43 protein-coding genes and 4 pseudogenes (1 of these 47 running past the window's edge) are annotated in these 57,671 nt (G+C 58.4%); 15 read left to right on the top strand and 32 right to left on the bottom strand.

Annotation, left to right across the window (positions count from 1 at the left end):
• Both mreC and HMPREF9710_RS15370 read right to left on the bottom strand, forming a co-directional pair.
• Positions 1-626: part of a rod shape-determining protein MreC coding region (mreC, locus tag HMPREF9710_RS15375; RefSeq protein ID WP_005667821.1), annotated on the bottom strand (this coding region is incomplete at its 3' end). The annotated region extends 325 nt beyond the left edge of the window; the window shows 626 of its 951 annotated nt.
• Between the two features lie 100 nt (positions 627-726).
• Complete coding sequence (locus HMPREF9710_RS15370; protein WP_005667820.1) at positions 727-1,770, bottom strand: rod shape-determining protein; 1,044 nt, start codon at positions 1,768-1,770, stop codon at positions 727-729.
• A 314-nt stretch (positions 1,771-2,084) separates the two neighbouring features.
• Between HMPREF9710_RS15370 and gatC the strand changes: the two genes are divergently transcribed.
• From gatC to gatB, 3 genes are read left to right on the top strand one after another with little or no spacing between them, the layout of a single operon-like run.
• On the top strand, positions 2,085-2,384 hold the full coding sequence (gene gatC, locus HMPREF9710_RS15365) for an Asp-tRNA(Asn)/Glu-tRNA(Gln) amidotransferase subunit GatC (protein ID WP_005667818.1): 300 nt from the start codon (positions 2,085-2,087) through the stop codon (positions 2,382-2,384).
• Positions 2,385-2,419: 35 nt separating this feature from the next.
• Positions 2,420-3,907: an Asp-tRNA(Asn)/Glu-tRNA(Gln) amidotransferase subunit GatA gene (gatA, locus tag HMPREF9710_RS15360; RefSeq protein ID WP_005667817.1), complete on the top strand. Its 1,488-nt coding sequence runs from the start codon at positions 2,420-2,422 to the stop codon at positions 3,905-3,907.
• 32 nt (positions 3,908-3,939) lie between these two features.
• Positions 3,940-5,400 carry an Asp-tRNA(Asn)/Glu-tRNA(Gln) amidotransferase subunit GatB gene (gene gatB / locus HMPREF9710_RS15355; protein WP_005667815.1) on the top strand — a complete coding sequence of 487 codons (1,461 nt, stop codon included), beginning with the start codon at positions 3,940-3,942 and terminating at the stop codon, positions 5,398-5,400.
• A gap of 95 nt (positions 5,401-5,495) precedes the next feature.
• Here gatB and pyrE read toward each other — a convergent pair whose 3' ends face one another.
• Together pyrE and HMPREF9710_RS15345 are read right to left on the bottom strand one after the other, a co-directional pair.
• Positions 5,496-6,158 carry an orotate phosphoribosyltransferase gene (gene pyrE / locus HMPREF9710_RS15350; RefSeq protein ID WP_005667813.1) on the bottom strand — a complete coding sequence of 221 codons (663 nt, stop codon included), beginning with the start codon at positions 6,156-6,158 and terminating at the stop codon, positions 5,496-5,498.
• Positions 6,159-6,191: 33 nt separating this feature from the next.
• Positions 6,192-8,138, bottom strand: a complete 1,947-nt coding sequence (locus tag HMPREF9710_RS15345) for a hybrid sensor histidine kinase/response regulator (RefSeq protein ID WP_005667812.1) — start codon at positions 8,136-8,138, stop codon at positions 6,192-6,194.
• A gap of 218 nt (positions 8,139-8,356) precedes the next feature.
• Here HMPREF9710_RS15345 and HMPREF9710_RS15340 point away from each other — a divergent pair, with 218 nt between their 5' ends.
• On the top strand, positions 8,357-9,127 hold the full coding sequence (locus HMPREF9710_RS15340; protein WP_005667810.1) for an exodeoxyribonuclease III: 771 nt from the start codon (positions 8,357-8,359) through the stop codon (positions 9,125-9,127).
• A gap of 1 nt (position 9,128) precedes the next feature.
• On the opposite strand, the gene HMPREF9710_RS15335 is transcribed toward HMPREF9710_RS15340, so the two are convergent.
• From HMPREF9710_RS15335 to gshB, 8 genes are all read right to left on the bottom strand, one after another.
• A complete protein-coding gene (locus HMPREF9710_RS15335) occupies positions 9,129-10,067 on the bottom strand; it encodes a pseudouridine synthase (RefSeq protein WP_005667809.1) in 939 nt (312 codons plus the stop codon).
• 7 nt (positions 10,068-10,074) lie between these two features.
• Complete coding sequence (locus HMPREF9710_RS15330; protein ID WP_005667807.1) at positions 10,075-10,959, bottom strand: M48 family metallopeptidase; 885 nt, start codon at positions 10,957-10,959, stop codon at positions 10,075-10,077.
• 138 nt (positions 10,960-11,097) lie between these two features.
• Positions 11,098-11,715, bottom strand: coding sequence for a methionine biosynthesis protein MetW (gene metW / locus HMPREF9710_RS15325; protein ID WP_005667805.1), 618 nt, complete (start codon positions 11,713-11,715; stop codon positions 11,098-11,100).
• Positions 11,712-12,848: a homoserine O-succinyltransferase MetX gene (metX, locus tag HMPREF9710_RS15320; RefSeq protein ID WP_081589939.1), complete on the bottom strand. Its 1,137-nt coding sequence runs from the start codon at positions 12,846-12,848 to the stop codon at positions 11,712-11,714. Before metX ends, metW begins: the two co-directional genes overlap by 4 nt.
• Before the next feature lie 73 nt (positions 12,849-12,921).
• Entirely contained in the window at positions 12,922-14,691 is a 1,770-nt protein-coding gene (gene ptsP / locus HMPREF9710_RS15315; RefSeq protein ID WP_005667802.1) for a phosphoenolpyruvate--protein phosphotransferase, read from the bottom strand.
• A 38-nt stretch (positions 14,692-14,729) separates the two neighbouring features.
• Complete coding sequence (locus tag HMPREF9710_RS15310) at positions 14,730-14,999, bottom strand: HPr family phosphocarrier protein (RefSeq protein WP_005667800.1); 270 nt, start codon at positions 14,997-14,999, stop codon at positions 14,730-14,732.
• Between the two features lie 69 nt (positions 15,000-15,068).
• On the bottom strand, positions 15,069-15,470 hold the full coding sequence (locus HMPREF9710_RS15305; protein WP_005667799.1) for a PTS sugar transporter subunit IIA: 402 nt from the start codon (positions 15,468-15,470) through the stop codon (positions 15,069-15,071).
• A gap of 4 nt (positions 15,471-15,474) precedes the next feature.
• Entirely contained in the window at positions 15,475-16,419 is a 945-nt protein-coding gene (gene gshB / locus HMPREF9710_RS15300) for a glutathione synthase (RefSeq protein WP_005667797.1), read from the bottom strand.
• A gap of 181 nt (positions 16,420-16,600) precedes the next feature.
• Between gshB and HMPREF9710_RS15295 the strand changes: the two genes are divergently transcribed.
• A complete protein-coding gene (locus HMPREF9710_RS15295; protein WP_005667796.1) occupies positions 16,601-17,314 on the top strand; it encodes a class I SAM-dependent methyltransferase in 714 nt (237 codons plus the stop codon).
• 61 nt (positions 17,315-17,375) lie between these two features.
• On the opposite strand, the gene gshA is transcribed toward HMPREF9710_RS15295, so the two are convergent.
• From gshA to HMPREF9710_RS15275, 4 genes are all read right to left on the bottom strand, one after another.
• The gene (gshA, locus tag HMPREF9710_RS15290) at positions 17,376-18,677 is read right to left on the bottom strand and encodes a glutamate--cysteine ligase (RefSeq protein ID WP_005667794.1); all 1,302 of its coding nucleotides are present in this window, start codon (positions 18,675-18,677) and stop codon (positions 17,376-17,378) included.
• Between the two features lie 144 nt (positions 18,678-18,821).
• Entirely contained in the window at positions 18,822-20,222 is a 1,401-nt protein-coding gene (gene amt, locus HMPREF9710_RS15285) for an ammonium transporter (RefSeq protein WP_005667792.1), read from the bottom strand.
• Between the two features lie 14 nt (positions 20,223-20,236).
• On the bottom strand, positions 20,237-20,575 hold the full coding sequence (glnK, locus tag HMPREF9710_RS15280; RefSeq protein ID WP_005667790.1) for a P-II family nitrogen regulator: 339 nt from the start codon (positions 20,573-20,575) through the stop codon (positions 20,237-20,239).
• Positions 20,576-20,594: 19 nt separating this feature from the next.
• Positions 20,595-21,329, bottom strand: a complete 735-nt coding sequence (locus tag HMPREF9710_RS15275) for a TorF family putative porin (RefSeq protein WP_005667789.1) — start codon at positions 21,327-21,329, stop codon at positions 20,595-20,597.
• 251 nt (positions 21,330-21,580) lie between these two features.
• On the opposite strand from HMPREF9710_RS15275, the pseudogene HMPREF9710_RS28595 reads away from it, so the two are divergent.
• From HMPREF9710_RS28595 to HMPREF9710_RS15260, 3 genes and pseudogenes are all read left to right on the top strand, one after another.
• Positions 21,581-21,808, top strand: a pseudogene (locus tag HMPREF9710_RS28595) (accessory factor UbiK family protein); the annotation flags it as partial.
• Positions 21,809-22,005: 197 nt separating this feature from the next.
• The gene (locus HMPREF9710_RS15265) at positions 22,006-24,477 is read left to right on the top strand and encodes an adenosylcobalamin-dependent ribonucleoside-diphosphate reductase (protein WP_040776889.1); all 2,472 of its coding nucleotides are present in this window, start codon (positions 22,006-22,008) and stop codon (positions 24,475-24,477) included.
• Between the two features lie 75 nt (positions 24,478-24,552).
• Positions 24,553-24,933: a SirB2 family protein gene (locus tag HMPREF9710_RS15260; RefSeq protein ID WP_005667783.1), complete on the top strand. Its 381-nt coding sequence runs from the start codon at positions 24,553-24,555 to the stop codon at positions 24,931-24,933.
• 46 nt (positions 24,934-24,979) lie between these two features.
• Here the strand turns inward: HMPREF9710_RS15260 and HMPREF9710_RS15255 are convergent, their stop codons facing one another.
• From HMPREF9710_RS15255 to HMPREF9710_RS15240, 4 genes are all read right to left on the bottom strand, one after another.
• Positions 24,980-25,978, bottom strand: a complete 999-nt coding sequence (locus HMPREF9710_RS15255) for a tetratricopeptide repeat protein (RefSeq protein ID WP_005667781.1) — start codon at positions 25,976-25,978, stop codon at positions 24,980-24,982.
• Between the two features lie 182 nt (positions 25,979-26,160).
• Positions 26,161-26,535 carry a YfeK family protein gene (locus tag HMPREF9710_RS15250; RefSeq protein WP_005667779.1) on the bottom strand — a complete coding sequence of 125 codons (375 nt, stop codon included), beginning with the start codon at positions 26,533-26,535 and terminating at the stop codon, positions 26,161-26,163.
• 112 nt (positions 26,536-26,647) lie between these two features.
• Positions 26,648-30,229, bottom strand: coding sequence for an ABC transporter permease/M1 family aminopeptidase (locus HMPREF9710_RS15245; RefSeq protein ID WP_005667778.1), 3,582 nt, complete (start codon positions 30,227-30,229; stop codon positions 26,648-26,650).
• A gap of 10 nt (positions 30,230-30,239) precedes the next feature.
• Positions 30,240-31,157 carry an ABC transporter ATP-binding protein gene (locus HMPREF9710_RS15240; RefSeq protein WP_005667776.1) on the bottom strand — a complete coding sequence of 306 codons (918 nt, stop codon included), beginning with the start codon at positions 31,155-31,157 and terminating at the stop codon, positions 30,240-30,242.
• A gap of 238 nt (positions 31,158-31,395) precedes the next feature.
• On the opposite strand from HMPREF9710_RS15240, the pseudogene HMPREF9710_RS15235 reads away from it, so the two are divergent.
• The 5 genes and pseudogenes from HMPREF9710_RS15235 to HMPREF9710_RS26650 form a co-directional block, all read left to right on the top strand.
• Positions 31,396-31,638: pseudogene (locus HMPREF9710_RS15235) on the top strand (magnesium chelatase domain-containing protein); the annotation flags it as partial.
• Between the two features lie 224 nt (positions 31,639-31,862).
• The gene (locus HMPREF9710_RS15230) at positions 31,863-32,930 is read left to right on the top strand and encodes a tyrosine-type recombinase/integrase (RefSeq protein ID WP_005667771.1); all 1,068 of its coding nucleotides are present in this window, start codon (positions 31,863-31,865) and stop codon (positions 32,928-32,930) included.
• A complete protein-coding gene (locus HMPREF9710_RS15225) occupies positions 32,931-34,628 on the top strand; it encodes a hypothetical protein (protein WP_005667769.1) in 1,698 nt (565 codons plus the stop codon).
• Complete coding sequence (locus HMPREF9710_RS27965; RefSeq protein WP_005667767.1) at positions 34,621-36,477, top strand: site-specific integrase; 1,857 nt, start codon at positions 34,621-34,623, stop codon at positions 36,475-36,477. The genes HMPREF9710_RS15225 and HMPREF9710_RS27965 overlap by 8 nt, the downstream gene beginning before the upstream one ends.
• 13 nt (positions 36,478-36,490) lie before the next feature.
• Positions 36,491-36,931, top strand: a complete 441-nt coding sequence (locus HMPREF9710_RS26650) for a hypothetical protein (protein WP_051205123.1) — start codon at positions 36,491-36,493, stop codon at positions 36,929-36,931.
• Positions 36,932-36,960: 29 nt separating this feature from the next.
• On the opposite strand, the gene HMPREF9710_RS15215 is transcribed toward HMPREF9710_RS26650, so the two are convergent.
• On the bottom strand, positions 36,961-37,437 hold the full coding sequence (locus HMPREF9710_RS15215) for a hypothetical protein (protein ID WP_040776883.1): 477 nt from the start codon (positions 37,435-37,437) through the stop codon (positions 36,961-36,963).
• Between the two features lie 379 nt (positions 37,438-37,816).
• Here HMPREF9710_RS15215 and HMPREF9710_RS27205 point away from each other — a divergent pair, with 379 nt between their 5' ends.
• Entirely contained in the window at positions 37,817-38,059 is a 243-nt protein-coding gene (locus tag HMPREF9710_RS27205) for a helix-turn-helix domain-containing protein (protein ID WP_081589938.1), read from the top strand.
• 123 nt (positions 38,060-38,182) lie between these two features.
• Here the strand turns inward: HMPREF9710_RS27205 and HMPREF9710_RS27200 are convergent, their stop codons facing one another.
• From HMPREF9710_RS27200 to HMPREF9710_RS15195, 5 genes are read right to left on the bottom strand one after another with little or no spacing between them, the layout of a single operon-like run.
• Complete coding sequence (locus tag HMPREF9710_RS27200; protein WP_218918209.1) at positions 38,183-39,115, bottom strand: hypothetical protein; 933 nt, start codon at positions 39,113-39,115, stop codon at positions 38,183-38,185.
• A complete protein-coding gene (locus tag HMPREF9710_RS27195; protein ID WP_005667763.1) occupies positions 39,105-40,847 on the bottom strand; it encodes a DUF3696 domain-containing protein in 1,743 nt (580 codons plus the stop codon). The genes HMPREF9710_RS27200 and HMPREF9710_RS27195 overlap by 11 nt, the downstream gene beginning before the upstream one ends.
• Positions 40,844-42,139, bottom strand: coding sequence for a restriction endonuclease subunit S (locus HMPREF9710_RS27190; RefSeq protein ID WP_005667761.1), 1,296 nt, complete (start codon positions 42,137-42,139; stop codon positions 40,844-40,846). Before HMPREF9710_RS27190 ends, HMPREF9710_RS27195 begins: the two co-directional genes overlap by 4 nt.
• Entirely contained in the window at positions 42,136-43,779 is a 1,644-nt protein-coding gene (locus tag HMPREF9710_RS27185) for an HsdM family class I SAM-dependent methyltransferase (protein ID WP_005667759.1), read from the bottom strand. Before HMPREF9710_RS27185 ends, HMPREF9710_RS27190 begins: the two co-directional genes overlap by 4 nt.
• Before the next feature lie 23 nt (positions 43,780-43,802).
• Complete coding sequence (locus HMPREF9710_RS15195) at positions 43,803-46,061, bottom strand: type I restriction endonuclease subunit R (protein WP_005667756.1); 2,259 nt, start codon at positions 46,059-46,061, stop codon at positions 43,803-43,805.
• Positions 46,062-46,627: 566 nt separating this feature from the next.
• Between HMPREF9710_RS15195 and HMPREF9710_RS15190 the strand changes: the two are divergent.
• Positions 46,628-47,356: pseudogene (locus tag HMPREF9710_RS15190) on the top strand (ATP-binding protein); the annotation flags it as partial.
• Between the two features lie 43 nt (positions 47,357-47,399).
• Here HMPREF9710_RS15190 and HMPREF9710_RS27180 read toward each other — a convergent pair.
• The 6 genes and pseudogenes from HMPREF9710_RS27180 to HMPREF9710_RS15175 form a co-directional block, all read right to left on the bottom strand.
• On the bottom strand, positions 47,400-50,444 hold the full coding sequence (locus HMPREF9710_RS27180) for a type I restriction endonuclease subunit R (RefSeq protein ID WP_005667752.1): 3,045 nt from the start codon (positions 50,442-50,444) through the stop codon (positions 47,400-47,402).
• A complete protein-coding gene (locus HMPREF9710_RS27175) occupies positions 50,437-51,153 on the bottom strand; it encodes an abortive infection family protein (protein WP_005667750.1) in 717 nt (238 codons plus the stop codon). Before HMPREF9710_RS27175 ends, HMPREF9710_RS27180 begins: the two co-directional genes overlap by 8 nt.
• Complete coding sequence (locus HMPREF9710_RS27170; RefSeq protein WP_005667748.1) at positions 51,153-52,412, bottom strand: restriction endonuclease subunit S; 1,260 nt, start codon at positions 52,410-52,412, stop codon at positions 51,153-51,155. Before HMPREF9710_RS27170 ends, HMPREF9710_RS27175 begins: the two co-directional genes overlap by 1 nt.
• Positions 52,405-54,099, bottom strand: coding sequence for a type I restriction-modification system subunit M (locus HMPREF9710_RS27165; RefSeq protein WP_005667747.1), 1,695 nt, complete (start codon positions 54,097-54,099; stop codon positions 52,405-52,407). Before HMPREF9710_RS27165 ends, HMPREF9710_RS27170 begins: the two co-directional genes overlap by 8 nt.
• A gap of 550 nt (positions 54,100-54,649) precedes the next feature.
• Positions 54,650-57,373: a P-loop NTPase gene (locus HMPREF9710_RS15180; RefSeq protein WP_040776873.1), complete on the bottom strand. Its 2,724-nt coding sequence runs from the start codon at positions 57,371-57,373 to the stop codon at positions 54,650-54,652.
• An 84-nt stretch (positions 57,374-57,457) separates the two neighbouring features.
• Positions 57,458-57,671: pseudogene (locus HMPREF9710_RS15175) on the bottom strand (IS481 family transposase); the annotation flags it as partial.

The raw sequence follows: 57,671 nt of genomic DNA, 5'->3' as shown, positions 1-57,671 counted from the left end.
AGGTCGAGCAGGCCCGTATTGCCGCGGCCATAGACGATGCTGCGCAAGCCGCTGCGCAGCACCTGCACCGGAATGGCCTGGTCCTTGTCGGTCAGCAGCGTGACTTCGGAGGTGAACGGAAACACGCGGGTGACCTGGCCGACCACGCCGGCGTGGTCGATCACCGGCAGGCCGAGCGACACGGCGTCGCGCGAGCCGCGGTTGATCACGATGCGGCGGGTGGACGGGTCGCGCGCGTCGTACAGGATCTCGGCCATCTGCGACTGCACCGGCAACTGCTGCTTGCCTTCCATCAGGCGCCGCAGGTGCGCGTTCTCGGCCATCTGGAACTGGGCCTGCTGCAGCAACTGGGCGCGCGCCAGCTCCTGGTGCTTGAGGGCCTGCACTTCCTTCTGCAAGGTCGACAGCGACGAGAAATAATCGCCCATATTGGCCAGCGCCTCGCGCGGCATCAGGGCCGCCATCTGCATCGGATAGAGCACGGTGGCGGCCACCTGGCGCACGCCGGACAGCAATCCCATGCGGGCGTCGACGAACAGCAATACGATGGCGATCAAGGCGCACACCATGGCCTTGACTCGTGCCGGGGCGCCTTGCTTGAACAGCGGCGGAGGACTGTATTCCATGACGTCCGTTGGTGATAACGCGGGCGGTCAATACCAAGGCGGGCAGATGCGCGCAGCTTGTGACCGCACGCCCTGCCCGCCCCGGTTGATCACGCGCGTCTTATTCGTACGAGAAGATCGAACCAAGCTTGTCCATGCGCTCGAGGGCCATGCCCGAGCCGCGCACCACGCAGGTCAGCGGATCTTCGGCGGCCAGCACCGGCAGGCCGGTTTCTTCCATCAGGAGACGGTCGAGGTCGCGCAGCAGCGCGCCGCCGCCGGTCAGCATCATGCCTTTTTCGGCGATGTCGGCGCCCAGTTCCGGCGGCGCCTGTTCCAGCGCGTTCTTCACGGCCGACACGATCTGGTTCAGCGGATCGGTGAGGGCTTCCAGGATCTCGTTGCTCGAGATGGTGAACGAGCGCGGTATGCCTTCCGACAGGTTGCGGCCCTTGACTTCCATTTCCTTGACTTCCGAGCCAGGGAACGCCGAGCCGATCGCCTTCTTGATCGCTTCGGCGGTCTGTTCGCCGATCAGCATGCCGTAGTTGCGGCGGATGTAGTTGACGATGGCTTCGTCGAACTTGTCGCCGCCGACGCGCACCGAGCCCTTGTAGACCATGCCGCCCAGCGAGATGATGCCCACTTCGGTGGTGCCGCCGCCGATGTCGACCACCATCGAGCCGGTCGCTTCCGAGACCGGCAGGCCGGCGCCGATCGCGGCCGCCATCGGCTCTTCGATCAGGTACACCTGCGAGGCGCCCGCTCCAAGAGCCGATTCGCGGATCGCGCGGCGCTCGACCTGGGTCGAGCCGCACGGCACGCAGATGATGATGCGCGGCGACGGACGGAAGAATTTCGAGTCGTGCACCATGCGGATGAACTGCTTGAGCATCTGCTCGGTGACGGTGAAGTCGGCGATCACGCCATCCTTCATGGGGCGGATCGCTTCGATATTGCCGGGCACCTTGCCCAGCATCTGCTTGGCTTCCTTGCCGACTGCCTGGATGGTCTTCTTGCCGTTCGGGCCACCTTCCTGGCGGATCGCGACCACCGACGGCTCGTCCAGGACGATGCCCAGGCCGCGGACGTAGATCAGCGTGTTGGCGGTGCCGAGGTCGATCGCCAGGTCATTCGAGAAGTAGCTGCGTAAAAAACCAAACATGGGTGTCCTGATGCGCATCAATGTGCGCCTAAACATTGATCGGGGATTCTGTGCCGCACCTGCCTCGCATGGGCACCGCGGACTTCGCATGCGCGGGCGCCGGGCTTTCGGCACGACAACGCATTAGCCCGCCATTCTACCTTATAATTTGTCGTTTACATGCTGAATACGGGTGGTTTTCCCCACCGAATTGCAAGCGATTTGAGCGGTGTTTGCAGGGTTTTATCGCCTTTAAGAAGCCGTTCGCTGACAACTTGCTAACTTTCATTATTCGCCGAATCACTTTTTGCGCGCTGATGGCGTGCCATATAGCCATGTCCCTGACCCTTTCCGACGTAAAACGCATCGCCAACCTGGCCCAGCTCGACATGGACGACGCCCATGCCGAGACCGCGCTGGCCGAGCTGAACGGCATCTTCGCGCTGGCCGAGCAGATGCAGGCGGTCGACACCACCGGCGTGGCGCCGCTGGCCCAGCCGCTATCGGCCATCCTGGCCCTGCCGCTGCGCCTGCGCGACGATGCGGTCACCGAAGAGAACCGCCGCGAAGACTACCAGGCGCCGGCGCCGAAGGCCCAGGATGGCCTGTACCTGGTGCCGAAGGTCATCGAGTAAACCGCCCAGAAAATCGCTAAAGAATCGACACGCACATGCATAACAAGACCATCAAGGAGCTGTCCGCGCTCCTGCACTCGAAACAGGTGTCCGCGACCGAGCTGGCGCGCCACTACCTCGGCCGCATCGACGCGAGCGGGCACAACGCCTTCCTGCACGTGGACCACGAACTGACGCTGGCCCAGGCCGCGGCCGCCGACGCCCGCTTCGCGCAAGGCACGGCCGGCCCGCTGACCGGCGTGCCGATCGCGCACAAGGACATCTTCGTCACCCGCGGCTGGCGCACCACGGCCGGCTCGAAGATGCTGGACGGTTACGTCAGCCCGTTCGACGCGACCGTCGTCGACCGCTTCAACGCGGCCGGCATGGTTACCCTGGGCAAGGTCAACCTGGACGAATTCGCGATGGGCTCGGCCAACGAGAACTCGGCCTATGGCGCGGTGAAGAACCCGTGGGACGCAGCAGCCGTGCCGGGCGGCTCGTCGGGCGGCTCGGCCGCGGCGATCGCCGCGCGCCTGGCGCCGGCCGCCACCGCGACCGACACCGGCGGCTCGATCCGCCAGCCGGCCGCCTTCTGCGGCGTCACCGGCATCAAGCCGACCTATGGCCGCGTGTCGCGCTTCGGCATGATCGCCTTCGCCTCGTCGCTGGACCAGGGCGGCCCGATCGCCCAGACCGCCGAGGACTGCGCGCTGCTGCTCAACGAAATGATCGGCTTCGACGAGCGCGATTCGACCAGCCTCACGGTCGAACAGGGCAACGTCCGCGAAGACTATACGCGCGACCTGAACAAGCCGCTGGCCGGCCTGCGCATCGGCGTGCCTTCGGAATACTTCGGCGAAGGCCTGGCCAGCGACGTCGAAGGCGCGGTGCGGGCGGCGCTCGAGCAGTTCGTGAAACTGGGCGCGGTGCTGGTCGACATCTCGCTGCCGAAAACGGCGCTGTCGATTCCGACCTACTACATCATCGCGCCGGCGGAAGCCTCGTCGAACCTGTCGCGCTTCGACGGCGTGCGCTACGGCCACCGCGCCGCGGAGTACAAGGACTTGCAGGACATGTACCGCAAAACCCGCGCCGAAGGCTTCGGCAGCGAAGTGAAACGCCGCATCATGGTCGGCACCTATGTGCTGTGCCACGGCTACTACGACGCCTATTACGTGCAGGCGCAAAAGATCCGGCGCCTGATCGCGGACGACTTCCAGGCTGCGTTCGCGGACAAATGCGACGTGATCATGGGGCCGGTGGCGCCGACGGTGGCCTGGGACCTGGGCTCGAAGACCAATGACCCGGTGGCGAACTACCTGGCCGACATCTTCACGCTGTCGACCAGCCTGGCCGGCCTGCCCGGCATGTCGATCCCCTGCGGTTTCGGAGATGGCAAGGAAGGCAGTGAAGCGAACGGCAAGCGCCCGGTGGGCCTGCAAATCATCGGCAACTACTTCGCCGAGGCGAAACTGCTGAACATCGCGCACCAGTACCAGCAGGCGACCGACTGGCACAAGCGCACGCCCGAAGGCGTGTGATCCGCGACGCTACTGAACAAAGAGAGAACACTATGCAATGGGAAGTCGTCATCGGTCTTGAGAACCACGTCCAGCTCACGACCCAATCGAAAATCTTCAGCGGCAGCTCGATCCGCTTCGGCGCCGAGCCGAACACGCAAGCGAGCCCGGTCGACCTGGCGCTGCCGGGCGTGCTGCCGGTGCTGAACCGCGGCGCGGTCGAGCGCGCGATCCGCTTCGGCCTGGCGGTCGGCGCAAAAATCGCGCCGCAGTCGGTCTTCGCGCGCAAGAACTACTTTTATCCCGACCTGCCGAAGGGTTACCAGATCAGCCAGTTCGAGGATCCGGTGGTCCAGGGCGGCACCATCAGCTTCGCCTATGAAAAAGACGGCAAGCTGGAGACCAAGACCGTCAATCTGACCCGCGCCCACCTCGAGGAAGACGCCGGCAAGTCGCTGCACGAAGACTATGCCGGCATGAGCGGCATCGACCTGAATCGCGCCGGCACGCCGCTGCTCGAGATCGTGTCCGAGCCCGAGATGCGCAGCGCCGCCGAGGCGGTGGCGTATGCCAAGGCCCTGCACTCGCTGGTGATGTGGCTGGGCGTCTGCGACGGCAATATGCAGGAGGGTTCGTTCCGCTGCGACGTCAACGTCTCTGTGCGCCCCGTCGGCCAGAAGGAATTCGGCACCCGCTGCGAGATCAAGAACCTGAACTCGTTCCGCTTCATGGAAGAGGCGATCCACTACGAGGTGCGGCGCCAGATCGAGCTGATCGAGGACGGCGGCAAGGTGATCCAGGCGACGCGCCTGTGGGACCCGGACCGCAAGGAGACGCGCTCGATGCGCACCAAGGAAGACGCCCAGGATTACCGCTACTTCCCCGACCCCGACCTGCCTCCCCTGGTGATCGGCCAGGACTGGATCGACCGCGTGAAGGCCGGGATGCCGGAGCTGCCGGGCGCCCTGCGCGCGCGCTTCACGGGCGAGTATGGCCTGCCGGAGTACGACAGCCTGGTCCTGACCTCGTCGAAGGCGATGGCGGGCTACTACGAAGCCGTGGTGGCCAAGGCCGGCAAGGAAAACGCCAAGGCGGCCGCCAACTGGATGATGGGCGACGTCTCGTCGACCCTGAACCGCGAAGGCGTGGACATCGGCGACGCGCCGGTGAGCGCGGCGCAACTGGCGCTGCTGCTCAAGCGCATCGCCGACGGCACGATCTCGAACAAGGCGGGCAAGGAAGTCTTCGCCGCGATGTGGGAAGCCAAATCGGACGACGAAAACCTGGCCGACACCGTGATCGACCAGAAGGGCCTGAAGCAGATCTCGGACACGGGCGCGCTGGAAGCGATCGTCGACGAAGTCCTGGCCGCCAACGCCAAGTCGGTCGAGCAATACCGCGCCGGCAAGGAAGCCGCCATCAACGCCCTGATCGGCCAGACGATGAAGGCGTCGAAGGGCAAGGCGAACCCGGCCCAGGTGACCGAACTGCTGAAACAAAAACTCGCCGGCTAACCCTCAGCCATCGACAATGAGGGTCAGCGTCGCATTATTGAGCAGTTTCCCGGAACTGCCAGTAATGCGACGCTGACCCTCATTGTTTTCACATGTTAGATACCGTAGCGGGTGCGGTATGCGGCGACGGCGTCCTTGTGCTGGGACAGGCGCGCGTCCTGGGTGTGGGTGTCGAGGTAGGTGAACAGGTCTTCGAGGTTGGCGATCGAGATCACGGGGATGTTGAACTCGCGCGCGACTTCCTGCACTGCCGACAGTTCGGACAGCGCGTCGTCCTTCCCCGAACGCTCCATGCGGTCCAGCGCGATCAGTACGGCGGCCGGTTCGGCGCCGGCGGCGCGGATCATCGTCACCGATTCGCGCACCGAGGTGCCGGCCGAGATCACGTCGTCGATGATCACCACTTTACCCTGCAGCTTGGCGCCGACGATGGTGCCGCCCTCGCCGTGATCCTTCGCTTCCTTGCGGTTGTAGGCGAACGAGGTGTCGCGGCCCTTCGCGGCCAGGGCCACGGCGGTGGCGCTGGCCAGGGTGATGCCCTTGTAGGCAGGGCCGAACAGCATGTCGAATTCGACGCCCGAATCGAGCAGGGTCTGGGCGTAGAACTGGGCGAGCTTGCCCAGCGTGGCGCCGTCGTGGAACAGGCCGGCGTTGAAGAAGTACGGCGACAGGCGGCCGGCCTTGGTCGTGAATTGGCCGAACTTCAATACCTCGGCCTCGACCGAAAACCCGATGAATTGCTGGCGCAGATCGCTCATGTACTCTCTCCCTGAATGTCGAAAGCGGCTATTTTAATCCGTCGCGGCGTCGGCCGCGACCACCCGCGCCACCTCGTCCGGATTGACCGGCTTGACCAGGTGGCGCTCGAAGCCGGCCGCCTCGCTCCTCGCATGGTCGGCCGCCAGCCCGTAGCCGCTCAGCGCCACCAGGCGGCAGCCCGCCCCGCCGGGCAGCGCGCGGATGCGCGCGGCGAGCTGGTAGCCGTCCAGCACCGGCAGGCCGATGTCGAGCAAGGCGACCGTGGGCCTGAAGCGCTCCAGCGCCGCCAGCGCGCCGACCGGATCGTGGTACACCTCGACCGCGTGGCCGTGCGCACGCAGCAGGCGGCCCAGGGTATCGGCGCCGTCGGCATTGTCGTCCACCAGCAGCACGCGCTGCGAGGCGACGCCCGCCATCGGAGCCGGCGCCTGGGCTACGCTGCTTAGCGGCAGGCGCACCACGAATTCGCTGCCCAGGCCGCGTCCCTCGCTGTGCGCATGGACGCTGCCGCCGTGCAGCTCGACGATGTTCTTCACCAGCGCCAGCCCGATCCCGAGTCCGCCTTCGGCGCGGTCGATGCTGCGCTTGCCCTGGAAGAACAGCTCGAACACCTGTTCGCGCACCTCGGGCGCGAGGCCGATGCCGGTGTCGCGCACGCTGATCTCGACCGCTTCAAGCCCGTCGCGCAGTACGCGCAGTACGCGCAGCCACAGCTGGCCACCCGGCTCGGTATAGCGCGCCGCATTGGTCAGCAGGTTCGACACCACCTGCGCCAATCGCACCGGATCGCCTTCCCACGCCAGGCCGGGTTCGAGTTCGACTTCGAGGCGGTGGCGGCGCTGCTCGATCAGCAGGCTTGCCATCTCGACCGCCTTGTCGACCACCCGCGCCAGTTCGACCCGCTCGACCTTGAGCTCGATCTTGCCGCGCGTGACGCGCGAGACGTCGAGCAGGTCGTCCACCAGCCGCACCAGATGGTCCACCTGGCGCTGGATGATCTCGCCCTCGCGGCCGTGCGCGCCGTCGCCGCGCATGCGCATCAGCTGCAACGCGATGACGATCGGCGACAGGGGATTACGCAGCTCATGGCCCAGCATGGCCAGGAACTCGTCCTTGGCCCGGCTGGCCGCGCTCAACTCCACCAGCAACTGTTCGCGCTCGCGATGAGCGCGCTCGATCGCCTGGCGGCTGCGCACGTGGTCGGTCACCTCGACCGCGACCAGGATCACGCCGTCCGGCCGCCCGTCCACGCCCGTCAGCGGCTCCAGGCTGAACTTGAAATAGCGCTCTTCCAGCTGGCCCTGGGAGTCGAGGCGGCCCAGGGCCAGTTCTTCCGCGTGATACGGCTCGCCGGTGGCGAACACGTGGGCGATGCGCTCGGCCACGCCGCTGCCGGACAGGCGCGGGAAAGCCTCGCCGAAGGTGCGTCCAACCAGTTCATTGGAGCCGACCAGTTCGCAATAGCGGCGATTGACGAGGTGGAAGCGCAGCTCGGGCCCCATCAGGAGGGCCGCCGCCACCGGCGCATTGAGCAGCATGGCGTCGCGCTGGGCCAGCGCCACGTCGCGCTCGTGCCGCTCGGTGGCGTCGCGCGTGAAGCAGCGCGTGTAGCGCAGCCGGCCGTCCTCGAAATGCCCGTTGGAGTGGATCAGCACATGCTTGATCGAGCCATCCTTGCAGCGCAGCCGCGCCGGCTGGTCGTACAGCACCCCGCCCGACAGCAGGGTCGTCAGGATGTAGTCGATCGTGGCCGGATCGGCGTGGAAGTCGGCGATGTGGCGGCCGACGTATTCGTCCCACTCATAGCCGAGCAGCTGCAGTTCGGCGCGGTTGGCCCACAGGATGGTGCCGTCCGGGCCGACCCGGTGCAGGCCTTCGACGGCATTCTCCACAAAGTCGGCCAGCTCGGCGTTCGATGCGGCGGGCAGGCAAACGCCGGAATCGACGATGCCCGCGAGTAGCGGTTTGTCAGTGTTCATGGACTTGGGAAGGAGGCAATGCAACGTCAGGAAGTTGACGCGGCGTACGACGCAGGAGAATGCCTAGTGTAACAGATCGTTGCCCTTCATCACGGCATCTACTGCATATCCGCAACAGTCGGCAGGCATGACGGACGGTTCAAAAACGCGCTACACTGTCCCGCTTGTTGCCGGGTGGCCATTAAACCCGCTGATCCATTACCAGTCTTATCATCACCATGCCACGAATTATTTCTGCGAACCTGAACGGCATCCGTTCCGCCCACAAGAAGGGCTTCTTCGAATGGCTCGCCACGCAGGATGCCGACTATATCTGCGTCCAGGAGCTCAAGGCCCAGGAAGCCGACATGACCGAGGATTTCCTGCGCCCGCACGGCTACCATGGCCACTTCCACTACGCCGAGAAGAAGGGCTATTCGGGCACCGGCGTCTACAGCCGCACCGCCCCGGACAAGCACCGCATCGGCTTCGGCTGCGTCGAGTTCGACGCCGAGGGCCGCTATACGCGCTGCGACTTCGGCGACCTGACCGTGATCTCGCTGTATGCGCCGTCGGGCTCCTCGTCGCCCGAGCGTCAGCTGGCCAAGTTCCGCTTCATGGAAGTGTTCCTGCCGCACCTGCAGGAGCTGCAGGCCGAGGGCCGCGAAATCGTGATCTGCGGCGACTGGAACATCGCGCATAAAGAGATCGACCTCAAGAACTGGAAGGGCAACCTGAAGAATTCGGGCTTCCTGCCCGAGGAGCGCGCCTGGATGACGCGCATCTTCGACGAACTGGGCCTGGTCGACGTGCACCGCGGCCTGGACCCGCGTCCCGAGCAGTACACCTGGTGGAGCAACCGCGGGCAGGCCTATGCCAAGAACGTGGGCTGGCGCATCGACTACCATGTCGCCACCCCGGGCCTCGCCAAGTGCGCCAAGGCCGTCTCGGTCTACAAGGACGTCAAGTTCTCCGACCACGCTCCCTTGATCATCGATTACGAGCGCTGATTCAGGGCCAATCCAGGCTGAAATCGCTGCAGAAGCTGCGCGGCTGGCCGCTCAAGGGATCGTCGAAGGCGATCGAGCGCGCCAGCAGCTGCAGCGGCGACCTGAAATCGTCGCCCTTGCACGGCAGCGCGACCGGATAGAAGGCGTCGTTCACGATCGGCGCGCCGAGGCGCGACAGGTGCAGCCGCAGCTGGTGCTTGCGGCCCGTGTGCGGATGCAGGCGATAACGCGCCAGGTTTCCTCGCCGCTCGATCAGCTCGATCAGCGTCTCCGAATTCGGCTCGCCCTCCACCTCTTCGCTCACAAAAAACTGCTCCGCATCCTGCATGCGGCTGCGGTAGGTGAAGGGGAATTCTCGTCCCGCCATCATCGGCGCCAGCGCCTCATAGGTCTTCTTCACCACCCGCTTCTGGAACATCGATTGATACGCCCCGCGCGAGTCGGGATTGTGCGAGAAGATCACCACGCCCGCCGTCTCGCGGTCGAGCCGGTGGATCGGCACCAGGTGCGGCAGGTCGTGGGCGCGCTTCAGGCGCACCAGCAGCGTCTCTTTCAGGAAGCGCCCGGTCGGGATGGTCGGCAGGAAGTGCGGCTTGTCGGCCACCAGGATGTGCTGGTCCCGGAACAGCACTTGTTCGTGGAACGGGATCGGCGTCTCGGCCTGTTCCAGCTCGCGGTAATACCAGATGCGCATGCCCTGGCGCACGTGGCTGTCGGGGCCCAGGGCAGCGCCTTTCGCATCGACGATCTCGCCGCGCGCCAGGCGCGCGGCCCAGGCTTCGCGGCTCACGTCCGGATACCGCTCGGCGAGAAAACGCAGCATGCCCCCGGCGCGGGTCTCGGTCAGCCACAGGTAGCTGGGCGAGACGCCGTCGCGGATCGGCAGCGGCACGTAAGCGTTGGCTTCGGCCTGCCGGCCCTTGACGACTACACGGCCCATCGAACCATCATTTGAGGGCGGTGCTCTGGTAGGCCGGGAGCCTGGCGACGCTCGTGTTCTTGGCGCGCGCGTACAACGGCAGCAGCACGTTCATGTGCGCTTCCATGTCCTTGATGCGGGTTTCGCCGCCCGGGTGGGTCGAGAAGATCTCGAGCGGCGCGCTCTGGTTCAGCGCCGCCATCTTGCGCCACAGCGCGATGCCGGCGCGCGGGTCGTAGCCGGCGCGCGACGAGATGTCCAGGCCCACCAGGTCGGCCTCGCGCTCTTCGTCGCGCGAGAATTTCAATACCAGGAACTGGCCGGCATAATTGGCGGCGGTGCCCGTCAGGTTGGGGTCGACGCCGAAGATCCCCGACAGCAGCGCGCCGCCGACGCGGGCGCCGAGCGCGGTGACATTGGTCTTGACCAGGCGCTCGCGCCCGTGTTCGCGCAGCGCGTGCGCGATCTCGTGGCCCATCACGGCCGCCACTTCGTCGTCGGTCAGGTTCAGCTGATTGATGATGCCGGTATAGAAGCCGATACGGCCGCCCGGCATGCAGAAGGCGTTCACCTGGTCGGACTTGAACAGGTTGACCTGCCATTCCCACTTGCTCGCGGCCGGATTCCAGCGCGTGGTCTGCGGGATGATGCGCTGGGCGATCACGCGCAGGCGCTTGAGCTGGGGGTCGCCTTCCGGCGCCAGCACGCCCTTCTGCTTGGCCTCGCCCACCATTTCGGTGTACTGCTGGCGCGCGGCCTCGTTGACCTGTTCTTCCGGCGCCAGCACGCGCATGCGCGACAGCGGCTTGACCGCGATGCCGTCCTGGACCACCTGGCTGTTGTCCTGGGCAAGGCCCAGGCTGGTGGCGCTCATCAGGGTGAGGCAAAGGGCAAGGCGTTTCAGTTTTATCATCTCGTCACCGACAGGCTGTTGTTAGCAGCGCTATCCTCTCAGAAATTATTCAAAACGGGCAACACGCCCGCGCAGGATTGGCGAGGATCATCGCGTATCCGCCGCGTTCGCTCAAGCCGCCAACGCACATAAGACGTATCAAGTTGCTGGCGTTATTTTCTTGCGCAGACGAAACACTGCCAGGCTGCCGCGCAGGTTGGGCAGGAATTTGACGACCTCGCCGTCGGCCAGCGCCACGCACTCCAGCACTTCGAGGCCGCACGACACCGCCAGTTCCTGGAAATCGTAGATCGTTGCATAGCGCACGTTGGGCGTGTCATACCATTTATAGGGCAGCGAGCGCGACATCGGCATGCGGCCCTTGAGCAGCGCCAGGCGGTGCGGCCAGTGGGCGAAGTTGGGAAACGAGACGATGGCTTCGGTCCCCACCCGCACGATGTCGCGCAGCAGCGCCTCGACGTGCTGCATCATCTGCAGCGAGTTCAGGCACAGCACGGTGTCGAAGGTATTGTCGCCGAACAGGCCCAATCCCTTCTCCATGTCGTGCTGGATCACGTTGATGCCGCGCGCGGTGCTTTCCAACACCTTGTCGTCGGCGATCTCGATGCCGTAGCCGCTGCAGCGCTTGCCGGACTCCAGGTAGCGCAGCATGGCGCCGTCGCCGCAGCCGACGTCCAGCACGTGGGCGCCCTCGCCCACCCAGTGCGCGATGAAGGCCAGGTCGGGCCGCAGCGTGTTCAGGTCGTTGAAATTCATGCGACCTCCAGCGCAATGCGGTTGACATAGGCGCGCACCACGTTCATGTAGCGCGCGTCTTCGAGCAGGAAGGCGTCGTGACCGTGCGGCGCGTCGATCTCGGCATAGCTGACGCGGCGCCGGTTCGAAATCAGGGCCTCGACGATCTCGCGGCTGCGCTCGGGCGAGAAGCGCCAGTCGGTGGTGAACGAGGCGACCAGGAACTGGGCTTTCGTGCCGGCCAGCGCCTTCGTCAGGTCGCCGCCATGCTCGCGCGCCGGGTCGAAGTAGTCGAGCGCCTTGGTGATCAACAAATAGGTGTTGGCGTCGAAGTATTCCGAAAACTTGTCGCCCTGGTAGCGCAGATAGGATTCGATCTCGAAGTCGATGCCGAAGTCGAAGTTGTAGTCATTGGTTTCGGCCGCGTTGCGCAGCTTGCGCCCGAATTTTTCCGCCATGTCGTCGTTTGACAAATACGTGATGTGGCCGATCATGCGCGCCACCTTGAGGCCGTTCTTCGGCACCACGCCATGCTCGTAGAAGTCGCCGCCGCGGTAGTCCGGGTCGGTCAGGATGGCCTGGCGCGCGACGTCGTTGAAGGCGATGTTCTGGGCCGACAGCTTGGGCGTCGAGGCGATCACGATGCAGTGGCGCAGGCGTTCGGGGAACATGATGCTCCACGACAGGGCCTGCATGCCGCCCAGCGAGCCGCCCATCACGGCGGCGAATTGTTCGATGCCGAGGCGATCGGCCAGGCGCGCCTGGGCCGCCACCCAGTCTTCCACCGTCACCAGCGGGAAGGCGGCGCCATACGGCTTGCCGGTGGCGGGATTGACGTGCATCGGGCCGGTCGAGCCGAAGCAGGATCCGAGGTTGTTGATGCCGATGACGAAGAAGCGGTCGGTGTCGACCGGCTTGCCCGGTCCGACCATATTGTCCCACCAGCCGGCGCTTTTCGGCGTGGCGTAGTGGCCGGCCACGTGGTGCGAGGCGTTCAGCGCGTGGCAGATCAGCACCGCGTTCGACTTGTCGGCGTTGAGCGTGCCATAGGTTTCATACATCAGCGTGTAGTCGCCGAGCTGGGCGCCGCTTTGCAACAGCAAGGGCTCGGCGAAATGCATCGCCTGCGGTGTGACTATTCCAAGAGATCCCATGGAGGTATTCAAAAGTGTTGGGTGGTGCGGTGGTGGTGCTCGCGACGGCCGGGGCCTGGCCGTCGCCACAACGTCAGAGGGCTTGCAGCTGCTCGACCGCGCTGGCGATCTCGCCCGGCTCGATCGCGCGCAGGATGCGCCGGGTACGGGTGGTGACCGCGCCCAGGTCGGTGTTCAAGATTTCTTGTTTCACCGCCAGCAGCTGCGCCGGATGCATCGAGAATTCGCGCAAGCCCATGCCCAGCAACAGGCGGGTGAGCTTGACGTCGCCGGCCATCTCGCCGCATACCGCCACGTCCAGACCGGCCTTGTGGCCGGTGGCGATGGTCGAGGCGATCAGCTGCAATACGGCCGGGTGCAGCGGATTATACAGGTGCGCCACCTCGTAATCGACCCGGTCGATCGCCAGCAGATACTGGATGAGGTCATTCGTGCCGATCGACAGGAAATCCATGCGCCGCACGAACAGCGGCAGCGCCAGCGCCGCGGCCGGGATCTCGATCATGGCGCCGACCTCGATGCCCTCGTCGAATTTGATGTTTTCAAGACGCAGCTCGGCCTTGGCCTGTTCGATCATGTTCAGGGTCTGGTCGATCTCGAAGGCATGCGCCAGCATCGGGATCAGGATCCTCACCTTGCCGAAGGCGGACGCCCTCAGGATGGCCCGCAGCTGGGTCAGGAACATCTGCGGCTCGGCCAGGCAGTAGCGGATCGCGCGCAGGCCCAGCGCCGGATTGAGCGCGGTCTGATCGGTCTGGTCGAGCGGCTTGTCGGCGCCGACGTCGAGCGTGCGGATCGTCACCGGCCGGCCCTTCATCGCCAGCACCGCCTTGCGGTACTGCTCGAACTGTTCGTCCTCGCCCGGAATCTGCAGGCCCTGCGGGCCGCGGCCCATGAACAGGAATTCGGAGCGGAACAGGCCGACGCCGTTGGCGCCCGCTTCGAGCGCGGCCGGGCAATCGTCGGGCAGCTCGATATTGGCCAGGAGCGTGATAGCGGTGCCGTCCTGGGTGACGGCCGGGGTCTTCTTGAGCTTGAGCAGGCGTTTGCGCGCCTTGGCCAGCGCCGTCTGGCGCTCGCGGTACTGCTCCAGCACCAGCTGGCTCGGATTGCAGATCACCACGCCGGCGTCGCCGTCGACGATCACCCAGTCATCCTGCTCGACCAGGCGCGAGGCCTGGTCCATACCCACCACGGCCGGGATGTCGAGGCTGCGCGCGACGATCGCGGTGTGCGAGTTCTGGCCGCCGACGTCGGTGACGAAGCCGATGAAGGTGCGCGGTCCGCCGTCGCGGTCGCGGAAGGCCAGCATGTCGGCCGGCGAGATGTCGTGCGCCACCACGATCATCTGCGGCGGCGGCTGGTCGTCGTCGATCACGATCGGCGGCACGTTCAGCGCGGTGCCGGTCAAGACCTTCAGTACCCGCTCGGCCACCTGCTGGATGTCGTGCTTGCGCTCGCGCAGGTATTCGTCCTCGATCTCGTCGAACTGGGCCGACAGGTCGTCGATCTGGGTCACCAGCGCCCATTCGGCGTTGTAGTGGCGCGCGCGGATGATATCGAGCGGCGCTTCCGACACCATCGGATCGGACAGGATCAGGGCGTGGACGTCGATGAAGGCGCCCAGCTCGGTGGGGGCGTCCTTGGGCAGGTCGGTCCACAGTTCCTGCAGGTTGCGGTGCACGGCGGCGATCGCGTCCTGCAGGCGGCGCACTTCGTTTTCCACCTGGTCGTCGGCGACCAGGTAGTGCTTGACGTCGAGCGCGGCCGGGGTGAGCAGGTGGGCGCGGCCGATCGCGATCCCGCGCGAGACCGGTATGCCATGGAGAAGGAAGGAGGCCATGCTGACGTCTCCTGAACGAGATGCCGCTTCACGCGGCATTACTCGCCTTCGCCGAACTTGTCGTTGACCAGGGCGGACAGGGCCGCGACCGCGGCTTCCTCGTCCTTGCCGTCGGCTTCCAGGGTCACCTTGGCGCCCTTGCCGGCGGCCAGCATCATGACGCCCATGATCGACTTGGCGTTGATGCGGCGGCCGTTGCGGGTGAGCCAGACGTCGCTCTGGTACTTGGCGGCCAGCTGCGTGAATTTGGCGGATGCGCGGGCATGCAGGCCCAGCTTGTTGATGATCTCGAGTTCTTGTTGAATCATATTCGCTTTATCGTTGTACTTGTCGAATCGCGCCCCTCGGCGCCTGCACCGCTACCGCTACGGCTATCCCTACCCCACCCGAATCCGGTTATCCACCCGCACCGCGCCGTTCTGGGCGCCCGCCAGCGCCATCTCGACCACGACGTCGAGCGTGTCGCGCCGATACGTGATCGCCCGCAGCAGCATCGGCAGGCTGATGCCGGCGATGACTTCCACGTGGCCGGCGTCGGCCAGCGAGTTGCAGCAATTGGACGGCGTGCCGCCCTTGACGTCGGTGATCACCAGCACACCGTCGCCTTCGTCGAGGCGCGCGATCGCCTCGCGCGCCAGGCCGTTGACTTCGCCGATATCCTGGTCGGCGGCCACGTCGATCGCCTCGAAGCGCTCGGTCGGGCCGCGGAACACGTGCGCCACCGCCGCGATGAATGCCTGGCCCAGCGGCGCGTGGGTCAGGAGCAGGATGCCTACCATGATGTTATTCGTTCACCTTTTGTTCGACCGCGTCGATGAACATCGCGGCCACGTCGAATCCGGCCTGGTCGTGGATCTCCTGGAAACAGGTCGGGCTGGTCACGTTGACTTCGGTGAGGAAGTCGCCGATCACGTCTAATCCTACCAGCAACAGGCCGCGCTCGGCCAGCACCGGGCCCAGGGCCTCGGCGATCTCGCGCTCGCGCGGGCTGATCGGCTGGGCCACGCCCAGGCCGCCGGCGGCCAGGTTGCCGCGCACTTCGCCGCCTTGCGGGATGCGCGCCAGCACGAAGGGCACCGGCTTGCCGCCGATGACCAGCACGCGCTTGTCGCCCTTCTCGATGGCCGGAATGAACTTCTGGGCCATGATGGTGTTGCGGCCATTGTCGGTGAGGGTCTCGATGATCGACCCCAGGTTCAGGCCATCGCTCTTGACGCGGAAGATGCCGGCGCCGCCCATGCCGTCGAGCGGCTTGAAGATCACGTCGCCGTGTTTCGCGTGGAAGGCGCGCAGGCGCGCCGCATCCGAGGTGACGATGGTCGGCGAGGTGTGTTCGCTGAACTGGCCGATGGCCAGCTTCTCGTTGTGGTCGCGGATCGCGCGCGGGCTGTTGACCACGCGTGCGCCCTGGCGCTCGGCCAGTTCCAGCAGATAGGTGCCGTACACGTATTCCATGTCGAACGGCGGATCCTTGCGCTCGATGATGGCGTCGAATTCGGACAGCTCGACGTCGGCGGCCGGGTCAAGGCGGTACCACTCGTCGGCGTCGCCGGTGAGATGGATCTGCGCCACGCGCGCGCTGACGACGCCTTCTTCGAGCACCATGTCGCGCTGCTCGAAGTGGTAGATGGCATGGCCGCGCCGGGCCGCCTCGCGCATCATGGCGAAGGTCGAATCCTTGTAGATCTTGAATCCGGACAGAGGGTCGGCGAGAAAGGCGATTTTCATGGGGCTTCCATTCGGGGTAATGCTCTGATTTTAGCCCGAATTGCGGAAACTCGCGGCCGAGGCCCCGGGCCAACCCCATCCATTCACACTTGAAGGTGCACTGCTGCAATTTGTCGGGTATCACGCCGCGCGACTGAGACACCTCAATCGGATCGCGGCGATCAGGGTGGAGCATGGAGGCATGGATACCCAACCAAGCCAACAGGCCGAGCAGGAGCGCATCGAAGATGTCTACCGCAACTGGCATGGCGGCGCCGCGCTGGCGCGCTACGCCTGGCACCGGCCCGAGATCCTGCAGCAGGTGGCGGCGCGTTCGCGCGGCTTTGCCGACCTGCTCTCCAACACGGTTGGCTCTGATCTATCGAGCGTGCAAGTGCTGGACGTCGGCTGCGGCACCGGCGGTTTCCTGCGCCAGATGATCGACTGGGGCGCCACGCCGGCCAAGCTTACCGGCACCGAGCTGCAAAAAGACCGGCTCGACCATGCGCGGCGCTGCACCGCCCACGGCGTACGCTGGCACCTGGGCACGCTCGACGCGCTGCCGCAGGCCGGCTACGACCTCGTCACGGCGCAAACGGTGTTTTCCTCGGTGCTCGATCCCGTCCTGCGGCGCGAGCTGGCCGCCCAGATGTGGCGCATGCTGCGCCCGGGCGGCTGGTGCCTCGTGTTCGATTTCCGCTACGACAACCCACGCAACCGCAACGTGCACAAGGTCACCCGCGCCGAGCTGCAAGCGTGGTGGCCGGGCACAGAGCAGCGCTATCGCAGCCTGGTGCTGGCGCCGCCGATCCACCGGCTGCTGGCGGTGGCGCCCTACATGGTGTCCGAGTTGCTGACGGCGCTGGCGCCGGTGCTGCGCTCGCATTTCATGTACGTGGTGCGCAAGGAAGAATGAGGACCAGCCGGGGAGCCCGTCAGTCAAGAACGGGCGGCAGCGGCCGCCCTCCCCGCTACCGTCAATAGACTTCCGGATTCGGATCCGTGCGTTCCATTTCCAGCGACGCCGCCAGCATGCCCAGTCGCGCCACCACGCCATACACATAGAAGCGGTTCGGCGCCGCCGTGCCCGGCTTGGCCTTCAGGTCCGGCACCGCATGCTGCTGGGCGAAGGCCAGCGGCACGTATTGCGAGCCCGGCGAGTTCAGGTTCTGGTCGATGCCGCGCTCGGCGTGCACGCGATAGAAGCCGCCCACCACGTAGCGGTCGATCATGTACACCACCGGCTCGGCCACGGCGTCGTCGATCGATTCGAAGGTGGGCACGCCTTCCTGGATGATCAGGTCGGTCACTGCCACGCCATCCTTGATCACCGACATGCGCGCGCGCTGGGCCGGGGTCAGGTCGCGCACTTCGCTCGCATCCTTGATGGTCATCACGCCCATGCCGTAGGTGCCGGCGTCGGGCTTCAGGATCACGAAGGGCTTGCGCTCCTTCATGCCGTATTCCTTGTATTTCTTCTTGATCTTCGAGAACAGCGCCGAGACGTTGTCGGCCAGGGCCTCGGTGCCGATGTTCTCGCGCAGGTCGACTTCGCCGCACTTGCTGTGCAGCGGATTGACCAGCCACGGATCGATGTCGATCAGCTTGCCGAACTTCTTGGCCACCTCGTCGAACGCCTTCAGGTGGTTGCTCTTGCGGCGCAGCGCCCAGCCGGCGTGCAGCGGCGGCAGCAGCGACTGCTCGTGCACGTTCTCGAGGATGGCCGGAATGCCGCCCGACAGATCGTTGTTGAGCAGGATGGTGCAGGGATCGAAATCGGCCAGGCCGACGCGGCGGCCGTTGGGCGAACGCACCAGCGGCTCGACCACCAGCATATTGCCGTCAGGAAGGGCCAACGGGGTCGGTTCGGTGACGTCCGGCGAGAACGAGCCCAGGCGCACGTGCAGCCCGGTCTGGCGGAAGATCTGCATCAGGCGCGCCACGTTCTGCAAGTACATCGGATTGCGCGTATGCGTCTCGGGCACCAGGATCAGGTTGCGTGCGTCCGGGCAATATTTGTCGATCGCGGCCATGGCGGCTTGCACCGTCAGCGGCAGCATTTCGGTCGGCAGGTTGTTGAAGCCGCCCGGGAACAGGTTGGTGTCGACCGGCGCCAGCTTGTACCCGGCGTTGCGCAGGTCGACCGAGCAATAGAACGGCGGCGTATGCTCCTGCCACTCGAGCCGGAACCAGCGCTCGATGGCGGGGGTGGCTTCGAGGATTTTCTTTTCCAGGTCCAGCAGAGGACCGGTCTGGGCTGTGGCGAGGTGCGGAACCATGTAGAGGACGTCCTTGTTATGCGCTTCTTGTTGTTTACTTAATCGGGTATCTCATATGGGGGTGCCTGGCCCTTTTTAAAGAGGTGTTGCCAAGAACGCAAAAAAGGCGCCCGCAGGCGCCTTTCTGACCGATATCCGGGGATATCAGTAACGGTACGCCGATTCGCCGTGGCTGGTGATGTCCAGGCCTTCGCGCTCTTCGTCTTCAGGCACGCGCAGGCCGATCACGATGTCGACCAGCTTGAAGGCGATGAAGGCGACGATGGCCGACCAGGCGATGGTCACGACCACGCCGTGCGCCTGCACCAGCACCTGGCTACCGATCGAATAGCTGGTGTTCATGGCATTGGTGGTGTAATCCCACACGCCCTGGCCACCCAGCGACGGCGCCGCGAACACGCCGGTCAGCAGCGCGCCCAGGATGCCGCCCACGCCGTGCACGCCGAACACGTCGAGCGAATCGTCGGCGCGCAGCATGCGCTTCAGGCCGGTCACGCCCCACAGGCAGATGATACCAGCCAGCAGGCCCATGACCAAGGCGCCCATCGGCCCCACGAAACCGGCGCCCGGGGTGATCGCCACCAGGCCCGAGATGGCGCCCGAGGCGGCGCCCAGCATCGATGGCTTGCGCTTGAAGATCCACTCGCCGGCCGCCCACGAGACGGTGGCGGCGGCGGTCGCCAGCAGGGTGTTGATGAAGGCCAGCGCCGCGATGTCGCCCGCTTCGAGCGCCGAACCGGCGTTGAAGCCGAACCAGCCGACCCACAGCAGCGAAGCGCCGACCATCGTCATCGGCAGCGAGTGCGGGGCCATCGATTCCTTGCCGTAGCCGACGCGCTTGCCGATCACGTAGGCGCCGACCAGGCCGGCGACCGCGGAATTGATGTGCACCACGGTGCCGCCCGCGAAGTCGAGCGCGCCCTGCTGCCACAGGTAGCCGGCGCCGGCGGTGACGGTGGCCAGCGAGGCGGCGTCGGTAATCGCGTCAGGGCCGGCCCAGAACCAGACCATGTGCGCCATCGGCAGGTAGGCGAACGTGAACCAGATCACCACGAAGGCCAGCACCGCCGCGAAGCGCGCGCGCTCGGCGAAGGAACCGACGATCAGCGCGCAGGTGATGGCGGCGAAGGTGCCCTGGAAGGCGACGAAGATGAACTCGGGGATCATCACCTCCTTGGTGAAGGTGGCGCCCATCGAGAACGTGCCGGCGACCGGGTCCCAGATGCCTTGCAGGAAGGCACGGTCGAAGCCGCCGATGAAGGCGTTGTTGCCGGTGAAGGCCAGCGAGTAGCCGTACAGGCACCACAGCACGATGATCAGCGAAAACACCATCATGACCTGCATCAGGACCGACAACATGTTCTTGGCGCGTACCATGCCGCCGTAGAACAGCGCCAGGCCCGGGATCACCATCATGATCACCAGCAGCGTGGCGACGAACATCCAGGCGGTATCCCCCTTGTTGATGGACGGCGCCGCCATGGCCGGGAGGGCCAGGCCCAGGCCCAGCATGGCGGTCAGGATTTTTGTAGTTATCTGCTTCATGAACACTTTCCTTCTTACAGTGCGTCGTTGCCGGTCTCGCCGGTGCGGATACGGATGACCTGGTTCAGGTCGGCCACGAAGATCTTGCCGTCACCGATCTTGCCGGTGCGGGCGGCGCCCTGGATCGCGTCGATCACCTGGTCGACGACGGCATCGTCGACGGCAGCTTCGATCTTGATCTTGGGCAGGAAGTCGACGACGTACTCGGCGCCACGGTACAGCTCGGTGTGACCCTTCTGGCGACCGAAACCCTTCACTTCGGTCACCGTCATGCCTTGTACGTTGATTTCCGACAGCGCTTCACGCACCTCGTCGAGCTTGAAGGGCTTGATGATGGCGGTAATCATTTTCATGGTATTGCCTCTTTTGCTATCAAAAAGTTTTTGACACGGACAGCACGGCGGCTGACTTGCCCAGGTTCTTGCCTTCCGGACTCAGGTAGGCATCGGTATTCGCCTTGTGCCAGGCCAGGGCCACGGTGGCGACCCCGAAGTCCTTCGTCACGCCGACCTTGTAGTCGGTGTACGACGCCGGGCTGTTGTTCTTCACGCGCTGGCGGCCAACGTGCAGGTTCAGCAGGAAGCCGTTGCCGACGTCGATGTCGGCGCCCACGTCCAGGTAACCGCTGCGCTTGCTGTCGGCGGTGCCGAACAGATTGGTCGTCGAGTGCGAATACTTGACATACGCGGGCCCGAAGCCGAGCTTGCCGTAAATTTCAAACGTATTTGCGTTCGGATCCAGGCTGTTATCCGGATACCAGTAATACAGGCCGCCGACGTCGTAGCTGACCTCGTCGGTCAACTGGCCACGCTTGCCGGCATACACATCCCATTCAATATTGCCGTCGCCACCCAGGTCTTTCGTCCACTTGATGGTGGAGAGCCAGGTGCCTACGTAAAAGCCGGTTGGGCTGTGCACGTAGTCGACGCCGCCGGACAGCGCGGGGTCGGAATCGGTTTGCGACAGGCCGCGGTAACGGTAGTCGCTGGTGAGGGCCACGTTGTAGCTCACCTGATGTTCGGCGGGTTGTTCCTGTGCCATGGCCGGGACGCTGGTGAAAGCCAGAATCGCCAGACTGATTGCGTTGATTTTTGCATTGCACTTCATGACAAACCCCCTTTGACAGTTACTGCGTTTGGAATCCTTTTTTCATGCGTTATTCCTCTTTCATTTAGCAGGATGTGTGCCAGCTCATAAAAGCGAGCAAAATGGCCTTGTTTTTTTGGTAAACACGCCCCACATACGATTTGCTTCAATACAACCGAGCGCGAGCGGCGTCCGCCGTGTTGCGTGACGCACCAAATCAGGCTCGTTTGCACCGACTTGGTGCATACAACCCGGCAGAAAGGGATAGGGACATGAACAACAGCAACTTCTTCAGCGACTTGCAGGGCAAGATCAACCAGGCACTCGAAAGTGGTCCGGCCAAGGACATCGAGCGCAACGTCAAGGCCGCGATGACCTCGGGCTTCGCCAAGCTCGACCTGGTAACGCGCGAGGAATTCGACATCCAGGCCCAGGTGCTGGCCAAGACCCGCGCCAAGCTCGAAGCGCTCGAGCTGCGCGTGATCGAGCTCGAAGCCCGCCTCGCTTCCGGCGCCGCCACCTCGGCATCGTCCACGTCGACCACCCCGCCGCCAGGCGCGGCGCCGTCGGCCACCGCGCCGTTCCCGGCCCAGCCCGAAGATCCGACGATCGTGCTGCCGCCGCATCTCGACAAATCGGGCGATACGCCGATCAACAAACCCTGATGGCGGGTGCATTCATGGATAGGGCGACCGGCATGAATGCACCAGAAGCGCCAGCCGGCGCCCTGCCCGCGCAGGAAGTGTCGCTGGACGTGCTGCGCGAAAAATACGCGCGCGGCGACGAACGCACGATCGAGGACGTGCAGCGGCGCATCGCACGCGCCCTGGCCGCCCTCGAGCCGGCCACGCAGCGCGCCGACTGCGAGCGCCGTTACCTGGAGGCCCAGCAGCAGGGCTTCATTCCCGCCGGCCGGATTGCGTCCGCCGCCGGCCTTGGCCTGTCGGCCACCCTCATCAACTGTTTCGTCCAGCCGGTGGGCGACTCGATCTCCGGCGCCAGCGACGGCCTGCCCGGCATCTATACGGCGCTCAGCGAAGCCGCCGAGACCATGCGCCGCGGCGGCGGGGTCGGCTACGATTTTTCCGCGATCCGCCCGCTGGGCAGCAAGGTGGCCGGCACCGCCTCGCGCGCTTCCGGCCCGGTGTCGTACATGGAAGTGTTCGACGCCTCGTGCCGCACGGTGGAGTCGGCCGGCGCCCGGCGCGGCGCCCAGATGGGCGTGCTGCGCATCGACCATCCCGACATCGAGCGCTTCATCGCGGCCAAGGACACGGGCCGTCTCACCAACTTCAATATCTCGGTCGGCGTGACCGACGCCTTCATGCGCGCGGTCGAGGCGGACGAGGCGTTCGCGCTGGTGCACGCGGCCGAGCCGGGCGACGAAGACCAGGCGGCCGGCGGCCACCGCCGCGAAGACGGCCTGTGGGTCTACCGCAGCGTGCGCGCGCGCGACCTGTGGGAGCGCATCATGGTCTCGACCTACGACCACGCCGAGCCGGGCGTGCTGTTCGTCGACCGCATGAATGCCGAGAACAACCTCTGGTATGCCGAGGAGCTGCACGCCACCAATCCCTGCGGCGAGCAGCCGCTGCCGCCGTATGGCTGCTGCGATCTCGGCTCGCTGAATCTCACCGCCTTCGTCGACGCGCCGTTCACCCTGGATGCGCGGCTGGACTTCGAGCGCCTGCGCAAGGTGGCGACCGTCGCGGTGCGCATGCTCGACCTGGTGCTGGACGCCACCCGATGGCCGCTGCCGCAGCAGGCCGACGAGGCGCGCGCCAAGCGCCGCGTCGGCCTGGGCTTCCTGGGGCTGGGCAGCGCGCTGGCGATGCTGGGCCTGCGCTACGACGCCGACCCGGGCCGGGCCATGGCGGCGCGCATCGCCAGCGAGCTGCGCGACGCGGCCTACGCGGCCTCGATCGAACTGGCGCGCGAAAAAGGCGCCTTCCCGCTGTTCGACGCCGACCAGTACCTGCGCGGACAGTTCGCCCTGCGCCTGCCCGAGGCGCTGCGCGACGGCATCCGCAAGCACGGCATCCGCAACTCGCACCTGCTGTCGATCGCGCCGACCGGCACCATTTCGCTGGCCTTCGCCGACAATGCCTCGAACGGCATCGAGCCGCCCTATTCCTGGACCTACCAGCGCAGGAAGCGCACGGCGGACGGCGGCACGCGCAGCTACGAGGTGTGCGACCACGCCTGGCGCCTGTACCGCCAGCTGCGCGGCGACGCCCCCTTGCCCCCAAGCTTCGTCACCGCGCTCGAGATGCGCGCGCTGGACCACCTGCGCATGGTGGAGGCGGTCCAGCCCTTCATCGACACCGCGATCTCCAAGACCGTCAACGTGCCCGAGGATTATCCCTATGACGACTTCCGCGACCTGTACCTGGAAGCCTGGCGCGCCGGCCTGAAGGGGCTGGCGACCTATCGCCCCAACGCGGTGCTGGGGAGCGTGTTGTCAACCGCGCCGGCGGCGGACGACGCATCGGCCGCGCCGGTGGCGGACGACGACCCGCTGCGCAGGCGCTTCGAGCACCGTCCGCTCGGCGAGCTGGAATCGGTGACGTCGAAGATCGAGTACTCGACCCAGGAAGGCCGCAAGACCGTCTACCTGACGGTGAGCTTCCTGCGCGCCGAAGGCGTGTGGGAAGGCCGCCAGGTGACGGTCGAGCGTCCTTTCGAATTCTTCATGCCGGCCAACCAGCGCACCGGCGGCCACCAGTGGATCACGGCCTCGATGCGGCTGCTGTCGATGGTGGCGCGCGCCGGCGGTCCAATCGCGCGGGCGCTGGCCGACATGCGCGAAGTGGTATGGGAAAAAGGCCCGGTGCGCTGCGGCCACATCACGCGCGACGACGGCGTGCAGGTGCCGGTGTACCACGACTCCGAAGTCGCGGCGATCGCCTTCATGCTGCAGCGGATCCTGACGCGGCGCGGCTTCCTCGACGAGCAGGGCAACCAGGTGCCGGTGGACGCGCTCGCGCGCAGCTTCGAACGGCGCATGCACGACGCCGCGCCAGGGCCGCGCTTGCAAGAGGAGACGCCGGCCGAGCCGCTGCCCGTCCTGAACGGCGCCAAATGCCCGGAATGCGGCGCGCTGGCGCTGCGCAAGGTCGACGGGTGTTCGCGCTGCGCGTCGTGCCACTACGTCGGCGAGTGCGGCTGACCGGTCCTTTGAACAGTCGCGCCCGCGGGCCGGGTTCGGGCATACTGCCGGGGTCGCAACCAACCCGACCCAACGATGAGTTATTACGCCCTCAAGCATATCCACATGACCTTCGCCGTGGTGAGCGGCGCCCTGTTCCTCGTCCGCGGCCTGTGGATGCTGGCCGCATCGAAGCGCCTGGAGCAGCGCTGGGTGAAGATCGCGCCGCATGCGATCGACACCCTGCTGCTGGCCAGCGCCATCGGCCTGGCGGTATGGAGCGGCCAGTATCCCGGCCAATCGCCGTGGCTGACGGCCAAGCTGCTGGCCCTGGTCGCCTACATCGGCCTGGGCACGGTGGCGCTCAGGCGCGGCCGCACGCGCCAGGTGCGCGCCCTCGCTTTCGTCGCCGCGCTGGCCTGCTTCGCCTACATCCTGGCGGTGGCGCTTACCAAGAATCCGCTGATCGTCGCGTGAATCGAAGCGTGAATCGAAGCGTAATTCGCCATCCTCCGGTCGGCCATCAGCGCCGCTGCAACTGCGCCAGCTGCGCCGTCACCTGCCTCTTCTCGCGCCGCGCGAGCGGCGGAACGCCCGCCAGCGCCGCCTGGTAGGCCGCGATCGCCCGCGGCCGGTCGCGGCGCGCTTCGTAGACTTCGCCCAGCGTCTTGTAGACATAGGGCTTGGGGGCGATCGCCGCCGCCCTCTCCAGCTGCAGCGCGGCGTCGGCCAGCCGCCCCTGGGCGCGCGCCACTTGCGCCAGTCCGTAAAGTCCATGCTCGCCGGACGGCAGCCGGCGGTTCAGTTCCTGGAACAGCCGGACGCTCTGCGCATGGCGGCCGGCGTCGAGGTGGGTGCTGGCCAGGGCCAGCAGCAGCTCGCGCTCGCTGCCCTGCACCAGTGCATACTGCGTCAGGTCGGCCGCCAGGATGTGCTGCTCGGCCTCGTCCAGTTTCCCCTCGTCGAAAGCGCACATGGCGCGCATCAGCCGGGTCAGGTCGGGGTCGAGGCGGCGCGCTTCGGTGGCCAGTTCGCGTGCGCGCACTTCGCTGCCGCCCAGGAAGAACGGCGCGTCGAGATAAAAGCTCATCAGCGTCACGCGGGCGCGGTAATTCATCGGATCGAAGCGCAGCGCGCGCTCCAGGGTGTCGCGCGTGGCATGCGCATTGCGCACGAACGCGACCAGGCCGCCGGCGCGCGACTGCGCCAGCATGACGTTCCCCAGCGCTTCGGCGCAGAGGCTGCTGTCCGGATTGGCCCCGACGCAGCGCTCGGCCGCGGCGCGCGCCTGCGGCAAGTCGTCCGGCTCGCCCCGGGCGATGCGCACGTCGACCGACGCGGCCAGTGCCGTCGGATCGGTGGCGTCGCGCGCCAGCCTGGCCTGGATCGCACTGTTCGCCTCCTGATAGCGCTCCTGGTGCACCAGCCGTGCGATCGGATCGGTCTGGGTGGCATGTGCGGCGCCATCCCATGCGCCCAATAGCAATACCGGCACCCACCATGCCCAGCTCTTAGCCAGCATTGCATTTCCTCTCGTCGGGACCCGGCCCTTTCCGTGGCGACCGGTACCGCTTCCGCAGTCAGATAGTGTTGCTATTTAATATAGAACAAATCCTCACACGAAAGTTATGCACGAGTCAATGCGGTGGGGATACCCATGGTGACGATCGTTGCGCGCCAGCCGAATTCTTCGGATGCGCGAACTCAGCGGGATGGGCGCGCGGCGCGATACTTCGCCAGCTCGGCCTTGAGCCAGGCTGCGCTGGCGACCGGCGCATTGCCGCCGCAGCGGACCAGGTAGGGCTTGCCGCTGAGGCTGCTTTCGCTGGCGGCGCGCGCGATGAAATCCTCGCTCGAGGCGACCAGGTCGCGCTTGAGCAGGTAGTCGTATTTGCGCTGGAGGTGTTTCGCCGCTTGCGCGGCGTCGTGCCAGCTGCCGTTGCGCTGGAAGCTGCAACCGGATGCGGTCAGGTAGCCGATCAGGTGCGCGATCTCCTGGCGCGCGGCGGGGGCCGGCGCGGCGAGGGACGACAGCGGCAGGATGGCGAGCAGAAAGGCAGCGACGACAGGTTTCATCATGAGCGGCGAAAGAACGAAGAAGTTCCAGTATGCCGCGTTTGCCGTCCACGCGTCGCCTCCCCCGCCATGGCCTGGCCGAACGGCCGGACCATGGCGGCATGTTCGCCCCGGATCACTCGATACCGACCTCCTTGCGGTTGTCGCGCGACACGCGGTCGATCATCTTGTTGTAGGGATCGACGCCCACCTCGAACGGCTGCTCCTTCACCGTGACCGTCACCACCGGATTGGCGCCGGACAGCACGCGCTTCTCCAGGAGCAGCACTTTTTCGTCGGCTTCCCTGGCCCCTGCGGCGCGGGCGAACACACCGATCTCCACCGGCTCGTCGTAGGCGCGCGCGGTTTCCTTGCCCTTGCCGTCGGCCTCCATCTTGGCCAGGTGCAGCGTCATCGTCACGTCCCACTGGCCATCCGGGCGCTTCTTCGCCGTCGCCTGCGTCACGCGGTTATCGTAGAACACGATTTTCTCGAACATGTCCGAGATCAGGGCGTGCTTGTCAAGCGGCGCCTCCGCGCGGATGTAGTCGAGCAGCTCCTTCGAGGTGGTGAACGGCGACTCCTGGTAGCCCTTGTCTTCGAGGAAGCGCTTGAGCGCGCGGTTCAGCGCCTGTTCGCCGATCTCGTCGCGCAGGCGGTAGAAGATCAGGCTGCCCTTGCGGTAGTGGATGTAATCCTGGTTTTCCACGCGCATGAGCGGCAGCTCTTCGATCACCTCGCCGCCGCGCGAACGCAGGTAGCGATCGAACTCGTAGCGCAGGAAGCGGCGCATCTGGTGGCGCCCGTACTCCTTCTCCATCACCATCAGCGCCGAGTACTGCGACAGCGATTCGATCAGCATGCTCGCGCCCTGCACGTTGGCGGCGGTGACCTGGTGGCCCCACCACTGGTGCGCCATCTCGTGGGCCGTCACATAGAACACGTAGTCGATGTCTTCCTTGTCGCGCAGGTCGGCGATGAAGCCGATCGACTCCGAGAACGGGATCGTGTTCGCGAACGACTGGGCGAAGGCCTGGTAGTTGGGGAACTCCAGGATGCGTACCTGCTTGTGCTGGTACGGCGTGAACTCGGTGGTGAAGTAGTCGAGCGACTTGCGGGTGGCCTCGATCATCCGGTCCACGTTGTAGCCGTGCTTGGCGTCGTGGTAGATCTCGATCGGGATGCCGTTCCAGTCGCCCTTCTTGACCTGCCAGCGCGCCGACAGGTAGGCGAAGAACGGCATCATCTTCTGGTCCATCTTGTAATGGTAGTAGTTGCGGCCGTTCTCCTTCCACGATCTTTGCAGGTAGCCCGGCGCCAGCGCGATCTGGTCGCCGCTGGTCGACACCGTGGTCTCGAAGCCGATCCAGTCCGCGCCGCCGCCGAACATGGAGTCGACGCGCGCCGCCTCGTCCTCGAGCTTGGCCATGCGCTGCGGCTCGCCCAGCCCGCGCTTGCGGCGCTCGTTGCGGTCGGTCAGCTCGTAGTCGGCCTGGTAGCCGAGCATCGGGAAGAACTCGTGATTGTTGAAGAACGTGCCGTTGAGGTTGAAGGTGTCGGCCTTGCCCGAATTCGAGAAGCCCTGGCGATGCGCATCGATCGTGAAGTCGAGCGGCAGGCGCGCGCCCGGCGCCAGGGGTGCGGCCAGCTTCAGGATCCTGAAGCCCGATTCGGTGTCGTCCAGCACCACCTGGTGCGGCGGCAGCTTGCCCAGGGTCGTGACGACGTCGGGAGTGAACTGCAGGCGCAGGGTGTCGAGCGGCTTGTCGGTCTTGTTCTCCAGGACGTAGCTGCCCTTGACCGTCACGCGGCGCTGCTCCGGATAGATGTCGACCGCGGCGCGCACGTCGATGACCTTCGGATGCGGCAGGTCCTTGTACTGGCGGTAGTTCTTCTCGTACCGGGCCTGCTTGTCCATGCTCACGTTCTTGGCTTCGTAGCCGCCCAGGGTCACGGTATTATGGAAGATCCAGCCGCCGACCAGGGCGAAGGCGATCGTGCACAGCGCCAGCGCCACGCCGGCGCCTCCGCGCAGGCGGCGGCCCGCTTCGCGCACCCGCACCCGCCACGCGACCGACAGGCCGCGCACCCAGAAGGCCTGGGCCACGATCAGCGCCGCCAGGCAGAACAGGGTCCAGTACAGCGCGAACCAGGCCCAGCCCGTGACGAAATGGCCGAAGCCGTTCATGTCCGAATACGGCGTCTCGGGCAGCAGCGCGATGTTGTACAGATTGTGATCGAAGTGCATCACCGACAGGACGATCTGCGCGATCAGGAGGACGATCACCAGCAGGTAGCCGATGAATTTGTTGTTGGTGACGACCTGCAGCACGATGGCGATCAGCGCCATCAGGACGAACGGCAGGCCGGCCATGAACACGCCCTGGACGTACACCCCGAATTCGACCGGCGCCCCGCCCCGGAACAGCTGGATGGCGATCGCGGTCAGGATCCCGGCGAACAGGAACACCAGCACCACGCCCACCAGCGCCAGGCTCTTGGCGACCAGCGGCGCCCAGTTCGGCGCCGGCATGGCGTCGCTCACGTCGGCGATCCTGGCCTGGCGTTCCTTGAAGATCAACTCGCCCGCATAGAAGGTGACGATGACAATCAGGAGGAAGTTGAACGACCCTTTCAGCAGTTCGATCATCAGGTGCGTGCGCGGATAGACGTCGGTGCCGAACATCTCGTCCAGCACGCTCGCACTGCCGACCATGTTCAGCACGCCGAACAGCAGCAGCACGAGGAATGGCACGCTTCTGAACACCGCGACGGCGTCGAAGGCGAAGATGTGCCAGCACTGGGCCCAGCGCGTGGCGCCGGTAAACCGCGGCGCGACGCGCGGCAGGGCCACCGTCACCGGCACGAAGGCCTGCGCGGCCTGCGTTTTGGCCTTGCCGAACAGGCGCTTGCCGGTGCCGGCGCGCTGCGGCTTGAACAGGGCCAGGGTCAGGCCGACCAGCACCAGCGCCACGGCGCTCCACAGCAGGCGGTTGGCCAGCATGTAGCCGCCAATGTCGGGCAGGCCGGCATTCGATTCGGCGGTCGAGAAGTAGCGCGTGGCGCGGCCGAGCGCGCGCAGGCCGAAGGGATCGGCCAGCACGGCGATCCATTCGTTGTCGATGTTCGAAGTGAAGCTGCCGGCGACGATCCACAGCACGAAGAAAGCCATCACGCCGACGTACACCATCATGATCGAGCGCGTGGTGGCGGCCAGCAGCATCAGCAAGGCGCCGATGAAGAACAGGTTGGGCACGACCAGCACGCCCAGCGCCCACAGGTAGGCCGCGCCGGGGAATGGGCCGACCCGCTGGACATCGATCCACGGCATCAGGGGACCGAGCATCGTGCCGAGCACGATCATGGCGAAGATGAGCAGGCAGGCCACCAGGCCGGCGGCGAAGCGGCCGATCAGGTAGTCGCGCTTTTTCATCGGGGTGGCGAACAGCATGTCGGAGATGCCGACTTCGGCGTCGCGCAGCACGCCGCCGGCGATGAAGATGGTGACGACGAACATCGACATCAGGCTGAAGATGCCGAGCAGCTGCGCGACCACGGTCGGCGCATTGCGGTTGACGTTGCCGATGCTGCCGCCGACCTGGATCGCATCGCTGGTGGTGGCGCCGAAGGCCAGCGCGCCGAAGATCAGCGCGCACACCCACAGCAGGGGCTGGCGCAGCTGGAAGTCCAGCTCGAACTTGAAGAATTCTCTCAGCATGCCGCCCTCCTCACGCCGTCACCGGCGCAGCCTGGGCCGACGCCGCCTGGCCGGCCGCGCGGCTGGCATTGCGGATCTGCAGGAAGTAGACGTCTTCCAGGTCCGGCTCGACGCTGACGAAACCGTCGTCCGGCTGCGACTCGGCATAGACGTTGATCTGCGGCCGGCCCGCCACCAGGCGGGTGGACAGCACGTTGAAGCGCTCCTGGTATCCGGGCAGCGCTTCCTGGGTGACGGTGCGGCGCCACACGCGGCTTTTCAGGGTGTCGATCGCGGCCTGCGGCTCGCCCTGCAGCAGCACCGTGCCCTTGGCGATCATGGCCATGCGCGGACACAGGTCGGTCACGTCCTCGACGATATGGGTCGACAGGATGACCACCACCTGCTCGCCGATCTTGGCCAGCAGGTTCAGGAAGCGGTTGCGCTCGTCGGGATCGAGGCCGGCGGTCGGCTCGTCGACGATCACCAGGCGCGGCGCGCCGAGCAGCGCCTGGGCGATGCCGAAGCGCTGGCGCATGCCGCCCGAATAGGTGCCCAGGCCGCGCTTGCGCGCTTCCCACAGATTGGTCTGGTGCAGCAGGGCTTCGACGATCTCCCTGCGCTCGCCCTTCGCGGTCAGGCCTTTCAGGACGGCGAAGTGGTTCAGCAGCTTTTCGGCGCTGACCTTCGGATAGACCCCGAAGTCCTGCGGCAGGTAGCCGAGCTGGCGGCGCAGGCTCTCCTTGTCCTTCAGCACGTCGAGGCCGTGGAAATGGATGCTGCCGCTGTCGGGGTCCTGCAGGGTAGCAATGGTGCGCATCAAGGACGACTTGCCGGCGCCGTTCGGTCCGAGCAGGCCGAACATGCCGTTCGGGATCTCGAGGCTGACATCGTTGATGGCCTTGACGCCATTGGCATAGGTCTTGTTGAGCTGCTTGATCGATAACATCGGCGGTGACTCCTGGTCTGTAAATGGTGGCAGATATTTCCTTGCAGATAATGTAGCGGTAGTGGAATGCGATGTCAGGTTTTTGTGACAGGCGGTAGAAAAGCCGGAATGGACGACGAATTCGGGGGCATATGCGTACGCCATGCAGCGCGAATACGCATGCCTGTCCGCACGCAACAGATGCCGCCGCGCGCGCCGTACGATAGGGCCTTCCCAGCGTTCATGCGGAAGGAACACTATGAGTCTGGCCGTCCTGAGAAGCCGCGCCCTTGCCGGCATGGAAGCGCCCGCCGTCAACGTCGAAGTCCACTTGGCCAACGGCCTTCCTGGCATCGCCATCGTCGGCCTGCCCGATACCGAAGTGCGCGAAGCGAAAGACCGCGTGCGCGCGGCGCTGCAGAATTCCGGCTTCGACATCCCGGCACGCCGCATCACGATCAACCTGGCGCCGGCCGACCTGCCGAAAGAATCGGGCCGCTTCGTTAGGACGTTCCCAACATGTTAAGAAGAAAGTATTATATTTTTCAATGACTTGGGAGTTCACTAAACACCTGCGCGATCTTCCAACCCTTTGCCCTGCCGAACGCAAGCTGCAGCTACCTTTTACGAAGGCCAAATAATAAATTGCACTTAATCAGCTCAACCGACGACTTAAGAATCAACGGCATTAGCCAACCCGGCTTCCCGATACTGCTTTGGGAGGATATGCGTAGCTGCACGGAGGTCAACGACTTTTTCCGCCATTATCTTTACCGAAGCTCGATCCAGTCTAAAAAGTCGTGGGAGCCAATAAGCCGCGCTATGTATGATTTCTTTGGCTTTCTTGAGGCCAATAGTTTGAGTTGGAACGAGTTTGAAAAATGCCTTTTACAAAAAGGCTTGATCGAAGAATATCGAGATTATTGCTATGACGTGGTCCAACTAAAGCGAAATACCGTCCGCTTACGCATATGGTACATCTGCGAATTTTACAAGTTCGCCCTAAATGAAGGCATGATATCTACGCTACCTTTTGGCTATGAAAGCCGGCAAGTGAATCATCCAGGGAGCTTTCCAGGGCACATTTCTGGCGCAAAAACCGTGCAGGTCCCGGATGTGCTGCCAAAAAAACGTAAGGATTTAATTCGTTACCTAGACGCTTATCAAATCAAGCAACTGCTCGAGCAGGCAAGGCCAAACATTCATCATTACCTAATGATTAAGTTTGCCCTACATACTGGACTTCGCAGAGAAGAAATCGCGACGTTTCCGGTCTCATATGTGTTTGACCCCACCAAGGCAAAAGTCCAAACTAGAAACGTCAGAGTAACATTAGACCCACAGGACGGTTCGGGCATGAAAACAAAAGGCAGTCGAGCGCGCCATATTTTTTTAACTACGCGCTTCATGCAAGACCTCTACCATTACATTACTCACCATCGAGGTCTGCTCGCCTATGAAAGGAGTAATCAAGAAAAAACACTCTTCTTGACCCAATACGGGAAACCGTGGTCGAACAGCGGCAAAGGTATCGAACGTATGGTAAGCAAGATTGGCGCAAAAGCTGGCGTCACAACACATCCACATATGCTACGCCACACGTACGCAACTCACACTCTAATAGCCTTAAGAAGCACAAATCAAAAGGCGGTTGAACCGCTAGTTTTCTTAAAAAATCAACTCGGTCACGCCTCACTCCGAACCACTGAAGTCTATTTACATATAATTAACGAAATCGCTGACGACGCCGTTCTTGAATATGACAATGAACTAAACAATCCAATAGGAAGCTGAATGTACCGAAAGAAAATATTCAAGAGGATCGAAAGCGGCAAACCTTCTGCACTAGCTTCCCACGGTTCTAACGAGCATCCCTCTCCAACAGCAGATTCTAAAAAATACACGAAGGTAATCCTCAAAGCAACCTCCATTGGTGACAAACACGTCTTTGATTTTGCACAGTGGTACAAGGTTGGTTTTGACATGATAACAAGCGCATGCCAGGAACAAATAGAGCGTTTCCTGAACAATCAAGACAAAACTCTGGAAGCAACAACTGTATTACGATACTGTCAATCGCTATCGTCTTTCCTGAAGTACCTCGTCTTATACCGCTCCTCGTTTGAACGTGATCTTAATGTCGATGACATAAACGGCAAGATGCTAAGGGGATTCTTGCAATCGTTAGAAACATCCGGCACCTCGAAGTACACGCAAAAAGGCAACTACGCCGGTGTAAAATCCGTATTGCAAGCAATGTGCCGACGCGGCTTGATAAGGGAAATAGAGGGTGGAGATGATGCCACATTCCCGCCCAATCCCTTCTCTGGCGCCGGGCGCGCAACAAAGGGGCAAGTGCCGCTAACGCCTGCTGAGCGTATGGCATTCAACAGAGCGATTAAGCAAGCTATTACCCCGCTTTTTGCCGAGGGTGCTGAGCCCACGTCGTATCTTCTAGCATGTGCTTTATTAGTTGTCGCTCTTCATACTGGCCGCAATACCTGGCCTCTACTAGAGATGACACCTGACTGCCTACGTCCACATCCAAAAAATAACAAAGTGTTCCTTGTCGTATATAAGAGACGAGGACACTCAACAAATAAGGTAGCGCTGCTAAAAGCACGCCAGGCTGACGACAACGGACTCGAGTCGGTGCCATCAATACTCCCAACAGTAGCCAATCTTATACAACGCATAATCAGTCTATCACGCGGTTTATCATCCGAGGCCCCGGAGCATCTGCGAGATAGAATCTGGCTTTACCGTGCTCAAACAGCACGTAGAGGCGCTGGAATGATCGGGTCAGTAACCGCGTTATCTGAAGATAGCCTTGAGACTGCTATAGTTAAGTTAGTCCGAACGTACAATCTAACCGATTCGGACGGAAAACCGCTGAAACTCAATGTCAGCCGTCTCAGAAAAACATTCATTAATCGGGTATATGAGATTTTAGATGGCGACATTGTCGCAACTGCAAGCGCGGCAGGGAACACTGTAAAGACAGTAGATCTATACTATTTGTCCCCAAATGAACAATCAAAGCGGAACTGGAAATTTTTAGGTGAAACGTTATTTGAAGAAGCGTTAACTGGCACATTAGGATCAACAGAGAGAACGCCAGTCGGACGATGTAGCGACAATAGAAACGGCGAATACGCACCCAAACAAAACGCCACGGCTATATGCATGAATTTTCTGAACTGCTTACGCTGTCGAAATTATGTAGTGACTGGCGATGATCTTTATCGGGTGTTCAGTTTCTACTGGCGAATCTTCTATGAACGGAATCGTATGCGACCGAAGCAATGGAAGCGTGAATTAGGGCATATCACGCGCCTGATTGATCAGGATGTAATAGCGACAGGAATCGCAAAGGGAATTTTCAAAAAAGCGTTCGTTGACGCGGAGCGAGAGCGCGCGCGGCGTGCCCCCCATCCATTTTGGTCTACGGAAACAATCATGGCAGACATATCTGGACATAACAATGAGTGAGCCCGCACCAAGCGCGACCGCTGCTCTGGCTGAACAGCAAGAGCAATTCAAACGAGAAACTGAACTCAATAATGATGGCTTGGCGGTGATCTCACATCGTGTCGTCGGAAAACATGCCGTCCCGATCAGTCGATACCGAGACGACATTTGGGAATTTGTAGGTGTAACCACCAATACTACAAAATCCGATACGCGAGTTAACTTCGCAACAATACCCAAAGAATTTCAAAGCATAGCAAAGCAAGTAATTTATCGATATTTAAGAAATGGCGGTTATGGGCAGAAAACACCGAAAGCCTCAACCGTTATCAAGTTTTTTCAAGATATAAAACCGTTCTTTATTTATCTTGCCACGGTTCATATTAAAAGCTTGACGCGAGTAGATCGCTTCACTGCTGCAATGTACGTTGCACATGTCAACACGAAAACTCGCGTTGGGTCAAGAGATGTCAAGCTGAGCTCGTTAACCGTCGCAAAACGTCTCCACGCTGTTGAAAAGATTTATTACTTAAGCCAATATACCGACGATGTAATGCCCGCTCATCCATGGCCGGAGAGTTCAGCAGAATTTCTGAGTGGTGTCACCAAAAACAGAGCAGATCAAGAGCGCACGCCACTTATCCCTGACGATATCTTCCATATTATCTTTCGGCGCGCATGGGAGGTCGTTGAAACGGCGCCTCACCTGTTGGACTTACGCGACGGGGTGGATCTGATCGCGTCATCCCATCGCGATGACAAATATCGCAAACAAGAACTGCAAGGCGAATTTCTAAAGACGAACGGCTGGAAGGGAGGTGTCAAGGAACTGGGCAAAGAAATAACCAAGATTCGAGTCGCTAGTTACATCGTTGTGGCAAGCCTTAGTGGTTGTAGAAATCATGAAATCGCATTCTTGCAAAAAAACGCCTGTTACAGTACATCGAACACGACCGGTGAAACATACTGGTGGATGCGATCGACATCTACAAAAACCAATGCGGGTCAAACCGAATGGATGGTCCCAGAAGCCGTCGTGTCAGCGCTTCAGGTTATGGAACGATGGGCTCGCCCACTACAACAACTCCTTCAGCGCGAAATCGACCAATACAGATCTACAGATCCATTGGATCCACGAATTGCTGAAGCAGAAGAGCACTCGAGGGCATTGTTTATCGGTTTAAGTACCGGAAAAGGAAACCTGGTACGGACCACACCGACAAAAACACTAAATCAAGAGCTCAAGACTTTTTCGCGCAACTGCGGCACAGATTGGAAGTTAGCATCGCACCAGTTTCGAAGAAAGTTTGCGAACTATGCGGCTCGTAGTCAATTTGGCGATCTCCGCTACCTACGCGAGCATTTTAAACATTGGAGTATAGATATGACGCTAGGGTATGCTCTGAACGAATCCCAAGAAATTGCTCTTTATGCTGAGATACAACAAGAAATCAGTGACATAAAGGAACAGACTGTGCAGAATTGGCTAGACCCAGACCAGCCACTTGCGGGAGGATATGGCACCAACCTCGCTAAATGGCGCACCAGGGGCGAAAATATAACATTGTTTAAAAATCAAAAGCAGATGATAACTTCTATCGCCGAAAGCACGGCTATAAGAAGCAATGGACATGCTTGGTGCACTGCTGACGACAATCTCTGCATAGGCAACAGCATTGAACCTGTCAGATGCGCAGCAGGATGCAGTAACGCTGTTATTGGACTTGAGCACAAACCATTTTATAACGGGCTCTACAATCAATTGAGACAGCTAAAGGATTTAGACGACATTGGCCCAGCTGGCCTAGCTCGCGTACAACGCGATTTAGACAGGTGCGCCAACGTTTTAAACACATTGGCAGGTAATTGAAAACATCACGATTATGACGCTTGCTCGCAAACGCGCCGACACGAGAAAAAAAGAACTTCAACTGGCCATCTTTCGAATTGAACAGGGACGTGCCCATACAAAAGAAAAAAAATTAAGCATAAGCGCAGTTGCGCGCGAAGCAGGTGTCACCCCTGCACTAATTCACAATCACTATCCTTCTATCGCGGACGCCATCCGTGCGAAGCTAAATAAGCTAGCACGTGGCGAACACAATGAGCGCAACAAAATCATCAAAGATTTACAAGAAAAAAATAGGACCCTGAGGGAGGAAATTGACAATATGAGATTGAAAATTTCCAGACTTGCAAGCATCAACGAGTCCCTTCTTACGGAAAACAGAATCTTGGTTGCGAAAATTTCGTCGCCAAACGTCGTCGATATTGCCCCCCCCAACGACCAAAAAATAGAAGGCTGCGCCGCGAAAGACCAATAAAGGGTCGTGGCAAACTTTTTTCCGGATTCTTATCCAATCGTCTTACGCTCGCGAAATGCAAAAGCATTCGCCCTCGCATCGTTTAACGCGAAATGCTCAGCTAATTTATTGGTAGCATAAAAGTCTTCCAACAGGAGTAGAGAGAGCTCATAGTCAATATTTCTTGGATTTATCCAAGATACATCTCCCACTACCTCGAAAAAGAGCATCCAATCGTATTCGTGATCGAAGCAAATCTCAACTTTTTGCTCTGTTGCTTTAACCAGTTTAAGCCACTGTACGATCTTATCCTTCAATAGATCAGATGATATTAGCGTAATTTGATCTTGTAAGAGCAAAGGAATAACGACATCCCGGACGAATTCGCTGCATATCGTACGGTCGAAGGGTATTTCGAAATAAGCTTCTTCGCCTGTTTCGGCGACTAGACCAATGCTAATCAGTTTGGGGTTAATCAAACTTGTAAACTCAGTATCGATAAAAACCTTTAAAGGAATATTTTTCATAGATACGGCACTTACTTCCCTGTTCGATGAGTCACGTAAGCATTGTTCCAAACGAAACTAGCGTTTCAATGAGACGTTAATCTGAGTACGTCCCGTCTTTAACGCGTCGTCTAGAATTTGAAAAATCATCGAGGGGACGCTTACTTGCTTACGCTGTACGAGCGTCGCAGCAGCTGACAGGTTCAACAAATGTTCGTACATATCTTCTGGTATGCGGAGGAAGACTCCCTTCTTCTCTACAGTCAGGTTTGCCTTATCAGCGTTTTTCATTCGTACGGTGTTCAACGTGTAGCTCCTAGGTGCCCCGGTTGGTCAGGGGAAGTGAAAATGGGCCGTAAATGCCGTGGTCTATTGTGCACGAAGACAGCACGATGCGGCAATGTCCACCAAGCCGCTCGAACCCGCAGAAATACGTTTACGTGCTTTAGGAGCCGCGATCCGTGCTCTCAGGAGAGAGCTTGGTCTCTCCCAGGAAGAGTTAGCCCATCGTTGCACGATCGATCGAAGTCATATGGGTCGCATAGAGCGCGGAGAGCGGAATCTCAGCATCCTAAATCTCATCCGCATCTGCGATGGTCTCAGTGTGTCGCCCTCAGAAGTCCTACTGCGAGCTGGATTGTAGCGTTAGCCAGCCACAATGTGAGCTTTCACTAAACAGGCGACCGCACCGTCAAACTACGATATAGCACCTCAAGAATTACCGTGCTGGCTCAGCAGGCATCAAGATATCGGTAGCCTGGGCTAATCAAGCTCCAATGACAAAGCGCCACCTTAGGCTCCCACCGCGAGCTGCCGGATCGAACAATCTTTGTATCTTATCTTTATCATCTCGACCCAGACGCCCCCAGGTCGAAAAATCATCTGGCTTTCCAGATACGTCAAAGCCAGCAGGCGTAGTACTACCTAAGATATCGGTGATGAGATATCGGTCATGAAAGTCGTCCCATCCAAAGACCTCAGCGCTCAGTCCGTGGGAAACAAGTATGAGGTGAAGAGGTTCAAACCGTGTTCGCCAAGTTGCCAGATCTGGAAATGTTCGCCTTGGTCCATCACCATCACAGAGACTTCGATGAATTTCAATACGTGGCTTAACTGCCCGGTGTTTCAGCGGCGCCAACAATAGACCGAATTCCCTATAACTGTGACTGCTAGGGTCGAGGTTTGGGTCAATGAACATCAGAGAATTTGCCTGGCGCAGAAGCCTATACAGAACCCGTTCGTATTCGCTAGTTTTTCGATCAATTGTGATCGAAGGACTGCGAGACTGCCACCAAGAAGTTCCGGTAAGCTTTTCGATTGATGCCACTTCGGTCTGCGCAAAAACTTGCTTTGTGTTGTGCCCAGCAATAATCCCAGTTAACGGTTCAATGCCGGACGCGGCTAGCCCCTCGTTGCACCAATCAGTTGCGTTCAGAGGACCTGTCCCGAGCTGGCGTGGATATCGCCGAAGACGGTTACCTTGAGCAAGTTTTCTGATAATTTCTTTGGATAGTCGATGCAACCCTGAAGAGTTCTGAATGCAGAATTGACGCCATCCCCCGTCGCATAGATCACGAACAATGCCCTCTTGCAATAAAGGCTCCTTTAAGAACGGAAGGTACGCTTCAATTAATTCTGGTTTACTATAAGCCGCAGGATCAAAAATGTCCGGAATAAGCGCATATTCATCAAGAATCACCGAATTGCTCCCGAAATCCCTCTTCAAAAAAACCACCAGGCCACGATTTCACGAGTTCACCTAGCTCGTTAAGCGGCATCTCACGGACGATACTATGTGTCCCGTCCGGCTCTACATACAACACCGAAACATCTTGGGGCGTTATTGGCGGAAGACCAGTTGCTTTACCTAGGTGTGTTTCGCGCATTCTGCGCATGATTCGTAAAATCAAATGCTCGCTATGAGTTTCTAATATGAAAGTGTTTTTCCGATCCCCTAATGCCGACTCAATGAAAACATCGCCTAGTTCAGCCTGCAGTGCTGGATGAAGGTGAATTTCGGGCTGCTCCATTGCCAACAGCTTTCCTTTTGAGCCGTAAGCCATGACAAGTACAGGAAGTACCTGAGAGATCCCTATACCCACATCCCTATGAGTAACCACAGTATTCGTACGCTGATCAACTAGCACAAGCTCGCGAATACGATCAGCGTCGGACATATTAAGTTCTTTCAATATGTCCAGAGCGGCTGCTTCTACATCTTTAATAACGGAGTATGCGCCTATTGGGCTTGCGTCATCGTCATCATAATCCAGCTCGACTTCCAAGCCGTCACTCTGCAGTTTCTCAAGTCCCTCTTCCAATGGGGTCTGTAGGTCATCAAGGGCTAGTAGAGATCGAACCACTAGCTTGTAGGGTGTCTTTAACTTGTTAGAGCCTAACCAACTGTTGACCGTCTCGCGTACTTTGTCGTCTCGTCGAACGACATCCCAGGCGTAGCCGCCGCCTGCATACCAGTTTGCGTCCTCGTGCTCTACGAACGAAACGTGTCGTGGCGGGAAGGAACGTAATGGTCCAAGATACTGCAGTTGTTTCAATTGGTCCCCTACAGCGAGAGCCAGTCCTTTGATCAGATCGTTAAGCATCCTGGGCAAAACGAGCCTTACGGCGTGAGCAATATCCTCCTGACGGTTTCCTTTACTGACCGGAAATAACATGTTGGCAGACGATAAATCACTCGTCACGGCCTTAGGCAGCTCAACACCAGATGGGAAGAACTGATCAACACGTACTAATAACTCAGGCAGCCATTCTGCAATGCCCTCATTAGCCGCCTTAACGTCTTCGGGACGCATTTCTTCGGAAGTTGTTTGCGCCTCTATGATAGCCTTAAGTACTTCCTGGAAAACTGGATGATCGCTTGCAAGCCGATCTACCCGCAAGTATTCGCCTTCATGATGAGCTAACTGCACTGCAGTTGGCCGGCGGCTCATGCGCAGCAGTTCCGTACCGTCGGCTATTATTTCAATTGAATCAACTCGCGGTTCAACACCAGATATAGGGCGATCCTGATCATCAAGCTCCATACCTAAAGCGATATTCAATGCCACAGTATTTACAGGCGCCAGCCACTTCGCGATTCGTTGATCCTTGTTTCCAGCTAACGCATTTACTTTGAGCTCGGCTCCCCACTCAACGCGCTTGTTCAATTGACCTCGGTGAACATATTGCCGAAAACCACCTAAATCAATAGCACTACCGCCCACATCAGTATGGTGGACATCAAGTCGAGCTAGGTTTCTTTTTTCACGGCCAAACTGAGCCTCGTGTGCTAAAGCTAGACTATGAATAAAACTCGATTTTCCTGCGCTATTTGCACCAAAAATCAAAGTAATAGGTTTTATTGGAATGCGCTGGGTATCAGCGAAAGCCTTGAAATTACCTACATGCAGACCTTGTAAAGCACGGTTCATAAGCAAGCCTCTTCCCTTAAACTAGGTAAGTCCTGGATTCGACTCCACTCTTCCATTTCTGCAACCAATTCATGCATGCGGGCAGTGCGCCATTGACCGGTCAACTTGCCGAGAAAAGCATTTTCAAGCATATGCACCCAAACTTTGTCCAAATGTTTTGCCGCGTTTTGGGCAGCTTTCAGCTTTTCCATAACGCCCCACGCGATATGTTCGAATTTTTTTTGCAGCTCAATGGGTGGCAGAGGCACGAGAGTACGCAACATCGCATCTTGGCTAATATTCAGCATGGACCCGCTACTTCCTGAAGACACTGCCCTAAACTTGTCTCGCACTCCTTCTTTCCAGAATAACTCTTTGAGATATAGCACAGACGCCTTTCGAGAATCTGGTATAAGTCGCCAAAGCTTATCCGATAGAAAGAGGTCTGGATAATCATCGTCAACGACACAGCTAGCAGCAATCAGCTCGCGAGTATTTGCGCGACTGAATAGAAGGTCGCCGCGCTTGGGCATCAGCAGGGGCCGAGAGAATTCGACCTCCGATACTGCCTTGTTTTCTTCAGGACGAAATACACCGCTTGTAACGGCACTTATCTTCAATACGCCAAGTTCACCAGCTTGTCGTGCTCTACCCTCACCTAGGGCGCTCCACCCTGCTTCAAGACGTGGAATGACTTCAGACAGGGGCTCTTCCGGCCATCGCATTGGATTGCTAACTGGATCTCCGAACATTCTATTGAAGAGCGTAGGTAAAATGCTTGCTGCTTGCGCATCTGTATAACGCCTCAAGTGTCTCAGCCGATCTGCTTCCTTCAGCAACTCAACAATACGGGCCTGCTCGCTTGGTGTGGGAAGGTTCAGTTTCGAGCGTTTGATAATGCCTTCGGTAACTGCCGGGTAACTTGCGCCCGTCGCGTTAATTGTTAAAAAATCCACGAACTGGCGACTTTGTACCCAATAGAACAGATATTCGGGGTGAATCAATTTATCGTTTGCCCGCAACACAGCAAAGGCCGTTGACGCGATCTCTCCGTGCAACGCTTCTGGGACCAAAGCAACTGCGTTCAAATTTGGCCTAACGGTCGAGACGATCACGTCGTTCGCATGCACGATCTTTCGAGCACGGCTTGGCGCGTTCTCAGCTTCGATCTGATCCGCTCGGACAATTAACTTAGAATTTCTGTCTACCCCAGCAACGTCAATGTAGCGAAAAACGCGTCGCCCAATCCGAACGGGATCTCCTTGCAATATTGGCAGGCAGACGTCCCCGATTGTTACAGGAAGCCAATTCATTTTTTTAGTTCCTGCAATAGATCTTCTAAACCGGAAACAACTTTCCGATAATTCGACAAAACGTCTCCTACTAATACGGCGGGATCCTCGTCGTTTGTTTTCTCGACTAGTCGAGGTTTCCACTGCCCTGCGCTTAGGTTGAAATCGCTTTCTGCTAATTTATCGTGTCCAACCCACCAACAGTCAGGTGCCGTCGCATCATAAGGTAGCAATGTGTTACCTTCGATCCCAGGAGGTGTAGTAAAGCCGCTCGCCTTATATAAGTTCCATTGAGAAAGAAGGTCGGGGATGTCATTTTTTTCAGGCGTTTCCATACGCCCTCCCCCAACTATCTTGTCGGGATCGTAGCCATCGTTATGTATTTCATAAAACCAAACCTTGTTTGGACGTTTGGCAGTATCCGATATTGGGTTACGGAATACCAAAACAGCCGTTTTCACTCCTGCATAAGGTTTAAAAACACCGGATGGTAGGCTAACAACCGCTAGAAGATCGAAGTCTCGTATCAGTTTGCTTCGAAGAGCGACATGTGCGCCTGTTGAGCCAGACAGAAGGCCTTCAGGCACTACAACGGCACATCGTCCGCCTGGGGCGAGATGATGCATCATTAGCGACAAAAATAATAACTCGCTTTTCTTGCTGTTTGTTGGCAGATCAGAACGAATTGAATCCTTAGGCAATTGACCGGCGAAAGGTGGATTAGCTAAAATCACCTGGTAACGGCGACGAAGATCATCATCAGTCAGACCACCCATATCAGATAGCGAGTTTGCTCGTTTAAGTTTAGCGTGACGGACGCCATGGAGCACAAGATTCATCATACTGATACGGACCATCTGTCTTGAAACATCTGTTCCATAGACTGATGCCTCAAGTACTTTCCAGTCCGGTATTTTTTCGCCTGCGCCTTTCCGATACGTCTGCAGACGCGGGATATCTTTTTTCAGCTCTGCAAGCGATCGTCCCTTTTTCTCGAGCCAATCTTCACCATATATAGGATATTCATTAATTTCCGTTGAATATTTAGCAAGGAGGTGATCAATTGCGTCGATTAGGAAACCACCCGTCCCCATAGCCGGGTCGAAAAATGAGTCTCCGAAATCAGGATCGACCATTTCAACCATGAAAGAACGGATCTGACGTGGCGTACGAAACTGGCCGTTCAGCGAGCTGGACCCAAGATGAACTAAAAGATATTCGAATATATCTCCCTTTACGTCCGGTCCCAGCTTTCGAAACTCGAAACCGTCAAGCTCATCAATTACCTGTTTGAGAACGTTCGGATCAAAGATCTCTAGGATCGCATCTCGAAAATACTCCGCAACTTCGGGTTCATCTTTTGTTAGAGACGCCATGTAAGGAAATACTTCATCACGAATAAAGTCGCGTAATTCGTGACCGCTTTTGAATCGCCATTGACTCCATCGATATCGCTCAGCTTGGTTCGGAAACAACAGTACAGCGTTTCCGCCTGTTGCGCCCATGCGCGCACGTAATTCCCTGCCAGACTCTTCTTCATCCAAAAGCTTCAAGAAGATGAGATACGAGATCTGCTCAATATACGTAACAGGGTTTGTGACGCCGCCTGCCCATAGAATACCGGTAATATGGTCCAGCTTACGGCGGAGTTGTTGATTCATTCTTGTTTCCTAAGTTCATATTCTTACGCTGCCAGGACGGAGTCGTTAATCTCGTCCATAACATTCCGGAGGCCCTGCTCGCCAAAAAGCTCGATGCCGATGTCAGCAGCATTCAAAATGGATAGTGGAGGATTGAAAAGATCGTCGATCAACACTTTCCCCTTGACTATTCCTCGATTCTTAAGCAGGGCAACATATTGTGCCTGCTCCGGATTTATATTTTTCATCACAAGCCAAGCTCGGAAATTTTCCTCCACACGTTCCTCGCGGCTTTTTATCTTTAGAAGACCCAAAGCCGCGCGAATGAAGTCAACAAGATTACCGCCCGGGTTGCGATAAGCGCGTCGCAGATTCTCTTCATTAAAATAGTGCTGGGGTTGATTCAGCCGCTGAGCTAGCTTCTGTTCTTCCTCATCAGTTAAGGAGTTGCCCGCCTTAACCTTTGAGATTATCGGATCTGTGTGCGCGCCTTGCTGTACCGTATTTTCCCAATCGGTAACGTAGGCTCGCTTGTCAACGCGCTCACCATCTGGACCAACCTCAATATACTGGACCGCATCGAGCCATTCATCCTCCAGACCTAACTCGATCAGCTCTCTAGGTGATTTTCCGCTTGATCTCGTCGGTTTAACCGCATAACCCCCACCGCCTCCAGAAAAGATGTCGGTGTCTGAGTCATTGAAATACTCATGATTACGGAAGAAGTCGTAGATTACAAACTTGTTTTTTCCGATATGAGGTGCAGTACGTGTACCCCGACCGCGCATTTGTTGGTACAGGATTGGGCTTCGTACTCTTCGGCACATTACAAGGTGAAGGATCTCGCGACAATCAAAGCCTGTGTCGAGCATTCCAACGCTAACCACTACCATGGGCAGGACTTCCCGCTTGAAATCGCGTATCAATTCTTCAGCGTTCGATACATCGGACGTGATCACTTCGGCATAGCGGCCTTTGTGCTCAGGATGTAGTTCGTTGAGGTACTGAGCCAATCGGGCTGCATGATGCTTTGTAATCGCAAATACGATAGATTTGCCGGGGCCGTCTTTCTGCCCGGGCGCGAGTTCTTTGTAGTTTTCCCAAGCTAAGCGGTCGAACTCCTTCATCATCAACCGGTTGCTTCGTTCATTAGTCCACTTGCGTTCGAACTCGGCCGGATCATAATGTTCGTCGTCGACGGTAGTTCCCTCTGATACCAGTGTAGTGATTCCAGTAGCAAACTTATAGGGAATCAAAAATCCTTCTTTGAAAGCTTCTTGAATTGTGTAGGAGTAGTCGGGTGTACCATCCTTGCAGTGGTAGAATTGAAAAGTATTACGTTCGATGTAGACGGCAGGTGTGGCGGTTAGTCCAATATGCAACGCATCGAAGTGCGACAATGCCGCTTGCCAAGCACCGTAAATTGATCGATGACATTCGTCCATTACGACGACGTCGAAATACCCACTCGTATATTCCGAGTAACGCCCGATCATTGTCTGCAACAGACATACCGTAATTTGCTTTTCTTGCCGGACCATCCCAGGCTTAAGCCAATAGCTCGAGTAGTTTGGCAATAAGTCTTGGATTGCCTCGACAGCCTGTTTAGCAAGCTGATCACGGTCGACCAGAAACAGTATTCGTTCAGCTTGCCCTGCTTCCATCAATCGCTTAATGTATAGTGTGATTAAGTCTGTCTTTCCACACCCCGTAGGCAGTTCGATAAGGAATCGGCGCTTCCCGAGTTCTACAGCGCGATCCAGAGCCTGCATTGCCTCATTTTGATAAGGCCGCAGCGTCCGGATCTCACCTTGCCTTAGGTAAGTATCGGGTATAGCTATTGTGGCCAATGGCTTGCGCTGCGAACGCATGTGAATTATCTTTTCAAGGTCCCGTCGAGAAAAGAATGAATTCACAATCCGAGCATCGTCGTTCTGGTAATCCCAGAAATATATCAATTCTCCGTTCGTTAGAAAGATAAACGGCGCTTGCGCTTGCTTTGCATATGGAAGTGCTTGTTGTTTGGCAGTATATGGTTGAATAGCCTGTCTCTTGGCTTCGATAATAGCAATCGGCCGACCGCGTTGATCAAGCAGAACATAATCAGCCCGTCCAAACGATGACGGTCCCTGCCCCACGTTATCGAATGAGTTTAGTGGTTCTGCATTCTGAACAGCGGCCTGGACATTAGAGACCAACACCTCGGTAAGCACTTGTGATTTGTCAGCTGGGTTCCAGCCCGCCGCACGCAGCTGATCGTCGATTTTGATGCGCGCGTCGGTCTCTTTGTTTTGCGAGTTCAAGTTAAGACTCCACAATTACACATATATAATGCCAGTCAACAGTTATTGCGTGCTAATGACCAAGACTAACGTTGCTATCGTGCCCACGTCATCGTTGCTTCTTTTCGGAATGGATAAAGCTGCGCAACGATAAGCGACAGCATTGCCGCTTCTATAGCCGGGCTAGCCAACGGGGGTAGTGCTCAAGTTAAGCTACGACATTTACCGATGTGAAGTTAGGTCGTACGAATTGGTAAAGCTAATACTACAACCTCGACGCTCACTCTCGTTAATTTTGGTTTAGCGCCCGCGGATACAGTAAATTTGTGGATAGGGGTTGCTCCGAGGAGACCGATCGGGCATGGCTAGGGGCAGCTTACAGTAAACGCTTATATAGAGGATTGTACTTTACTCTTGTGCAAATGAGAACGTCGGTGCGCGGCTTTGAGATGCTATGCGGACGGACGCAATAGCGTCCTCCATCGTATGACTTTGGAATCGTGCAAGAAAACAACGATGTTGTTAGTTAAGCTAACCCTCTGATTATTAAGGGATTTTTATCAGTTAACAGTTATGTTGGTGCCCAAAGGATTGACCTGCCGATCGCGCTGGGCATCCTGGCCGCCTCGCGCCAGATCCGCGACGATGCGCTGCATCGCTACGAATTTGCGGGAGAACTGTCGCTGTCGGGTGAGCTGCGCCCGGTGCGCGGCGCGCTGGCGATGGCGTTCGCGATGGCGCGCTCAGGCAAGGACGAGATGCGCGACGACGAAATGCGCGCCTTCATCCTGCCACTGGCCAATGCCGACGAAGCGGCCCTGGTCGAGGCAGCCGCCATCCACCCGGCGCGCACCTTGCTCGAGGTCTGCGCCCACTTCGCCAATGCGCCCGACGCGCCGAAGCTGGCGCGCCACCATGGCCCCGGCCTGTCGCGGCTGCCTTCCTATCCCGACTTCGCCGAGGTCAAGGGCCAGCAGCATGCCAAGCGCGCGCTCGAGGTGGCGGCAGCCGGGACCCATTCCGTCCTGCTGGTCGGCCCGCCGGGCGCGGGCAAGAGCATGCTGGCGGCGCGCCTGCCCGGCCTGCTGCCGCCGATGAGCGAGGCCGAGGCGCTCGAGTCGGCGGCCGTGCAATCGCTGGCCGGCGGCTTCGCGCCCGAACGCTGGCGCCAGCGGCCGTTTCGCAGTCCGCATCACACGACGTCCGGCGTGGCCCTGGTCGGCGGCGGCAACCTGCCGCGGCCGGGCGAGGTGTCGCTGGCGCACCACGGGGTGCTGTTCCTCGACGAGCTGCCGGTTATGCGAGGTCAGGTTGTCTGTCTGCAGACTTCGACGCGCGCCTAGCAATATTACGAATACCTTAATCCGATAAGTCTTGCGTTGACAATTCAGCCTGCCGAACAACTAGTTGAGTTGCGTCTGCCGACAAGTCCGGAGGGTATCCGTATTTAGCCAGTAATCGGCGTACACTTCGTCGTAAGCCCGCACGTACTGATTCGCGTTGAGACCAGTCAAGTTTCGGTAGCTGTTTTACCATTTCAACGAGCTCTCGTGCCATTAACCGGAGTGTCTCGTCCTTCATAACCTCCTTTGCGGAGCCATTCTCAGCAAGAGCATCGTAAAACGCTGTTTCTTCCGCGCTCAATCCAAGGGAATCGCCGTGCTCTTTAGCACTTCTCAATTCTCGTGCCAAATCCAACAGCTGCGTAACCATCTCTGCAGTGGTCAGCGCCTTATTGGTGTACCTCAACATCGCCTCTTCTAACGCTTCGCGGAACAGCTTGCTCTGAGCGACATTTGTTCGCTCCGTCAATGTGATCTGATCAGTTAACAGTTTTCGGAGAGCTTCTAATGCAATATTTTTGTGAGGTAAAGCCCCGACCCGACAAAGAAAGTCTTCACTTAAAATGCCAATCTGTGAAGTTCCTAATCCAGCGATCTGAAAAAGATCTAGAACCTCGCCAGCGTTGATGGTTCCGCCTATTACTTGGCGGACGGCAGCCTCAACTGAACCGTTTGGATTTGCTGGACTGTCAAATTCATCGCTAATAACGCGCTTCTTGATTAAGACAACTAGTCGCTGAAAAAATGCAAGTTGTGGAGCAATAGAATCTGTTTCTGGACGTGGAACCGAAAGAGAAAAAGCCAACGCTAGCTCTTTTACTAACGCACGGAGTCGGGTCCAACCATCAGGCTGTCCGAGCGCATGGTCGGCAGCAGCCAGATAATATTCTGGAGCTAAAGTGGGCTCAACCTCAAGAGCTTTTCGATAATCACAGCCATAAAAGAACGCCTCGAGCTTTTCTAACGCCGACAGCATGGCAGGAACGGCCGATTCCTGAACTTGCTGAATCGCCTCCCCCGTGCCACCTGCGCGCGTATAGGTCGCAATCGCATCTGCTAACTGGTCAGTTAAGCCAATTAAATCCACCACTAAACCGCCCGGCTTATCACCAAATACACGATTTACCCGAGCAATTGTCTGCATGAGATTGTGCCCTGCGAGAGGCTTATCTATATAGATCGTATGGGCTGCTGGACAGTCGAACCCCGTTAGCCACATGTCGCAGACGATAACTAAACGAAGACTATCGTATGGATCTCGGAATCGATCTGCAAGGCGCCGTCGGGCGTACTTGCCACGAACATGCTCCTTAAGCGGTGTTTCTTCGAAACCTGTACCACTAATAACAACTTTTACATAGCCCTCATCGTCACTATCGGAATGCCATTCCGGACGTAGAGCAACAATCTCGTTGTATAACCGAGCAGCAATGTCGCGGCTCATGGTTACAACCATGCCTTTCCCTTCAAAGGCACATCTACGTTGTTCCCAATGCTCAACGACAAATCTCGCGATTTTTGCAAGCCGGCTAGGAGCACCCACTAATATCTCTAATGGCACTTTAACATCAGGCGAAATCTCAGCTCCGCACTCATCTGCAGCGGCTACACGATTGAGCTCGGTTTCAGCCTCCTTAATTTGCAAGCGGTCGACACTGAGCTGTACGATGCGTGATTCGTAAAACAACGGTTTCGTTGCCCCATCGTCAACAGCTTGGCGGATGTCGTAAATATCGCAATAGTCGCCAAAAACTTGGATGGTATTCTTGTCAGACCTTTCGAGCGGCGTACCAGTGAAGCCGACGAACGTCGCGTTTGGAAGCGACTTCCGCATCCACCGTGCTCCACCTTCGACAAAGCCGTATTGGCTGCGATGTGCCTCGTCGGCAATCACAACAATATTCGGACGTTTTGACAGCTCGCCTTGCTCCTCAGTGAACTTGAATATAGTTGTGAAAACAACTCCACCAGAAGGCCGCGTCAGGAGCTGCGTTAAATGTGCACGACTTTCAGCTTGTACAGGATCTTGCCGAAGTAAGGAGCGACCTTGCGCGAATGTAGCAAAGAGCTGATCGTCGAGGTCATTTCTATCTGTGACTATAACGATTGTTGGATTAGCTAGACGAGGTTCTCTAATTAGTGCTCCTGAGAGCATGAGCATTGTTAATGATTTACCGGACCCTTGAGTGTGCCACACAACCCCCCCACGCCCATCACCACTTCCTACAGGGGGGCAGATATTCGATAGCACGCTCGCTCGAGCGCTTCGCATGGCTCGGAACTGATGGTAGCCGGCAAGCAGCTTCGTCACGCTCCCATCTACCGACTCAGTGTATACAACACAATTGCGGAGCAAATCTAGAAACAAAGATGGATCAAAGATTCCTCGAATCGCACCTTCTAAGGTAGGTTGCTCCGCATACACTGACCGCCAAGGTTGGAACCTATCGTTCCCGCTCGAAACTGTTCCAACCCGGGTAGTTGCGCCATCAGACGCAATCAACAACAAATTTGACAGGAAGAGGTTCGGCGCGACTTCACCATAACGTTTAACCTGCGCGATTGCCGCATCTATGGACGCCGCTTGACGAGTCGGGCTCTTCAGTTCGATGATAGCAAATGGTATACCATTTATGAAAAAAATCAAATCTGGGCGAACTAACTTCCCGGCCGGACCAGTCACCGACATCTGGCGAATAACACGATAATCGTTAAGCCTCGGGTCATCAAAGTCTATTAGCTTAGTACGTGCTTGCTTAGTCTCCCCAGCAGCGGTTTGATATTCAACTTCTACCCCGTCAGTCAACTGCTGGTAAAACCAACGATTGTTATTCACAAAAGTGGGATAAGGCGGATTCCTCAACGTCCGCTGCACTGATTCTAAGGCCGACACCGGAATAGATTCATTCAAGCGTTGAAGGGCAGCCGTTAACGGTCCGCCAAGGAAGAAACTTGCAGGCCCATTGAGCGGATCCTCGTCTACTTCAGCCGCATCTAATACATGAATTCTGAGTGTTTCAAACCATGCAGATGCTGCAAGTTCAATTATCGATTCATCCATTTGAATTCTCGTGGAGCACTTGGCCCTCGGTAATATCCGACGTCTCTGCTTGACCTGCGCGGAAATCGACAAGACTTTTTTGGTAGGCGCGGCGATCTTGTTGATAAAGCGCTACACTGGCTTGGATTGGCACCTCTTCGATCACAATGTCAGCATATCGCTCATCCAAGTATTCATCGAAGTCTGGGTGTGCTCCATAGCGGAGCTGGCTCATAGGATTTCTATTTAGTTGCTCACGATGCAGACGAAACATCAAGCCTACTGCAGCATCCATAGCCCGAGCGGTGAGTAAGGCATACTCCACGGATAACATTTTTTCGAGTGCGTCTCTGCCATGCGGACCGATTCCTTGGCTGTTCCTTAGCGCAACAATTCCGTCAACAAGCAGGTTCAGACCTTTCAATACAGAGCTTACACCGCGCTCAGCGTCCTTGTCCTCTGCATTGCGACTAGTTAGTTCTAGGGTCGCCAGCGCTTGAGTCATTAGCCAGTTAGGTTTTGATTCCGGTGGAATTTCCTGACCCCTGTCTGCCAAAATACTGATGCAAACAGTCTCCAGTAAGCCCCGGCAGTGTGTGAAAGCAATGCCGGGCTCCTGGAAGATCGTACGTTCGATAACCTCGACGGCCGGAAGTATAGACCTTGATTCCGGGTAAAGTTCTAATAACTGTCTGCAACTCGACAATTCAAAACTTTGAACAGTACTCATCAATCTCTCGCTATCGGTAAGCGAATTTTTCCCGTGAGCAATTTAGAGCTTATTGCATCCCGCATTGATTTAGCCTCTCGGTTTTCCAAAGTAAGACTTCCGTACAGATCAAATAGTGGGCGAAATATAGTGTCTGCTACCATCAAGATCTCGGGCGGAGGAACATTTACTTTTGCTTCAGTCAAATGTTCACGTTTGATATGACCCATAGTCGTTGCCTTGCTAGCTGCGACCTTTTTAAACCAAGGCAAGTGATGCTTGATCCACATCAAACAAAACCAGCTCGGAAACTGAGCAGAACTTACCTTAAACAAATGCTGGTTAAGCGCCCCGCGGCCGCCAAACCAAAACTTAGCCTCCAATGTCCCTGACCAAGAAAACAGCAGATCGCCATCTTCGATCATGTATTGCCCAGGAACTTCCGCGTTAGCAAATTCCGTCCTACTAGGCTCACCCTTTCGCAAATCCGCAATTTTAATGACTCCCAAATCATCGCCATCGCCCCTTGGAGGATACTTTTGCAAAGCCAGTCCGTTCATAAACGATGCTATGCTCGCTAACGGCTGAACTGTCCAACCGGTCGGATGCTCATCAAACTCTTCGCTTTGTATAGAGTTAAAGGTCTTTTGTGGGAACGATGCGAACGAATTAGCACCAAGGTTTTTAGCACGGTAAGGGCCGAAATCCACGAACCAATTTTGAAACAAAATTTGTACTAAATTTTCGATTTTTTCGCAAACGGCCAAATTGTGTGAGATCTTTTTATCAATTGAATCGACAATCTGGACAATCGCCTCCTGTTCGGGCAAAGACGGCAAGCGCAGGGGCATACGTGCAAGTTCACGATAATAGATTCGCACACGAACCGATCCTATGCCTGCTGATTGAACCCAATCATTCCACTCATCCGTCTTTGTAACCAAATTGAGATATCGCGAATTTAGATAATTAGGATCACACTCGAAAACAATGTAATCTGGGCTAACCACCCCATCACATGAAATATCAGAGCAGTAACCGATTGACCCGATGTTCAAACGCATTGGATTATAGGCGAACATGCTCGGTCGAATGCGCTTATATCGAGAAAGCTCATCTGCTTGATATTTTGGACTAGATGTTAAGCCTTCTGCGCGATCGACCCCGAATACTTGCACACCTGCGTTGTTAGTGCCCAACCTTTCGGTGACTTCCCTTGTAACGTCACCTAATTTATACGGCTTCCAATCCAACGGCACGAATTTTTCAAGTTCAGCCATTCTTGATCTCGTCTTTCGGCAAACTACTCAGCATCTGACGCACATTGGATGTGATCTCATCACTTTGCGCAAAAAGTGACTCAAGTTGCTCGAGTATTGCAGTGAATTGCTTCTCGAACGGCTCATCGTTTGAGCCATCGCGACCCTTTGTCTCGACATATAAACCTGGTGACAGGACATATCCTCGCTCCGCGATCTCCTGCAGAGTTGCGGTCTTGCAGAAACCAGGTATATCGCGGTACTCCCAAACTCCATCTCTATGCTCATCCCACCAATCCGGCTTAGGCTCACCGCGCCATTGGCGGAAAGCGTACGTGATCCGCCCGATGTCAGAGTTCGGTTTTGGATCTCCACGTCCGTTTGCGTCGACTGTTTCCCCATCATCGGCGCCGCTCAACACGTTTTGCAACCTGGTAACTTTATTTCCGAGCTGTCGGGCGTCGATGAACAACGTCTCTTTTATACGGCCGTTCGGACGACCTGGACATCCGTGTTTAAGGTTTTTTCCTGTCTTATCCCTTGTAAGAAACCATAAACAAACTGGAATTCCCGTTGTGAAGAAAAGTTGTGGTGGAAGCGCGACAATTGCATCCACAAGATCATCCTCAATAATTCGCTGACGGATTTCACCCTCGCCTCCTGCCGTGCTAGCTAAAGAGCCATTGGCCATAACGAAGCCGGCCACTCCACCGCCCTTGCCGTTTGGAACAGCCATGTGATGAATAAAGTGTTGAATCCAAGCATAATTCGCATTCCCGGCTGGAGGAATGCCGTATCGCCAACGAACGTCGTTTTGTAATAGCTTTCCCGACCAATCCGAAATATTAAATGGAGGATTCGCAATAATGTAATCTGCTTTTAAGTCCGGATGCATATCACGTAGGAATGTGTCAGCGGGCTGACTTCCTAAGTTTGCCTCAATGGATCTAATCGCAAGGTTCATGTGAGCAAGGCGCCAAGTCGTGGGATTCGACTCTTGACCAAATATTGATATGTCGGTTTTCTTACCGCCATGAGACTCTACAAAACTTTCCGATTGTACGAACATGCCACCTGACCCACAACAAGGATCATATACGCGACCTTCATGAGGCTCTAACATCTCAACCAGCAATTTCACAACGCTTCGCGGTGTATAAAACTCACCTCCTAATTTTCCCTCCGCTTGGGCAAACTTTCCTAAGAAATACTCATATACCCGACCAAGCGTGTCGCGAGCCTTACCGTAGCTCCCTTTGAAACCGATCATTGAAACTAGGTCAATTAGTCCTTTAAGCTTAATTGGATCGATGCCACGTCTCGCATAATCTCGCGGCAACTTAGCTTTCAAATTCGGATTATCACGCTCAACAGCTAGCACAGCTTCGTCAATAAGGATTGCGATATCAGGACGCACAGCCTTATCTTGCAAGGTCTCCCAGCGCGACTCGGGTGGTACCCAAAAAACGCGCTCGGCGGTGTATTCGTCGCGACTTTCCAACAATGCTTCGCATTGCTCGCCGGTAATGCCATCGGCATTAAGTTCACTTTTGATTTGTTCACGACGCTCGCTGAACGAATCGGAAATATATTTGAGGAATAATAGGCCAAGGACAATATGCTTGTACTCTCCTGCATCGACTTGCCCGCGAAGGGCGTCAGCAGACTTCCACAAGGTGTCTGCATAAATGATGCCGTTATCTACCATAATTATCTTTAAATCCGATGGAATGTTTCAAATTGCTTGACGTTCAGGAGGTCGCAGCCAGGCACGCAGCCACCGCCAGCAACGTAGTCAATAATAGGAGTCCGTGCCTGCGGGGATAGCTATCGTAAGCGTTTTCAGCGGGAAACGATAGTCGAATGAGTTGGTAATTTAGCAACCCATCAACCTGCGGGTGGAGATGGGTCAGAAAGAAGAGTTGCGAATCTGCAACACGAACACTAGCCAAGGCTGTGTTGTTGTACATAGCGTCACTTTCCAGCGCTTTGGCCTTTAGAGGGTAGTTCTCTCCCAAATTTGGTGCTGGACCGTTTGAACTATAGCGTAGTAACGCAGATTGCCCCTCGTCGACATTTTCAGTGCGTCCGTTTCGATTCGCCTGATGTGGGTACGGTCAAGCGAACATCGATAGGCTATCTAGTATGGTAGAGCTATTAACACGACCTCTAAACAAGCGCAATCTGCGCACAGCGTACTGCCCAATTGACCTTGCTATCGGGACCGCGACCCTCGATGGCTTTTCGGTCGAGCGAGTTCAGACGCCAGCCCCGACAAGGTAAGGCTGCAGCGTATCCACGAAATCTTTCGTCAGCGTCGGGACATCTGCTGGATCGGTCGTCTTAAACTTCCGCGACCAGTCGCCTAATAGCGACGGGCATTCCTTTGCCACCACCTTCACCATTGCCTTGCCGACGGCTCTCAAAATATGCGGGGGGACCAGGGGCAGGATCGAAATGACGTGGCGCAGCACTGCACGGCGGCCCTTTTCCCCACCCGCGTCATTCGCCGTACTCATCAGGTGGCGCAGCAGATAGACATTGCGTGCCAGGTCACTGGCCGGGAAATTCCGCATCACGGTCGCCAGTAAGGCGTCGTACAGATCTTCCTTGCGAATCCTGCTGCGGATCGTATCGCAGACCGAGTACAGTAGGACCAGTTCAGGGCGGCTTTGCGCAGAGAATCCGACCTCGGCCAATACGACATGAAGAAGTCGCGCATATTCGTCGCGTAGCTCATCCGTTAGCTTGTAATTCCCCTCGTGAATGAAGTTGACCAGTGCATACGTCTCTGCCACCGGGAAAGCGTTGTGCTGCAACCAGTTGAAGTGGATGGTCACAGCCTCGCGCTGCAGGTCCGCATGCCCTCGTCCCTGTTCGGTTACCCAACGCATGAACGAACTACGCCCGAAAGTGACTGTCGGTGAGGCAAAGATGCGTGATACCACCCCGTATGCGACAGCGAAGTTTTCCGTGTCATTCAGATAGGCGATGGCATCCTGACCGCTGCGTACGCGTTCAGGAATAAGCGCTGCCTTCAAATGTCGAACTGCGCCAGCCAGTTTCGTCGCCCCAGCGGCGACCACCGCATCGATCGCCCGTGCACAACGCCTGATATCCAAGTATTCTCCATACCGGATAATAGAACTCGCGAACTTCTCGAGCTGAAGCGGATAGCGCGCAAGGTCTCGCGCGCTACGCTCGTCCAAACCGTTCAACACCAGCCCAAGCGCGAACCGCCGCTCGGTAGCATTCTCGAAGTCGACGTCCTCCAGCAAGACAATTTTAAGGGTGGCAGCGTCGGTTCCCGAACGTTCCACGATGCTGCTGGCCAGGGCCGCATGGCCAGAGCGTACCCGGTTGTTTCCTTCGACGAAGACGAGCCGTTCCCGCTTGGCCACTTCCCAAAGTTCGTCCAATGGAAGCATGCGCAGGAACAGGCTTGCTGGCATGGTCTGGTCGTTGGCGCCGCAGGCACACAGGCCGAGGAATACGGTCTCGAGCTCGGGAGCAATGCGCCTCAGCCGAAGCAAGGTCTGGTCCGCCACTGTGTTTAGGCTGGACCCCTGCACCAGTAGGGACACAGCGAACATTTCGCCATGTCGCATCAGGGGCGACAGTTTTTCCTTCGCCTTGTCGCCGAGGATCCGGCCGGACTTGGTTTCGAGCCGCGCAAACTCGTTCGCGGACACGGTCTCGAGCGCATGGTATAGGACGTTCATAAACACATTTTTCGGGACACATTGCCGGTCCTTATCCGTGGAAAGGATGACAACGCCCTTGGCTGACCTGCGGCGCAGCTGGTCGAAGACCTGAGAGTACGAGTCGATATCATCCACGATCACGACCACCGGCCGCACGGTCAGCCCGGCGAGCCGAATTAGCTCATCCCAGGACTGCTTGTCCAGGACGGCGGGATTGGTCATTTCCAGCACGAGGGCCGCACCCGAGCGATGCAGCTCCCACCCGATGCGCCGCACCAGGGTGGACTTTCCGGACGCAGCGGCGCCAGAGACGAGCACTAGCCCGCCTGACTCGCTAAGACCCATTACCTTCGCCCGGATGTCAGCCTCTGCGTCACGCGCTATATCGAGCTCGAAGTGGATTGCCGGCCATGTCACCCGCCCACTGTCTCTGAACTCCTGCGCCACAAGGGCTCGCGCGGGAAAGCAGTTTTCGCTGGGCAAAAAATTAATGCATCCGCGTCCGCTAGCGGGATGCTCATCGGGCAAACCGTCAAGGCAGTGTGCCACATCCGCCGGGAAAACCTTTCTCGGAGGCGTCAGCAGTTGCGTGATCTGCGCGATCGACGCAGCGATACGCGACGGCGGCACCCCGAACAGGGCCAGCCGGCCGATTGCCATGAGCTCGGGTTCATTGATGCCCCGCAGTTTCGGATGCACCTGGAATTCCACATTGTCCAGTACATAGGCCGCGATGCGCTGACAATCGTCGAGGCTGTCGAGCTTGTTCTCGTCGTAGACGAAGTCGGCAGCAAGCTGGGCGGCGAGCTTCTTCACCTTCGTCTTGGTCTTGCGCAACACCGAGATAATCTCCTCGCCAACGAAGACGCCTGTGGTGACAAGCAGGAAGCCCAGTCTCAGGTCTGCAAGCCGTTCGAGGTCAGGCGGATGTCCGCAGGCATCAACCGCGTCGCGCATAAAACCATGCAAGATATCCTTCATGGCGTCGAAGGTATACTCGACGTCGCCTGTTTCCTTGTACTGAATGAAAAGCTGACGCCCATGCCCCAGCATGAGGTCGATGTCTTGTGCCCCTTCATAGCGCAGCTGGACTAGGCTACCCTCGCAAGTCAGGAGTTGCGTCATCATGTGAACGGCATGCGCTGCCTGGAATTCGAAACCCTTGAGAGAGTTTCTTCCGCCCATGCGCGAACGCGTCCTCATATCGGTGCCATCCACCAGCCAGGTGTGGGTACGCCGCTCCATCGGGAAAATACCTTTCGTATCAGTCAGCAACATCAGTCAGCACATCAGCGACTATTGTAGTTTCCAATCGGGATTTTTCCCAGAGGCTTATTTGGTACAAGGCTCGCCACAGCGAACCTACCTGTCAAGTCCCGCCTGTTCATAAACCCGCTTAACGAATAATTCCGGCCGTTTTTGCTGCCATTCTTTGAGCGCGAGGATGGGCGTCTTTGCATCGAGTGCACGCTGCGGAATGTGGTGGTTGTATAGCTTCAAATAGTTCATCAATGTGGTCTGCAAATCGGCACGGCTGTCGAAGCGGGTCTGCTGCAGCAATTCATTGATGCGACCG

The organism is Massilia timonae CCUG 45783, from assembly GCF_000315425.1.
Lineage (GTDB): Bacteria > Pseudomonadota > Gammaproteobacteria > Burkholderiales > Burkholderiaceae_D > Telluria > Telluria timonae.
This window is presented reverse-complemented; position numbering and strand designations above follow the sequence as displayed.

Excerpts from the sequence above, each read along its gene's own strand:
- HMPREF9710_RS15370 (WP_005667820.1), bottom strand. The coding sequence starts at position 1,770 with ATGTTTGGTTTTTTACGCAGCTACTTCTCGAATGACCTGGCGATCGAC.
- gatC (WP_005667818.1), top strand. The coding sequence starts at position 2,085 with ATGTCCCTGACCCTTTCCGACGTAAAACGCATCGCCAACCTGGCCCAG.
- gatA (WP_005667817.1), top strand. The coding sequence starts at position 2,420 with ATGCATAACAAGACCATCAAGGAGCTGTCCGCGCTCCTGCACTCGAAA.
- gatB (WP_005667815.1), top strand. The coding sequence starts at position 3,940 with ATGCAATGGGAAGTCGTCATCGGTCTTGAGAACCACGTCCAGCTCACG.
- pyrE (WP_005667813.1), bottom strand. The coding sequence starts at position 6,158 with ATGAGCGATCTGCGCCAGCAATTCATCGGGTTTTCGGTCGAGGCCGAG.
- HMPREF9710_RS15345 (WP_005667812.1), bottom strand. The coding sequence starts at position 8,138 with ATGAACACTGACAAACCGCTACTCGCGGGCATCGTCGATTCCGGCGTT.
- HMPREF9710_RS15340 (WP_005667810.1), top strand. The coding sequence starts at position 8,357 with ATGCCACGAATTATTTCTGCGAACCTGAACGGCATCCGTTCCGCCCAC.
- HMPREF9710_RS15335 (WP_005667809.1), bottom strand. The coding sequence starts at position 10,067 with ATGGGCCGTGTAGTCGTCAAGGGCCGGCAGGCCGAAGCCAACGCTTAC.
- HMPREF9710_RS15330 (WP_005667807.1), bottom strand. The coding sequence starts at position 10,959 with ATGATAAAACTGAAACGCCTTGCCCTTTGCCTCACCCTGATGAGCGCC.
- metW (WP_005667805.1), bottom strand. The coding sequence starts at position 11,715 with ATGAATTTCAACGACCTGAACACGCTGCGGCCCGACCTGGCCTTCATC.
- metX (WP_081589939.1), bottom strand. The coding sequence starts at position 12,848 with ATGGGATCTCTTGGAATAGTCACACCGCAGGCGATGCATTTCGCCGAG.
- ptsP (WP_005667802.1), bottom strand. The coding sequence starts at position 14,691 with ATGGCCTCCTTCCTTCTCCATGGCATACCGGTCTCGCGCGGGATCGCG.
- HMPREF9710_RS15310 (WP_005667800.1), bottom strand. The coding sequence starts at position 14,999 with ATGATTCAACAAGAACTCGAGATCATCAACAAGCTGGGCCTGCATGCC.
- HMPREF9710_RS15305 (WP_005667799.1), bottom strand. The coding sequence starts at position 15,470 with ATGGTAGGCATCCTGCTCCTGACCCACGCGCCGCTGGGCCAGGCATTC.
- gshB (WP_005667797.1), bottom strand. The coding sequence starts at position 16,419 with ATGAAAATCGCCTTTCTCGCCGACCCTCTGTCCGGATTCAAGATCTAC.
- HMPREF9710_RS15295 (WP_005667796.1), top strand. The coding sequence starts at position 16,601 with ATGGATACCCAACCAAGCCAACAGGCCGAGCAGGAGCGCATCGAAGAT.
- gshA (WP_005667794.1), bottom strand. The coding sequence starts at position 18,677 with ATGGTTCCGCACCTCGCCACAGCCCAGACCGGTCCTCTGCTGGACCTG.
- amt (WP_005667792.1), bottom strand. The coding sequence starts at position 20,222 with ATGAAGCAGATAACTACAAAAATCCTGACCGCCATGCTGGGCCTGGGC.
- glnK (WP_005667790.1), bottom strand. The coding sequence starts at position 20,575 with ATGAAAATGATTACCGCCATCATCAAGCCCTTCAAGCTCGACGAGGTG.
- HMPREF9710_RS15275 (WP_005667789.1), bottom strand. The coding sequence starts at position 21,329 with ATGAAGTGCAATGCAAAAATCAACGCAATCAGTCTGGCGATTCTGGCT.
- HMPREF9710_RS15265 (WP_040776889.1), top strand. The coding sequence starts at position 22,006 with ATGAATGCACCAGAAGCGCCAGCCGGCGCCCTGCCCGCGCAGGAAGTG.
- HMPREF9710_RS15260 (WP_005667783.1), top strand. The coding sequence starts at position 24,553 with ATGAGTTATTACGCCCTCAAGCATATCCACATGACCTTCGCCGTGGTG.
- HMPREF9710_RS15255 (WP_005667781.1), bottom strand. The coding sequence starts at position 25,978 with ATGCTGGCTAAGAGCTGGGCATGGTGGGTGCCGGTATTGCTATTGGGC.
- HMPREF9710_RS15250 (WP_005667779.1), bottom strand. The coding sequence starts at position 26,535 with ATGATGAAACCTGTCGTCGCTGCCTTTCTGCTCGCCATCCTGCCGCTG.
- HMPREF9710_RS15245 (WP_005667778.1), bottom strand. The coding sequence starts at position 30,229 with ATGCTGAGAGAATTCTTCAAGTTCGAGCTGGACTTCCAGCTGCGCCAG.
- HMPREF9710_RS15240 (WP_005667776.1), bottom strand. The coding sequence starts at position 31,157 with ATGTTATCGATCAAGCAGCTCAACAAGACCTATGCCAATGGCGTCAAG.
- HMPREF9710_RS15230 (WP_005667771.1), top strand. The coding sequence starts at position 31,863 with ATGCGTAGCTGCACGGAGGTCAACGACTTTTTCCGCCATTATCTTTAC.
- HMPREF9710_RS15225 (WP_005667769.1), top strand. The coding sequence starts at position 32,931 with ATGTACCGAAAGAAAATATTCAAGAGGATCGAAAGCGGCAAACCTTCT.
- HMPREF9710_RS27965 (WP_005667767.1), top strand. The coding sequence starts at position 34,621 with ATGAGTGAGCCCGCACCAAGCGCGACCGCTGCTCTGGCTGAACAGCAA.
- HMPREF9710_RS26650 (WP_051205123.1), top strand. The coding sequence starts at position 36,491 with ATGACGCTTGCTCGCAAACGCGCCGACACGAGAAAAAAAGAACTTCAA.
- HMPREF9710_RS15215 (WP_040776883.1), bottom strand. The coding sequence starts at position 37,437 with ATGAAAAATATTCCTTTAAAGGTTTTTATCGATACTGAGTTTACAAGT.
- HMPREF9710_RS27205 (WP_081589938.1), top strand. The coding sequence starts at position 37,817 with ATGTCCACCAAGCCGCTCGAACCCGCAGAAATACGTTTACGTGCTTTA.
- HMPREF9710_RS27195 (WP_005667763.1), bottom strand. The coding sequence starts at position 40,847 with ATGAACCGTGCTTTACAAGGTCTGCATGTAGGTAATTTCAAGGCTTTC.
- HMPREF9710_RS27190 (WP_005667761.1), bottom strand. The coding sequence starts at position 42,139 with ATGAATTGGCTTCCTGTAACAATCGGGGACGTCTGCCTGCCAATATTG.
- HMPREF9710_RS27185 (WP_005667759.1), bottom strand. The coding sequence starts at position 43,779 with ATGAATCAACAACTCCGCCGTAAGCTGGACCATATTACCGGTATTCTA.
- HMPREF9710_RS27180 (WP_005667752.1), bottom strand. The coding sequence starts at position 50,444 with ATGGATGAATCGATAATTGAACTTGCAGCATCTGCATGGTTTGAAACA.
- HMPREF9710_RS27175 (WP_005667750.1), bottom strand. The coding sequence starts at position 51,153 with ATGAGTACTGTTCAAAGTTTTGAATTGTCGAGTTGCAGACAGTTATTA.
- HMPREF9710_RS27170 (WP_005667748.1), bottom strand. The coding sequence starts at position 52,412 with ATGGCTGAACTTGAAAAATTCGTGCCGTTGGATTGGAAGCCGTATAAA.
- HMPREF9710_RS27165 (WP_005667747.1), bottom strand. The coding sequence starts at position 54,099 with ATGGTAGATAACGGCATCATTTATGCAGACACCTTGTGGAAGTCTGCT.
- HMPREF9710_RS15180 (WP_040776873.1), bottom strand. The coding sequence starts at position 57,373 with ATGTTGCTGACTGATACGAAAGGTATTTTCCCGATGGAGCGGCGTACC.